Genomic DNA, 57,671 nt, shown 5'->3' with positions numbered 1-57,671 from the left:
ATTGATATTGCTTGCTTCAAATACATCTTGATCAATAACATGTAAAGAACCCACACCCATTCGCGCCAATTGGATGAGTGTAATTCCTCCTACGCCCCCTGCTCCAACTACAGTAACTCTAGAATTTTTTAATTTCTCCTGCTCTGCTACAGAGATAACACCAATATTTCGCGTAAAACTTTCTTCATATATATTTTGCATATCATTATTTTTTGTTAACAAATTATATTCCTCCTTATAGTGTTTTATAATCCCATCCACCCTTTGGGACTTCTTTTACTTGAACCGGGATATGACTATCTAAATCCATTACAATGCCTTTAGGTGCTCTAGCTAGAGGTTCACGACCAGTTAAAACTTGTATTGCTTCATGAAAGCTAAATAATGACAATAGATGAGCACGCATTGGTGTGATAATCCAGCCTGCTTTTCCATCACAAAAATCTTGCGCCCACTGTTTTGGTGCACCTTTCTCAACAGAATACCAAGCTCGACTTTTCTTTATATCAGCAATCTGTTGTCTTAATTCTTGATTTGTTAATTTGCATCCGACACTTGAGATATTTAATGCTTCTTCATAAGGAATTCCGGTTGGAAAAAATGTAGAAACAAATCCTCTTGTTGGTGGGCTACCTGACATCCCCACACTTGGTATACCTAATTCTCTAGCTGTTCTATGTATAATAATTCTTGAGGGCATATCATCTACGGCTTCTACTACAATATCATGCCCTTTTATAAGCTCGCTTACATTATCTTCATCTACTCTTGTTTGTATAAAATTTGTTGATATATAGGGATGTATATCTTTTACAACCTGTTCTGCAACTTTTGCTTTTGGTTCACCTACCACACTAGAAAGCGCTAACATTTGTCTGTTAATATTAGAAACCTCAAATTCATCGGGATCAACACCAGTAATATGCCCTATTCCCATTCGCGAAAACAGAATTGCTTCATATCCACCTACTCCCCCTAGTCCAAAAATAATGACCTTCTTATTTCGAAGACATTCTTGTTCCTGTTCAGAATACACACCAATATTCTTCTTAACCATTTCCCAATAATATGAATCCATATCCATTTTGAAGTCTCCTTTATATGTAGTAACCATTTCAAAAAATAATTCCTGTATATAAAAATAGTCTAGAAGTATGTCGTATTTGTGTGCTATTTGTAAAAAAATTAAAAAACTTTCAATTCTTATTTTTTTAACAAATAAATATATCTCCATTTATTAAAGAACTAAATACATATAGCAATTTTTTTAGTTAACGGAAGGTGTCTTCCGTTAACTTATTATTTTAGGGATCACCATACATGCCCTATAAACAGTGCTAATTATGCTGTTACTCGGGGTTAAAATGAACAAGCCGGTTTTCACCCTTAACGTGGTGAAAACCGGCTATTTTTTATATCCAAATTCCTTTACTGTAAGGCAATCATGCTTCCAAAGTACAAGTAACGTCAGGTACTGGGGATACGTGATGTTGTATTGCTGAAGGACAATTCGGTATGGACGATTGATTTCACGGGAATAATCATAGATAGCGAAACAAAGTTGATTTTCAAGCTTTAAGTTATCATTAAGAGCCAAAATTATTAAATTATCTTTAAACATCTTTCACCCGTTAGGTTAGTAACACATTACTTTTATCGGTAATTATGTATGGAATCTAAAACAGCGTATCACTCAACAATTGTTCATGGATTTTCGATATATTTATTTACAGTGTTTTGAATGTATACTTTCGTTGTGTATTTTAGGAGATTTTGATTAAAGTCAATGATTAAGTGGAAATGAAAGTAGACTAATTTTTAAAAGTTTACTTTCAGTTTTATTAAAAAAGAATATGTAGAAATTACCGCATGCTCTTTTTGAGTTAATGGCAATATTACAACTTGTTTTTATTAGTTTGCTATGTTCATTTGTAAAACTCGTTTTCACTAAATGAACATTAAACATGTTTTATAATTTGTACCTTTTGAAGCGTTAGAATACTCCTAAAGAAATAAATAATTCTAATCATAAAAGCGAGTTAATATTAATTTGTTTTTGGCAGAGTTTTTGATAATTATAAATTCAACGTTTCTATTTTTGGGACGTTTCATTTATAGAAGATAAAAATAACATAATTTTCTCAATAAGGGATTTTATTCTTTTAATATGATTTTTTAACAATTCATGGTATATCTGTATTAAGGGGACCTTTTCGGTTGATTAGGGAGAAAGATTATAAAAATGGTATGGGAGGAACAAAAAATGTCATTGAAGAAGAAATTAGGTGTTGGAGTGGTTTCAGCCGCTCTTGGCTTATCTTTAATTGGTGGGGGAACATATGCATATTTTAGCGATCAAGTGGTGACAAATAATTCATTTGCTGCAGGTACATTGGATTTAGCTATGCAACCAACTACTTCACTTAACCTAGAAAATTTGAAACCCGGGGATAAAATATTAAAGAAATTCAACTTGACAAATAGTGGTACACTAGATATTAAAGATATCATGATGAAAATAGATTATTCTGTTAACGATTTAAAACAAAATAATAATACAGAAGATTTTGGTGAACATATTAAAATACAATTTCTTTGGGATTGGGATCCAGCAAAAAGTCCTGTATACGAAACAACTCTTGCAGAACTAAAATCACAAAGTCCAGAGATTGCTTCCAAGAAAGTGTTTCATTCCAAGTGGGCTGAAACAGGGGGATTAAAATCTGGAAAAATGGATTGGTTTTGGATGAAGTTTATATTTGAAGATAACGGAACGGATCAAAACGTGTTCCAAGGGGATAGTATTGCGTTAAAAATGGAGTTCCAAGCCAATCAAACAGAGGGAAAAGAAAGATAATCTTACAAAAATATTGTTGTGAAAATGTAAAACTGAGCTTGTAATTTTTATAATTTGTAAAATTGACCATCAAATATCCATATAAAAAACCAGTGATATCAGTACATGTGTATAATATCACTGGTTTTTTTGAGTTTAACATTTTGTATGTTTTGTAAAACTCATTTTCCTTTGTAATCTTTAAATATGTTCCAAAAGATGTACCTTTTCATAAACACAAATATCTTCTTCTCGTATCATATTAATATGATACGAGAAGAAGGAAGGAGATTTTTATAACCGATATATTTGTAATCGAATTAAATATTAACAAAGTAAGGCATTTAAAAAATGTTAGTATTCCACTCTCTAAAGAAACTAGAAAGCACTTAATTTTAACTGGTAAAAATGGTTCAGGTAAAACTTCATTACTAGAAGGTATCTTACAATACTTGGAGATATCAGAAAATAGCTCTATAACACAACTTAGTCGTAATCACGAATATATTGCTGTTCACAAAAACGCTTTAAATAATTTGAAAATAGAGTTGCAAAATAATCCTAATGATTCAGAGTTATTGATGAGAATTGAGGAACAGAAACGTTACATTCAAAATAACAGAGATAATATAGAAAAATATGAAGGCAAAGTAAAACTTTCATTTAATACACTTGTATATATGGATAAATATTATGAAAACAGTAAATATATCATTTCGTATTTCAATGCTAATAGAAATTCTCAAATGGATATTCCAAACGGTATTGAAAAAACATAGTTAACTCCAACCAAACAAATAAAAACAAATGCCAATAGTATCTTTTTAAAATACTTAGTAGATTTAAAGGCACAGCAAATGTTTGCACATCAAGCTGGATTGTCACCTCTCAATGAACTTAAAATTGATATGTTAGAAGACTTAGATACCTCTCGTCTGTCAAATTCCCTTGCTGCAAGCAAACCTGCTTGGGAGGTTGGGAAAATTCAAGGATATCATGCCTGGACAATTGGAACCTTAATTGGAGAAATGATTAAAAGAACCGACCCTAAACATCGGCCCGTAAAAGATTTCTTTCAAGAAGAAATAGCAGAACCACTAAAAGCAGAATTTTATATGGGTCTTCCTAAAGATATTTTTGAAGAGAAAATAACAACTATTGAAGGAATAAATCACCCCATTCAGTTACTTAAGGAGATGACAAAGCTACCTATAAAAATGTTACTTGGTTTTCTTAATAAAAAGTCATTAGTAGCTAGAAGTTTAGTAGATCCAAAAAAATTCGTAGCAAATGATAATTTTAATTATCGTCCTATTTTATCGATAGAATTCCCTTCAGGAAATGGTGTGGGACAAGTAAGAGCAATGGCAAAAATTTATGGGACTTTTGCTAGTGGTGCAAAAACTCTCGGATTAAGGGAAGAAACAATAAATGAATTAAGGAAAAGAGCTATCCCTCCGACATCAGGGTATTATGATCATGTGAATTGTATAAACATAGCCTATTCTTTGGGATTTTGGAAACACTTTTCAGATATGAAATTCGGGCGAAGCGAAAGCTCTTTTGATCACCCAGGCGCAGGAGGATCATTCTGTTTTGCCGATCCAGATGAAAAGTTAGGTTATGCTTATGCGATGAACAAACATGGATTTGGCATGGCCAATGAACCAAGAGAACTTGCACTAAGAAAAGCTTTATACAGTTTCCTCTGAAAAAATAAAAATACGTGAAAATAGTTAAGGATATTTTCATTTTGTACGGTTGTTGGCTATGAATAGTGGAATAAATATTAAGTATTCAACAGTTTAAATAGAACGAGTCATCTTTTTATTTTAAGAAAAAAGATGACTCGCTTTATGCTGAAATTTGCTTAGCGTATATTTTCGTTAAAATGTGGACGCGCCCCCAATCTGTAGTCGTATATTCGTTACTTCGAACAACAACATTCCCTACATAATAAAAAATAGATGACTCAATTAGTTTCATTTCTGAAACATTTTAAATCATCTATTTATCAATTCCAGTTTTGATTTCTTGTTGCTCTACATGAGTGAATTTCCTTGCCTCATACTTTTACATTTATTCATAGCTTTTTGTAAAAAATTAATTTGGAATCATAGCAGTTTAAGAATTACTGCTACCAATTATTAAAATCAGTGTAATTTTTATATACATTTTCTATAACATTATCTTGCCAGACATTTTTATATTCATCTCTATCCACTTTAACATTATATTCACTAATATCACCATTGGCATTTAACCATCCAGGATTTTCGAGAGCATGTTTGTAGGTAAACGTTCTTACCTGTTTCAATGTTTTAAATGTAATCGGAAAAGACTTTTTTTCCCCATCTTTGTAACCAAACACTCTATATGCCTTTTTTCGTCCACCAACAGTTTTAAAATATGGTTCTGTAAAACATTCTATTTGTTTGATATGAAGCTCCCACCTTTCTAAACGCCTTAAGTAATTAGTTTATATATTGGAAGAAAGATAAACAGCTACTGTAAGGTTGGACTACCAAAACAGCTCAGGGCTGTTTTTAATGTACTTCCGTATTCTTTTATTACTTTGTAGAAACTATTTTTCATCAGTTCAAATATTGAATAAATTGCACACTAATTATTTCTCTATTTGGCCATCTAGAATAGGTCTCTTTTATTATTATTGATAACGTTCTTAAAATTAGCTTCTCTTTAGCAATCTTTTTTCTCTGATGGTTTATGTTTTACTCTATAAGAGAGAGCGGTAACTTGTTGGGAATATTTAAAACCTTTTTCGGATTTTTCGGAAACCCATTTTGAAACAGGTCTTAGTAAACTATTTATGCTGACAATAAGAATGGTTCCCGTTATAGCTATAAGTAAGTAGCCACTACCTGCTAATGTTCCTACAGCAGCAGAACACCATAAGGTTGCTGCTGTATCCAGTCCTCGAACTGTCAATCCATCTTTCATAATAACTCCAGCACCTAAAAAACCAATCCCGCTTACAATTTGAGAAGCTATTCTTGTAGGGGTATTATCAGTTGGAGTGAGTACACTTAATAGTACAAAAAGTGCAGCACCAACGGAAACAAGTACATTTGTACGTAATCCAGCAATGCAATTATGCCATTGACGCTCTAATCCAATTATTGCTCCAACAAGTATTGCTACAAGTAACCTGAGTAGAATGTCTAGTTCCATATTTCTGTCTCCTTAATTTCCATTCTTAATGATCCTCATACTCTAAATTGACTTGTTGTAATGGAATCACCTTTGTTTTTTTTATAATTTTATAGCCGAACCAAAATACAAGAAAAAGCAGTAAACCAATATAAGTAGCAAGTACTTCATACCAATCGACATGTGATCCTATAAAGACTGAATAATTCTGTCCTAAAATAATAATAGTACATATTACAAATGCCAAAATAGGACCGATAGGATACCACTTTGCTTGATACGGGAGCTTATTTAAATTCTTTTGTTGATGTAAAAAAGCCTGACGAAAACGATAATGGCTTATAGCAATCCCTAACCATGCAATAAATCCACAAAGTCCCGAAGCATTCAAAAGCCATATAAATGCTTGCCCTTCTCCAAATAAAGAAGCTGCAAACGCTACGATTGCCACAGTCGTTGTCATAAGTAAAGCATTAATAGGAACACCTTGTTTATTTACTTTTTTCAAGAAATCCGGAGCTTTCCCTTCTTTTGCCATTACCCATAACATTCGGGTTGCAACATACATTCCAGAATTACCAGCTGATAGAACAGATACCAAGATAACTGCATTCATAATAGAAGCTGCAAATGCGAATCCAATTTTTTCAAATACTAGTGTAAAGGGACTCATTGTAATATTACTAATGTCATTGTTAACTAGATTCGGATCTGTGTAGGGAACTATGACTCCAATTACGCAAATGGTAAGTATATAAAATAAAAGAATTCTCCAAAAGATTTGCCGCACAGCTTTTGGAATATGCTTTTCAGGATCTTTACTTTCTCCAGCTACAATTCCGACCATTTCTGTACCTTGAAAGGAAAATCCAGCAATCATAAACACACTAAGAATAGAAAGAAAACCTCCATGAAACGGTGCGTCTCCAATTGTTAGATTGTGAAATCCAATAGGATTCCCTTTGAAAATTCCGAATATTGTGGTTATTCCTAACATAATAAACACGACTATAGTAATAACTTTTACAAGTGAAAGCCAAAACTCCATTTCTCCATAATGTTTCACTGAAAGAATATTAATTCCAAACATAAACAGTATGAATAACGCACTCCAAAGAATAGATGGACTGTATGGAAACCAATATTTCATAAGAATAGCTCCTGATGAAATTTCAACTGCAAGAGTAATAGTCCAGCTAAACCAGTAATTCCAACCAATTGCAAAACCAAATGCAGGATCTACAAATTTAGAAGCATACGTACTAAAAGAACCCGATGTAGGCATATACGCTGCCATCTCTCCCAAGCTGGTCATCAACAGGTAAACAATACACCCCATCAACAAATAAGCTATAATTGATCCACCAGGTCCTGCTGCATGAATCGTATTTCCGCTTGCTATAAATAACCCAGTCCCAATGCTTCCGCCTATAGAAATCATTGTTAAATGTCTCATCCCTAATTCTCTTCTTAATTTAGAAGGTTGGGAATTAGAAGGGAAAGAAAAAAGTGGATTTTTCGTTTTTATGGGTGTCTCTTTCAAGTGTCTCATCCTTTTTGAATTATTTTCCAGAAAAAGAGTGTAAAAAAAGACACCAGAGTTCACCCAGTGTTTTTAAAAGTCACCATAGTATCCCCTCTCGAAACGCTTACGAGGTTAGCTGTCGGATTCGGGCCTTGAGAGTAGCCCTACCTTCATTTAAGAAGGATTCACCCCGAGTGCAATCGCACAAAATTTGGTTCCCCCGCTCCATATGGATTCAGCGAATAGTGATATGAATTTATGTACAATATATTACTCCTATGCCCTCTTGTTTGTAAACAAGAAAATTAACGTTTTTTCAGGGGTAGAATTTTCGCACTGTACACTCCATTTATAATTTGAATTCTTAAATTAAGTCACATACTAAAAAAAGTGAGAATTACAAGTATAGTAATACATGAAGAAGAGTTTGAATTAAATAAAAATAATAGACCTAATTTTTATTAGGTCTATTATTTGCTAGTGTCTTTACTACTTTTAATTACATGGACTACTGATAAGTGGGGTTATGGTAATTAAGTAGGTATTGTATAATTTAGAAAATATATATTAATCAAAGTTAGGAGGGAGTTCATGGGAAGAGAAGTATTATTTGATAATCAAAGTGTAATTTTAAAGTTAAGTGGGGTAACAGGGTTCTTTGCTTTAAAATTAAAATTAGAAATTCCTTATAATACTATTAAGAATGTATATGTGAATCATTTTGATGCTCCACAATGGATGCTCCGTATGCCTGGAATCTCAATTTCTGCACTTAACATTTTTGAAGGTAGTTTTAAATATGCTGATGAATGGTATTTTCTTTCTTATGAAAATAGAGTACCACTCGTAATGATTGAATTAGAAGGACATGAACAATATAAATATGTTTATTTTGAAATCAATGACCCTACTAAAGTAGCTTCGGATATTAGAAAGCATATAAGGGATTTGTAATTATTTTTTTGTATCTAAGAGAGTACTGCTTACGCTGATGTAATTTATTCAAACAAGTTAGATTAACTCTAGCTTGTTTTTTGTTTACAGGTATTACAACCTCTTTATTATTAGTATTTCCAATGTATACTTTTGTTTCTATTTTTGAGGATATCAGGGGGATCGGGATAAAGTTAATGTTTAAGGGGAAATGAAAGTAAACTAATGGCTAAAATTTTACTTTGGAGTTTCGAATCATTTATAATTAAATTGGTAATAAATTTCTCAATATAGATATACTTGTTAATTATGGTTCTAATGTTCAAAATTAACAGAAAATAGATTATAATAACAATATGATAGTTATCCTTTTGTTTACTCCTTGTGCTAAAGATAAGATTGTGTTCCCGATCTTATCTTTTTTCTTTGTAAATTTTTGATACAAAAAAGAATCCTTATAATAAGGATTCTGCAACAGGAATATTCTTTATTTTTCCTCGATATCATCTGGTATTAAATATTTAAAATCTGCACCCGGTGATGGAAGGTTGTTCTTTTCACCTTTCATCCTTACAAAGAGCAAAACCTCTCCTGACCATAATTTGTAGATTTATTATTCTCCTCCCTCTGTCTATTAACAATACTTAATTATAGCTCTGTAACCTTTTTTATTCATCTCGTGTTATTCTACGAATAGTTTAAGGTATAAGCACTTTTTATTTGATATTTAGTGCTGATTCACTGAAAACATATATTCTTTGTATGTTTTTCGTGTGGATAGAATAAGCCCCATCATTAGCATGTTCGAAAATAAAGAGCTTCCGCCATATGATAAAAATGGAAGTGCAATACCTTTGACAGGCATTAATCCCACAATCATACCGATATTTTGAAAAAATTGTAACATTAGAACGCCTACAATTCCTGCGCATAGTAAGGTGCCGAATAAATTATTTGCGGAATTACCAATTATAAGTATTCGGGAAAGCAGTAAGAAGAATATGCATATTATAAAAGTAGCAACTATAAAACCGCCTTCTTCGGCAATTGTGGCAAAAATGAAATCAGTATGTTTTTCTGGAATATAAACATTTCCAGAACCGAAGCCTTTTCCTTCTATCCCTCCACTACCAACAGCTAAAAGTGATTGTTGAGTTTGATATCCCTGATCTGTATGCTGAAATGGATCTAACCAGCCTAAAATTCGCGATTGTTGGTGAGGCTTTAATAAAGTAACTAACTTATTGAAGAAAATATCTGGATATTTTACGTATATAAATATTAAAGCAGACAATACAGTCATCGGAATTCCAGCACATAGTACGATTAACTTTTTTTGAATTCCTGACATAAATATAATACATGCAATGGCTGCTATATATAGGAACACCATTCCCGTATCGGGTTGACTATAAACAAGTAACGCTGGTGGAATAGATATCAAAAATATTTTACCAATCAAAAGTAAATCAGTTTGAAATGTCCGTGCCATATACTGTGCATTATGTTTTACGACTAAACTAGCGACCAGAAGAAGTAAGGCAAGCTTAAAAAATTCAGCTGGTTGAGTAGCACCAATAATTGGGAATCTAAACCATCTTTTTGCCCCTGATATTTCAGGTGTAAAACTTGATACTGGTAATACTTTTAAGATAATAATTGAGATGAACCCCACAATATAACTCGGCCAAGCTAATTTTTGTAATTGATCTAAATCGAGATTGGCAACAATTAATAATAAAACAAATCCGATAGCGTAATTTACCATTTGTTTCATAGCAAAATTTTGGTTACCATATTGCCCGGTTTGCTGACTACTGTATATTGCAACAATACTGGTGACACATAATATGAATAAAATGAATATTAGTTTCTTATCTAATTTTTTTAAAAAAACTATTTTTTCCACCATTACACCCCCTAGACATTCTTGTATTTACTTTTTATAGGAACTATCCTGTTTTTTATGTGTACATTAACATTTATTAATATTTTACAATAATAAGGATAGATTGAACATTCTAAAAATTATCCATACTGATTAGACTACTTTAAAAAGGTGTATGCTTAGTGTGGATAAGGAAAGTTTATTTAAATGGAGACATTATCAACCTAATATTATTTTGTTGAATTTGAAATGGTATCTACGGTAAAACCTAAATTCTCGTGACTTGGTGGAGTGCTTTTTAAATCCTGCCTACTTTGCATGAGTCACTCCAAACTTATCTGAACCAGACATGTATTCAGACTATTTTTAGAATACGGGTATCACTATGACCTGATTTAATAAATCTCTCAAATAAATCTTAAAGTTCTTATATTAAAAATTTTCTGAATTATATTTTGGTTTTTTTTCGGAGAAGTTCTTCAATAAGCTTTGCTTTTTCATTCACCTTTGTTGCATATGTGAAATCACCATAACAATATGGATACCTAAAATTATTTTTATTTCCACCACAAGTGTACATCTCTGGATTTTGATCAACTTTCATTTTAGAAAAATTTTTGGCCGAATCTTCCGAGTGTTGTTTAACTTCTTGACTCGCAATAAAATCAATATACCCCGGTCCCATATTATAGCTTTGAATAATTGTATCCATGCTAACATCCTTTTCCGTTCCATATTTGTACATTTGAGCAAAGTGTTTTACCCCTTGTTTAATGCTCAAGCTTGTCTCTTGAATTTCATTTGGCTTTAATCCCAGTGATTCAGAAGACTGCATAGGGTCGTTTCCCTCACCTCTACTCTCTTGGTACATAATTCCTAATAAAACTGCTGTTTTCTCTCCTAAATTATATTTTTCTAATTCTTTTTTCAAGGTGAGCTCATATTGCAATAAACGTTTTTCGGCAGCAATCACTTTATTTCTTTGAATATTGGTTTTATGCTTAACATAAAATATTCCAAGCATGGTTCCTAAACCTAAAATACTAATATAGAATAATATAATAAATCGTTTTTTAATCGTATCCTTCATATAATACTCCTCCTCGTATTAAAAATTCGTACCTTTTCGGACTCAAAATTATTTCTTTTAGGTGCAAAGTTTAATATAGAAATTTAAAGAAAAACAACCGCCTGAATTGGAGGATTTTTCAAAGCGGGTTATTCTTTGAATCGTTTCCTTCCACCTACAAATGTCACACTTTTTTTTTGAACTTTGCTGTTCTTTGTTTTGCCCAATTGATACATTTCTTTTCAATTAAATGATACGATAATATAGAACAAAGTATTGTCGTTGTAATACATAAGATAAGAAGAAAAAGGGTGGGTATCTTTGCATACAAAAGTTTAAATAGTACCATCGTGATTGGAAAATGACATAAATAGATACTATATGAAATTTCCCCTAAGTATACAAATACACCCTTATTTAAAATAGCTTTTACCTTTAGGTTATTCATTGCCATAATGATTATTATACTAACACCAATTACGACACCCCAATCTTTTAATAAGAAAGTAGTATCATTACTAGAAAGCCCATAAATCATAATGGAATATAGATATAGAAAGATCCCTAATGCGATAAGAAGTTTTCTGTTTAAGTTTTTCATACTTCTATATAATTGAGTAAGTTCTTCCTGATGTTTAAAAAGTAGCATTCCCATCATAAACATAGATGTGAAATGCAGTGTATCGGCATAACCATTATAAAACCCCTCAGCTTTCCCAATATGCAACATATTAAGGAAAATACCAATTAAAGAAAAGCTCATAGCAAACAGTATGGTTTTCTTCCAACTCTGTTTATAAAACAGAAGGAATAGCAGGGGAAACACGATAGATATACGCATTTCTTGAGCTAATGACCAGATAACCGGATTATAATTATCCGTAAAAAAGTTATTAAGAAGTACAAAGTGATTCATAATATCTAATTTTGTTATTGGCCCTTGCCACTTATCATAGAACCAATCTCGTAGTCCCGTAACTTCATATGGTGAAAAGAAAATAAATAAAGCAAAGGTAATGATTATCCAAAAATAATAAGGAATATAGATTCTTACAAATCTCTTAATTAAATATCCACAATAATTTGTTTTTGAATGATAAAGTGCCATAGATAACACAAAACCACTTAGTACATAAAAAACGATTACGGCTTCTCCACCCGCCCATAAAAACCTAAGAGGGGAAAATTTAATAGAATTAGGCAACGATGGTAGCATTAAACAAAAGTGTCCAAATACAACTGTGATGGCCGCTAGTCCACGTATTGAATCTAATTCGTTTATTCTCTTACTCATAAAGTGTTCTCCTTGTCAATTGTAGATTTTGCTGTAAATACAGGTCATTTAAACTCTCCACACTACAAAAAAGGTGTGTATCTTTTAAAGAGATTTTTCATATTCATGCATAAATTATAGAATAATTATAGAAAGAAAAAATAAAATATATCTAAAGTTTTTTTAAAGATGGTATTGGGGTTCGTGTACATTGCCATCAAGCTAAGAAAAGCAAATACCCCCAAAAGAAAAAATTGACATTTCAAGGAGAAAATGAGCCTTTTTTGTTCTGGGTGTTATAAAATTCTTAAGTTAATACGCATGAGAGCGAGCCCCTATTACGTTTAGCATTTCACTCCCATTAAAAAACTAGTTCTCTCTCTTCGTTGAAAGTATAAAAGCAAAATAATATTTATTTCCACAACAAATTCAAGATATTGGCATAAATAGATTTTTACATGTAATATATGTAATAATACATAATATTAGGGGGATTACAAATGTGGAAAGCACTTTTTCGGTATTTTCTTTTTTTCTTAGGATTAACTTTCTTTGGGTTGGGCAATGCGATTGCAGTAAATGTTAAATTTCTAGGACTCCATCCATGGGAAGTCCTGAATATGGCACTCTATCAGCGATTTGGATGGACCATTGGTACATGGAGTGTTATATGTGGCTTATTTCTTGTTCTCGTGTCGTTAGTAGTAGATCGGAAATATATAAACATAGGTACATTCTTAAACGCATTGCTAATCGGTCCTATTATGGATCTTTTTTTAAAATTGGATATTCTTCCTCATGCCACACATTTGTTGTGGATAAATCTTCTTATATTACTTTCTGGAATTATAATTACGGGTGTTGGCGGTGGTATGTATGTTGCTGCTGGAATTGGTGCAGGACCAAGGGATGGATTCATGCTTGCTATTTCTGATAAAACAGGATTATCTGTAAGCCGGGCTAGAATTATTGTGGAAAGCATTGTATTAGTAATTGGTTATATTCTAGGTGGTCCCATTTTTATTGTGACATTTCTGTATACTTTTATCCAAAGCCCTATATTCCAGCACTCATTCAAGATGTTTCAAATATTTTTATATAATTTAGAGAGGAAAAAGAAAGACAACGTTAGTGTAAACTTATAAATATATTAAGATATTTATAAGTAATCATTCACCTTTATATGTTTAATTAATATGATAGTAAATTTCTTTACTTATTATAAAAAATAAATAATTAGTTCTTCATAAAATTTAAAAATACGCCATCCTTTCCTATGATTCTACAGAAAGAATAGCGTATTTTTTCATTTCAGGGGAGAACTTTGTTTTATTTGTTTGATAGCGATTGAGTAGCACCAAAGCGTTTAAGAATAAAACTGTACAACAGTTATTTGTTAGGTTTTCTATACTTCAGTTAAAAAGAATTTTTAAAAATCAGTACGTTTATAAATTCTCACTGTTAAGAAGTAAGAACCGATAAATATAAGCATGGTAACGATTGAAGCAATTGTAATTAGTTGATTAATAGTAAAATGTGTAGTAACGCTATATACAAGGTAAGTAATATTTACATATGCCTCAATTGGTCTCCATAAAACAACACATACAGGGAAAATAATGCTAACAGCAGCCATCAAATATTTATTGGTGAAGCGATAGAAAAATGGTAAGTAGATAGACGTAAACAACATGACAGTAAGAACACTAACCATAATTGTCTGTGGAGTTTCAATTTCAACTCCATAATTCGGGGATGCAACTTGAATTACTGCTTGAATCAATAATGAAAATAGAACTACTAGAATTGTAAACAACACTGTACCGATATATTTTGACATAATAATTTTATTTCTACTATAAGGTAGGCTATTAATAAATTTGTGACTATTATTCTTTTCGTCGTAATAATGTAGATTTATCATATAAGAACCAGCCACCAAAACGACTATGAACCCAAAACTTCCAAACGTCCCTATAAAAAAGCATATACCAAGTAGATAGAATAAGATCATTAATTTTTGTAATCGAAAATCCTTTAATATTAAATTATACATATTGAATATTCCCCTTTTTTGTATAGTACATAATATCTTCTAATGTCGCTTCTTCAATTAATACATCATTTCCTAATTGCGTACGTGAACGGCTGGCGTTACTTGTGAGTGCTTCAAATCCCACGTTTGTTTCACGAATCCCGATTAATTGTTCTTTGATTTTCGGCGTAAGCAAGGATTTATCCCCTTTTACAGTTGCATATTCTTCAGAAATACTATGTATATCTTTTTCAAACACAATCTCTCCATTATGAATAAATACAATATAATCAGCAATACGATCTAAATCAGTGGTAATATGTGTGGAGAAAAAAATTGTTTTATCTTGATCGACCATTAAATCATAAAGGATGTCTAAAAGTTCTCTTCGAAATACAGGATCGAGTCCAGATGTCGGTTCATCCATAAGTATAAATTCGGCATGGTGTGAAAGTGCAAACGTTAGGGAAGTCTTCATTTTCATCCCTGTAGACATCTCTTTCATTTTTATGTTAGTTGGTAACTCAAAGCGTTGTAAGTAGGATTGGAACTGATTTTCATCCCATTTTTTATACGCTGGAGCAATGAATTTTTTTAGTTGATGAATTGTCATATCTTCATAATAGATATTGTCATCGTATACGAATCCAATACGCTCTTTAATAGAAACTTGGTCCTTTTGATGATCTTTACCAAACACTGTGATTTCTCCACTATCCTTGCTAATAAGATCCATAATAAGTTTAATTGTCGTACTTTTCCCAGCACCATTTGCGCCAATAAATCCCGTTACAAACCCCTTTTTGATGTTGAACGATGCATTTTTTAAAGAAAATCCCTTATATGTTTTTGAAACATTTTTCACTTCTACAATGTTCTCCATTTTTATTCCTCCTCATAAATATGATTAATAATTTGTATTAACTCATCCCTTAATAAATGATTAGCCTTACTCTCTCGAACGATTGTACTGAACTTTTCACGTATTGGATCACTTAGTTCATCCGCACGTTGTTTCTTTATTTGTTTTGCAACAAACGAGCCTTTCCCTACTATAGAGTAGATGTAACCCGCTTTTTCAAGTTCTTCGTACGCTCTTTTTGAAGTAATAACACTTACCTTCAAGTCTCTTGCTAATGAACGCATAGAAGGTAACGAATCATCTACTTTCAATGTTTCGTTTGATATTTGTAATATAATCTGATCAATGATTTGTTGATAAATAGGCGACTTAGACTTATTAGATAGTAAGATTTTCATGATTCAACTCCTTGCCTCTTAAATGCTTATGAACACATTATACACAATGTGTACAATATATACAATATATACATTTTGAACGATATTAATTTTTCATATAGGATACCGTCATATTGATATAAAGGCATTATCCTTTCCTATGATTTCTCAGAAAGAATAACGCCTTTTTCATTTTAGGGGGTATTTTTTTGTTAGCTTGATAGCGATGTGGGGCGGGACCCCAAGTACCCCCAAACCATAATTTTTATTTTTTAAAATTGATTGGTAGTAAACCAAAAAGGCTGGCGAATTGCCAACCTTTTTGGTTTTTAGAGTTTTAATTTTTTGTTAACAAACCAATAATAACCAAAATAATAACAAATAGTGCACCTAATATTATATGTTTGTTTCTCTTAATAAATTGACTTAATTCATTTCCCTCAGTTGTTTCCTCCTCAAATTTATCTACTTTTCTTTTTTGAACAACGAGGGTAGTAAAATAAACAGTATTACCTAGACACAAAATTAAGAATGCATTACCTAAATGAGCATTTCTAAAATTGTCAAATAATGACCAAATTAGTAATGCAATTGTGTAAAATATGAAGGCATTCTTACCAGCTTTAGCTACTTGGTATTGTTCCATTTCATCTTGTTTTCTAAACTTCATAGAGTTCTCTGCCTCCTTATTATTAAACTCCTTATGTTAATCTAACGTGAAAATATCTTCAATTCTTGTATTAAAATAACGAGATAGTTTTAATGCTAGTTCTAAACTTGGATTATAATGATTATTTTCAATCGCTACAATGGTTTGCCTAGTTACTTGTAAATCCTTAGCCATCTGAATTTGTGTAATATTATGTTGTGTGCGTAATTGCTTAATTCGATTTTTTACCCCCATTTTTCCACCTACAATGTAAAGATATCTTTACTAATATGATATATAAAAAAAAGACTGATGTAAAGATATATTTACACCTTATTTTGGAAATTTGAAAATGAACCTTAATATAATGAAACCAAAATAGACGAGATCGAATCCATTAAGCGGATTAAATAAGCACAAAAATAAATGTAGACTATTAATTATGTGTTTTATTTTTTATTAAATATTACGGTACGTGAAATTATTATATACTGTAATGAAAAAGCCCCCATAGATCTTACACCTATGAGAGCTACCTAAGGGTATTTAGACTTTCGACTCCATTCTATTGTAACAGGCTTTCACCATACATGAGAAACATAATGAACCAAAAACAGACCATCATAATAAGAAATTCTTTAAACCCTTGCTGAAAGGAAATACGACCTTCTTCCATTCTACACGCCCCTTTTCTGTATAATGGGTCCCACCCCATGCCCATCAACTTAAAAAATATATAACCCCCAAAAAAGAAAAAAAGAGCTGAATTCTCAAAATAACTAATTATAGAGAAAGAAAATCTTCATTTAGGGGTTACATTAAAACCTTAGATTGGTGGATACGGGATGGTACTCAGTATTGTAAAAAATACTCTAATAAGTTAGTATAAATTGGTCGGTTGACCAAATAAAAAATAAGATGGTGAAATACAATGTCTAGTCTAAAAAAAACAGCTACTCGGGATCAAATACTAATGGCTACGTTTGAATGCTTAGCTGAAAAGGGTACAACCGCTATTACATTACGGGATATTGCTACAAAAGCGGGAATTACTTTAAGTTTAATTCACTATTATTTTCCAACAAAGGAGGGTTTATTAGTTAACGCTACCTCTTATGTCATGCAAAAACAAATTAAAGAAATTCAGAAGGAACTCTCAAATGCACAAGATTTTTCAGAGAAATTGAAAAATCTTATATTTGTAGTACATCACCAATTCAAAAGTTCTGAATGGAGAAAGGTGTATTTTACTTTATTAGCAGCAGCGGCTTGGTCACCGAAAATTATGGAAGAAATTCGAGTTCTACAGAACCAATTGATAGACATAATTCAAGAATATATTCAAACTTCCAATGTAGAAATCATTGACTTAGAAGCATTTTCAAGGGCTTTATTGGCTTCAGTGAATGGATTAGCGTTGCAAGTTATGCATGGGGCTTCAGAGGAACAAATTGCTCCGGCATATGCGATTATAGAAAAAACATTTATATCAGCATTTGCCCTCCCAAAAGACGCAATGAGTGATTACTAAACTCTATAATCCCGAGATAATTCATGTGCTAATCCATTACTCCATTAGACAAAATGGAATGTAGGATTGTAGAACATTATAAAGTGAGGTTACAACATTGACCGCATATGGATCATTTTATTTTTTCGCTATAGTGGGTATTTTTTTGATACCTACTATCGTAGCTGGATTAAGGGGCAAAATGTTGCGCAAATATAATGCTGTCCTAACGCTAATTATGCTTGCTATTATCTTCTCGGATAAACCAAATCAAGCATTAATGTTAGCAGTATTTATTATTTGGCAATATGTCCTTATTAAAGGTTATTTACTACTAAGAAAACAAAATAATAATACGTTCATGTTTTACATGGCTGTTATTTTGTCGATATTGCCGTTGATTTTGGCAAAAATTGCACCATTTGTACCGGAATTAAAATTCATTGTTTTTACTGGTATATCTTATGTAACATTCAGGGCAGTACAAATGGTATTTGAAATTCGCGATGGCTTAATTAAAGAATGCTCATTCTTTAATTTCTGGGAATTCATCCTGTTCTTCCCTGCTATTTCGACCGGACCTATCGATCGGTATCGCAGGTTCCAAAAAGATATTCAAAAACCACCAAGTGCTGAAGAATACCTAAATCTACTATACATGGGTATTAACCGTATTTTTCAAGGTTTTCTGTATAAATTTATACTTGCTTACTTAATAAAAGAAAATATTATGGATGCAACATTAGCTCACCAAAACACAATTTTATCAAATATGATTTACATGTATAGCTATAGTTTATATCTATTCTTTGACTTCGCAGGTTATAGCTCATTCGTAATTGGTGTCAGTTATATGATGGGTATTAAAACACCAGAAAACTTTAATAAACCGTTTATCAGTCGTAATATTAAAGATTTCTGGAATCGTTGGCACATGAGCTTATCATTCTGGCTCCGTGATTTTATATACATGCGCTTTGTCTTTTTTGCAACAAAGAAAAAGCTCATTAAAAATCGCTATATGATTTCATATATTGGTGTCTTTTTAAACTTTTTTGTCATGGGAATTTGGCACATTACTGGTCATAATATTGCTCAATATATGATTTATGCTCTATATCATATTGCTCTGTTTATTTTATTTGATATTTTCGAACGAAAAAACAAGAAGCATAAATTTTGGCCCAACAATACGTTCATGCATGTCCTTGCAATTGTGATTACATTCCATTTCGTATGTTTCGGTTTCTTAATTTTCTCTGGTCACCTAAATCATTATTTTTAATAAACAATTTCTTTTCTTATAACTAAAAAATTACTAATGATACATTTCAGATATAAAGGAGATTTTTTTAATGGCAGAATTCAAAAATCAAGTATTAGATATTTTAGAAGAAGTATGTGAAAATGATATTCTAAAAGAAAATCTTGATGTGCAACTATTTGAAGAAGGTATCCTTGATTCTTTTGCTACAGTATCTTTACTAGTAGAATTCCAAGATCGTCTAAATATTGAAGTATCTATTTCTGATTTCAATCGCGATGAGTGGGCAATACCAAATATGATTATTAAGAAGTTGGAAGATATCCGATGAAAAACAACCTTGGGTCCGATGCTCCTAGCATTGGACCTTTTTGTGATTCTGGTACAAGAAATCTATAAAACTTGGACATTTTGATACTCTCATAATTATTTGGGTTCAGCCACATGCCCATCAAAATAAGAATTGAGAATGCCCCCATAACAAAAATTTGCATTCTTTCCTGTTAGTCCATAATTACGGTCACGTGAATGATAAAAAGCCTATATAGAATGAATCATTCCATATAGGCTTCCATGTTAACTTAAAAAGTTATTTTAGTTTTTCTTTTATTTTTTGAGGTACATCCTCACTTTTAACTACTTCATATTTATTAATTAATGTGATTTTATTTGGTGTTTTTTTGTTTGCCTCTTTATCTTCGTCGGCAGTAATTTTTACATATGTTCCCTCTGCAATGGATTTATTATTATTTATACTAAACCGAATCGTTTTTTCTTCCCCATTTTCTTTAAATCCTTTTAAAGTATATTCAGATGCATTTCCTATATTATCACCTTGTCCTGCTATTTTCACATAATAAGTTTCTGAAAAAAACTTTCCAACATAGCTACATCCTGTTAGTACACTCATAAATATAATTCCAGTTATACCAATAGATGCTATACGTTTTAACATGTAATCTCTCCTTCAAATTATTTTAACTACAAATAGAAGTAACAAATATTCATATGTAACAATTATTTTGTAAAGTAATTTGAATTATAAATAACATTTCTTAATAATTACTAATCAAATTTCTTAATTTTTTCTTAATAAAAAAATTATTATATAGAGATTCACAGACTTTAAAACGTGGAAATCACTCTTTAAGATAGACCATTATCGTCATGTAAAACAGGAACGATTAGAGTGCCAATTATATGGAAAGCTAATCGCTATTTTCCTATGTTCCTCTACTATGTTTAAAATGCGAGAACTCCTATTACGTAAGAAACAGAAAGAACTAAGTGAATGTAAAGCGATGTATATAATTAAGGATTATTTTTCACTTTTTTACCAAGCATTACACAAAAACACCCAAGAATTATCAAAGGTTCTCCTTCGTCTGTTTAACCTCCTACAGCACAACGGACGAAAATCTCATCGGTACGAGAAAAAGACAGTCTTTGATATTTTGGGTGCTGTCTATGAATATAATGGATTTAGAAAACAAAAGAAAGCTGCATAATCTTTAAAAATAATACCTACCTAGGTTTATTTGGCATGCTCATTTTTAAGGAGAAAAAGTGTTTTAAGAGTTTTTTAGTTTATTTGAACGGAAGTTCATTTTGTTTCTGTTCTTAAGTTGATGGGCATGGGGTCACCATATCAAAAAAAGAAAATTGTACATTTGGACACAATTTAGACACAAAATATCCGATTCCTTGTACGATAAAGGATCGGATATTTATTTTACTGTTTTATATAGTGGGCAATTTCTCCCTTACGAGGTCTGTGTAGCAACCAAACCAAATCTTACGTTAAGTATTAGTGGACATCAAAAATAGTAATGACTAATCCAGATTAACATCCATCCAATTCACAATTACATATACCACTATGTTAAATAGCTAAATAATACAAACGGTATGAAGAGAATTTCTACTATTTTCATACCGTTTTAAATTTGTTTATAAGTTCATACCAAATTCGTGGAAAGATGGCAGCATCTCTTTTATAAACAAGGATCAAAAGTTGCCATACCTGACAACGGAAATATTAATGTAACTCTAGTTCCTTTATTCACTTCAGATTCAATGCTAATTTTCATACCTAATTTTGAGCACAGTTTTTCGCATAGATACAAGCCCATTCCTGTACTTTTGCTAAATCTTCTTCCATTCTCTCCAGTAAATCCTTTCTCAAAAACTCTATTTATATCTTGAGTTACTATCCCTACTCCATTATCCTCTATATTTAGTATTACTGAGTTAGTTTTCTTAATTGAGTATATACGTATCATTTGTTCTTTGTTATTTGAGTACTTTATGGAATTTCCTAATATTTGATTAATAATAAATTCAACCCATTTCCTATCACTATATACGGTTTCGTTAATATCTTTTATATCTAATTTTATTCTCTTATGAATAAAATCTCTATAATTTCTTTTAATTACAGTTCTTACTACATCATCAAGGTTGATTGGTTTTATAATATAGTCTTTATTAACGTTATTGCTTCGAGAATAATACAGAACCTGTTCTACAAAACCCTCGATTCGATCCATTTGAGAGTCAATTTTATTCGTTACTTCATTTTGATTATTTTCAATTATTAGCTTTGTAGAAGCTATTGGTGTCTTAATTTCATGCACCCATGTCTCTATATATTCTCTGTAATCTATTTGCATATCTCTATAATACTTTACATTTTCATGCATATCTCTGCTTACTTCTTTCAGTATAGCGTTAAGCTTTTCCCCATGTATAAAGTTTGCTTCCTTTACTACCTCTGGAAGTAAGTATTTTTTCTCCAAGTTTTCTAATATGCTGTTAATCTCATTATAATAATTTTTACATCTTATAAATTCTATAGCCATATATAAAATTAATGGAAAAAACCAAATACAAAAGACAAAAAATATGATAATGAACGGAATGTGCGCAGTCAGCAATATACCTGCTAGTATGACATATACCAGTACATTTGATAATATTACTACTATTTTATCTTTAATAAATTCACCTATATTCATGGCATTATATACCCTAAGCTTCTTCTTGTTGCAATTGGATTTTCTATACCTATCTCTTCAAGCTTTTTTCTTAATCTATTTATATTAACAGTTAAGGTGCTATCATCCACAAAATAATCAGATTTCCATAAAGTTTCTATGAGTGAATCCCTTTTTACAATATTTCCGCGATTATTTATTAAGCATGAGAGTATTTTAACTTCATTTTTAGTTAACTCTACAGACTTGTCTTGATAAGTAACTGTTGCATTTGAAAGATTTAAATTAAAATCTCTATAGATTAAGATATGATTCGTCTTGTAATCTCCAGATGTTCTTCTTAAAATGTTTGTTACTCTGGCTAATAGTATTTCTGTATTATAAGGCTTTGTTATAAAATCATCTGCTCCTAAATTCATACTTATTAGTTCATCTACATCACTATTTCTGCTTGTAACCATGATGATTGGAACATCTGAAGTTTTACGTATTTCTCTGCATATATAATAGCCATCGAACACAGGAAGATTTATGTCTAGTAATATAAGGTCTGCATTCTCACTTTCTATATATTCGATAATATGATTAAAATCTGTGGGAGCCTTTACTTCATATCCATACTTTATAAAAAAATGTTGTAATTCTTCTCTGATGATTTCTTCATCTTCAATCAGAATGATTTTTTTCATGACTTTTCCCTCCCTATACAGAATATAAGGCTATTACATCTTGAGAAACAAGGTGTAATAGCCCTAATGAGCATTATAAAATCAAGTATTACTTTTTACAATATTTTTATACCCGACATATGTGGTGTAGAAATATATTACATAAACTACAAGAAATACTAAGCCAGTCATCAATGCTGGTAAAGTAATGTCTACTTGTTGAAATGCGTTAATAAAATCATTGACTACATAAATTCCAACTACAGAATGAATTAGAGCCAGAATAACTGGAAGACTAAAGTATATGAAAGTTTGAATAAAAATTGTTTTATCGATCATTGTTCCGTTTGAGCCAATTCTCTTCAAAGATTTATATCGATCTATGCTATCACTGGCTTCTGATAATTGTTGAAGAGCTAATACAGCCATACTCGTTATTAAAAATACAATACCTATATATATCCCAATAAACAGTACGATAGTTTTCAATCCCTTACTTCCTGCATAAACTTCATCCTTTGATTTGCCTGCTATACGATTAATATTTAATTTCGGGCCGTTTTCGTCATAAAAGCCCCGTGCAACGTTATCATATTTTTTATTATATGCTTCTCTATTTCCATCTAAATAATTTACATTAAGTATGGAATCAGTAATTTTGTAGCCTGATAAAAACTCATCATTTATAACGATTGTGAAGTAATTAGTTCGCACATCATAAGTGTAAAGATTCTCTTGTATAATTTTAGCGTTTTTTACCGAATATTCTTTTTCTTTAATATTCATCCTATCGCTATTTTTTAATCTTTCATTTGTCGAATTAATCAACCGGCTTTCATTTGATAAAAGTAAGATTTCATTGTTATTTAAAGTGATTTCCTTTTCACCTTTAAGATTTAAAATTTTATTATAATCAGATACTTTAATGAAATCTATACTGTTATTATAATCTTTAAGTTCTGGTACAAAGTCCACCACTTCCATTCCTGTTCGATATACATTATAAGATACATATTTTTCGTTATTACTTATTTTAAAATTGGCTTTATTTAATACATCTTCTATCGTGTAACTTTCATCCTTATTCTCCAATGTTATACTGGCATCAAATGGTGTTATTTCTTTCGTTGTTACGTCCATCATTCTGTTAAAGCTGATTCCTGTAGATAAAGCCACCATTGTAAGGAATAACATTAAACAGATTACAGACATGGATATAAAATTTGTATTAACCTTACTATTTATTTGTTTGATGATAAATATATTTAAACCTTTAAAATAGACTTTTTTATTCTTCTTTACAACATATAATATAAATCCAGATAAACTAAAGAAAAACAGCAATGTACCTAATATTCCAAGAATGATTGATACCACGAGCATAGGATTAGTAAAATTCAATCCGATTTTTAGTACAGTCACATATGCATATCCAAGTGATGCTACACACATAATAAATGTGATTACATAGATAAGAGGATTTCTAAATTTTACATCTTCGTTTTTTCTACCTGCTGTTAACAAATCAATTATTTTGTATTTAGAAACAACATATACATTAAATAACATAACAAGTAAAAACATGATTCCAAAGTATAATACACTTTTACCTATAGCACCTGTTGAAATTGCAAATTTATATTTATTGATGGGCAAGTCAAATAGCTTTAATGCAAATGTAGATAACCCCTGCGATACTCCAATACCTATTATAAGTCCAGTCACTAAAGATATAACGCCAACTAGAAATGTCTCTGTTACTAATATTCTGGATATGTTTCTTCTTCCCATACCTAAAGTCATGTATATTCCTAATTCTTTTTTACGTTTTTTAATTAAAAAATTATTTGCATACAATATTAAACCACCTAATATTACAGATACAAATACTGACACATTTGAGATAGCGTTCATTACTGTAGGCACATACTTTCTATCTGAAGCGTTAATTTCCATAAGTGCCTTTTGTGATTCTATTGAGTTAAAGCTATAAAATATACAAACAGCCAGTGTTAGTGTTAAGAAATATATTGCATAATCTTTAAAACTTTTCTTTACATTCCCAATAGCAATCTTAGAGTACATTATTATCGTCACCTCCAAGAAGAGTTATAACTTCGATAATTTTAGTAAAGAATTCTTTTCTGGAATCATTCCCTCTTACCAACTCGATAAATATTTTTCCATCTTTAATAAAAAGAATTCTACGAGCATAGCTTGCTGTAAATGCATCATGAGTAACCATAAGTATTGTAGCTTTTAAATCCTTATTTAGACTTTCAAATCTTTCGAGTAATAATCTAGCTGATTTAGAATCTAACGATCCTGTTGGTTCATCTGCAAGTACTAAAGATGGATCTGTTACGATAGCTCTTGCCGAACCAACCCTTTGTTTTTGTCCGCCTGACATTTGATAAGGGTATTTGCTTAATACTTGTTCAATGTCTAAATACTTTGCAACCGCTTGTATTTTTCCATCAATTTTTGAACTTTTCTCACCTTTTATTGTTAACGCTAGGGCAATATTTTCATAAGCAGTAAGGGTATCTAATAAATTAAAGTCCTGAAATATAAACCCTAATTCATTTTGTCTAAACTTATCTAGTGACTTTGATTTTAACCGAGTAATGTCACTATTATTTATCATTATTTTTCCCGTAGTAACATTATCTATAGTTGATATACAGTTAAGTAATGTCGTTTTACCACTTCCTGAAGGCCCCATTATCCCAACAAATTCTCCCTCATCTACCTTAAAACTAATATTATCTATAGCCTTTGTTACATTATCTTTATTACCATAATATTTTTCAATTTTTTCTACACTTAATATATTTCGCATTAATAATTCTCCTTTTTCATTATAAAAATTCTTTAACTCTCATTCATTTATGTAACTAATTTTAAATAATTTCATTTATAGTATCGATGGAATTACATTTCATTAACATTACATTTTTGTTATATTGAGTGATACCTCTACATATAAGTTATCAGAAATCGCGATGGTATAAGTAAGGATTATTCGATGCCTTACCAAAGAGGCAAATAAATGTAGGGATATCTGTTCTAGTGCAAAAAACGATAAGAATTATGTAATGAATGGAAATAAACAAACTGATTATGGCGTAACAACAGCTATATTTAAAAGACATAGATTCATAGTCATTTCAGAAGAAGATTTTGAAAACAGAAAAGGATTTGCCCTTTAAGGCCAAACCCTTTTTATTTTTATTTTTATTATTTCGCAGCTAGTTTTTCGTTCACTTCTTCCCACCCTGATACATCTTCTTCAACTTTTTTATCAGAGTAGTAGACGCGTAGGAATACTTCTTTACGAAGGTGTTTTTGAATATTGAATTCTAATTCTTTTTCTTTACCGTCTTTATCCAATCCAGTTAATTTGTAATTTAAACGTCTTGATGTTTCTCTGTTACCAATCAAAATACGTACAGATTTTAAATTCGGATGGTTTGCTAGAGTTTCGTTAAAGTGTTGATAGTACGCTTTATAGGAAAATCCCTAATTTACTACTTCATATTCCTTTATAATTTTATAAAAGGTGTTTTTCTTTAGTTCTAACATTTCCTTAAATATAACAGCAGTTATTTCTCCATTCTTCCATTTTGAATGAGTTTCCTCTATGTACGCTAAGAAACCGGCTACTTACTTTTTTATATAATTTTTCTCTCGTAATGGTCTTAGATTACTAAAATTTGTTTTTTGGTTTAAACTATACAAATAATCTAAGAAACCAAAATGATTTTAATTTTTGCATTCATCTGATTGAAAGATGAATGTTTTTTTGTACATATAAAAAAAATAAGAATTTTTGTCACAAAAATCATTAATTCGGGTTCTATATAATACAGGCATCAAAATGAGAGTGAGGGTTTAACCGATATGTTTAAGATTAAAAAGGAAGAAAGGCCTGTTTCGGATGTGACATTTGAAGATTTGTTTAAACAAAACTATGTGTACGTGGTGAAACAGATTGTTTGGATTGTCAAAAACCAGACGATTGCTGAAGAATTGGCACAAGAGGTATTTTTACAGTTATACCGCAACAATTGGAAGGAGATTGATAACCTATCTGGATGGCTACTAAAATCTTCTACTTTTGTAGCTTATAAGTATTTACGATCTGAAAAACGACATCAGGCGAGAGTAGATAAAACCATACAATATCATGAAGTACAGCATATTTCTTCCCTAGATGATGACTGGATTAGAAAAGAAGAAATTACAAAAGTACAATTGGCGCTTAGTGAAATGAATGAGAAAGATCAAACCATTTTATTAATGAAATTTTCTGGTTTTCAATATAAAGAAATTGGCGAAATTCTTCAAATCGACATATCTTCTATTGGAACATTATTAGTCCGAGCCAAGCAAAAATTCCGTAAGATTTATCAACAATTAGAGGAGGCGTAATAAATGAATTGCTATGATATGGGATGTATTCAAGCATATATAGACGGTGAATTATCTGATAGGACAAGAAAAGAATTCACAAAACACATAGATACTTGTAGCGCATGCCAAGAATTATTACTGGAAATCACCAAATTAAATCAATGGAAAGATGTCAAGTTAGAGGAAGCAACAGTACATTCATCAAAAGAAATCGAGATTGATGTTGACCAAGCGTGGAAAGTATTTGAAAGTCACGCAAAATCAGAAAATGTTTCTTATATCAATGAAAAAATGGAACCGAAGAAGGGATTGTTTACAAATATGAATAAAAAATCAAAACGTTTCATGTATACTGCAGTAGCGGTAGCAGGGCTTTTTGCTACAGCCATGATTCCACAAGTTCGAGTTGCAGCTACAGATGTAGCCTCTTATTTTTCCAATGCAATTTCAAATGATAGGATTATTGAAGAAGGAAGAGACGTTACAAAAGGTCAATTTATTCCTATTGATGAAAAGATTACAGATCAAGGTGTTACAGTACATCTGAAAGAATTATATATAGCGGATGCACGTATATCCGTTCATTACAAAATTGAAAAAGAAGATGGAAATGTAGTACCGTTTGAATTTGATACAACAGGTTTAGAACTTGAAGATGACGGAAAAGTAAACGGTCAACAAGAAAATAACCCCGAGTATAAGAAAAATGGGTACTTCGGACAATTAGCATTTATTGAAGGAGCAAATGATGGGCCATTCGAACTAAAGGCATCAGGTGTAGCATTAAAGGAAATTGGTATTCGTTTTAAGGATAGACCTGAAGGCGTCATCACATTTATCGAAGGTCTTAAAGGAAAAGATTCTTTCAAACAACCGCTCACGTTAGATGTACACATAAACAGAATTGGAAAAGTATCTGGGTCTTGGAAAACACAACTTAAAATTGACCCTACCAAATTAAAAAAATAAAGTAAGTTCAAATGAAAAAAAGAATAGAACGATGTGTTTCCAATACCATGCTTATATTCTTCCTTGTGTTACTTGCATTTATTTCATACATGATTTCTACTATATCTTTTTTAATTTCATAATCATAAAAGGTAGTAAAGTAAGTAGCCGGTTCCTTAACGTACAGGGAACCGGCTGAAATGTATCCAAATTGTATCGAAACGTACAATTTTCTTTTTTGGATAAGGTGACCCCTTGTAGCATGATTTGAACAATCGCAAGATTTCTCGTTTTTTTCCATGCATTTTTTTCTTTATGTATTTGATTTAAAAATTTATCTTGCTCTAAACGACTAAGCCATCTAGGTGCTTGCGCTAAAGGTGAGATTCGTTTTCTTTTTACTTTGATTGTAGAATTTAAGATAGAATATCCAGCTTGCACTAAATAAGACCAATACACCTTAATAGCTGCCACTCTTTTATTGATTGTGGCTGATGCCAATTTTTCTACGGTTTGCATAAAAGATACCCATTCTTTTAAATCCCTAGATGTAAGAAAATCCGGATTGAAATTTTCACCAGTTCTTTCAACTACCCATTTTTCCAAAGCTACAACGGACGCTACATATTCTTGAATTGTACGATGGCGTTTTCCCTCTTCTTGTAAATAACATTGAAATGAGTCTATATAATTCATTAAACATACTCCTAATCTTAATGTGTTCGGTAAAGTTGTTTCGATATAGAAATCATACGTGTTCGGTAAAGAAAAAACAATAAATTAAAAACAAAGACTATACCGAAATCTAGTTCGGTATAGTAAAGTGTATATAAAAAATCCCTCTTTGCTATCTTCCCCCAAAAAGAATTATTGCTTCGAACCTTATAGATTGTATTTTCAGAAACATTACAAGCGTGTAAGCAAAATGTAAGGCAATTCAATATGAGAAAAATAATCTTACTACTACAATGAATAACAGATACATTCATGAAGAATCTGTGGGGCTATATGAAGTTATTTTAGTGCTTATAACATTCTACCAAGTATTACAGTTTAAATAAGGAAATACGAAACTATACCATCAATTGTTGTATTATTAAGCTTAATTTGCATGCAAATTATTCACTTTCTTATTATTAGAAATCAATATATAAAACGCATATATACAAAATTATATTCATAAAAAAGATAACCCCAAAAATGAAAGTGCATACGTATTCAATAGAACATGGAACCAGTATATAATCCTATGTTAATTATTATTAGGAGTAACAATCTATCTAGAATAGTATATAAAAACTATTAAATATTTAATTCATAAAAACAGAGGTGTAAAATGAACTTTATTTTCAATCTAATCGCTAGTTATGCGATTCCTGCGATACTACTCACATTCTTGTTACTACTTGTATTTGTTTTTAGCTATTTTGTAGTATACAAAAAGATATGTAAAGGAGAAAAAAATCTTACTGTACAACAAATTATATTGTTTGTATTAATAACAGGATACTATTCCTTTGCATTATCAGCTACTTCATTTGGTCGTTCAGATGATATGGTTTTTGCAAGAACGTTTGACTTCGATGTACTTAGTGTTTATAAAAAAGCATGGAATATCTTTTCGCCTTCTTCTTTTTTCCATATTATTCTAAATATAGGTATGCTTTTTCCGTTAGGAATTTTATTCCCTTTATTTAGTAAAGTTTTTCAAAAAACAAAATGGATGTTCATCATCTCAATTATAGCAAGTTTATTGATTGAAATTCTTGAATTCACATTGCAACGCGGAAGTATGGAACTAGCCGATCTACTTCATAATACTTTAGGCATGATGCTAGGATATTCTGTGTTAAACATAGTTCTTATATTTTTGAAGATAAAAGAAACAGATACAAAAATAATCAAATATTTATACCTGCCCATTACAGTAAGTTTCGTCGCACTCGGGATAATGATTTCGTATCAAATGAAGGAATTTGGGAATATGCCTATTGATCCCATTACAAAAACTGATATGTCTCATGTTACTATAAAAACATCAATAGAGTTAAAAGACGAAGGGAAAAAAATGCCTGTTTACAAAGATTATGTTACAAAAAAATCACCTGTTCGAGATGTTGAAATTCTTTCTCCAAAGGAAGCATTACAAAAACTGAAACAAGGAGATTTTGATCCTATAATATCTTTCAAATCAGGTGATACATTAGTTATTACAAAATATAAGATAGATTACTACACTGATACTAAAGGTTTTTCTCAGCCTATATATGTTTTTGAAGGACACTTAAATGATAAAGATATTTGGTCTCAACCTATTTCCGCAAAGAAATAACGTAAATTTGGTTCTGTTGCAAAGTTTTTTAAGAAATAAACAGAGACATGAATGTATGAGGAAATATTATAAAGAGGCTACTAGTACTGGCTATAATTCATGATAGATCGAAAAGGCGGAGTCCGTTTGAAGACTTCGCTTTTGTTTGTATAGTGCAGGGGCATAATCAATCAATTCTCATTCTTAGTGTGTAAATTTGAAGGGAATTTCTCATATGAAAATAGTAAAAGATCTTAGTAAAGAATACACAAAAAAGGTTTCACATACAGCACTTTCAAATATAAATTTAACAATTACAGAGGGAGAATTTGTTGGGATTATGGACCCTTCGGGTAGTGGGAAAACAACGTTATTGAATATGATTTCTACTATTAACTCGCCAACATCAGGCAGTATATTGATTAATAGTAAAAATCCGTATCAACTTTCACCCAATGATTTGGCATTATTTCACAGACAGGAACTAGGATTCGTCTTTCAATCCTTTAACCTGTTACATACATTAACAGTAAAAGAGAATATGGTTCTTCCGCTTGTTTTAGATGGCATGAATGTGAAAAGAATAAATAAACGAGTAGAATCTATTTCGAAAAAATTAGGAATCAATGAAATTTTAAATAAACTGACATATGAAATATCGGGAGAACAAGCACAGCGATTGCCCGAGCACTCATTCACTCTCCTAAATTGGTTCTTGCCGATGAGCCGACAGGCAACTTAGATTCTAAAGCCTCTCAAGACGTAATGGAGATATTAACACTATTAAATAAAGAAGAAAAGGCAACAATGATGTTAGTAACGCACGATCCAGTTGCTACAAGTTACTGTGATCGTATTATTTTTATTAAAGATGGGCAGTTATACAATGAAGTTTGCTACAATGACTATCGTCCAGTATTTTATAAAAATATTATGGACAGTCTTTCTATATTAGGGGGGAATAAACATGACTTTTCGACAGCTCGCATTTAATAATGTTATACGGAATCAACGAATATATCTTGGTCATTTTTTTAGTAGCACATTTGCTGTAATGATTTTTTTCACCTATGGACTACTTATCTTTCATCCGAACCTACAAGGCGAGCTGACTAATGCAAGCACCATCATGAGTACATTTGGGAAAATAGGCTTCCTATTATCGTATTACTTAATCTTTCTTTTCTCTTTCTTTTTGATTTTCTATTCTGTTAGTGCATTTTTAAAAAATAGAAAAAAAGAGTTTGGATTATTAATGTTACATGGAATGTCTTATCAACAGCTTCATCAATTAATTTTTCTCGAAAACATGCTGATTGGAATCCCTTCTATACTAGCAGGCATCGGGCTTGGGATGGTTTTTTCTAAATTAGTTTTACTAATTAGTGGCTCCTTATTGGCAACAAAGCACACTTTAGCATTTTACTTCCCATTAAAGTCTATGGGGATAACAGCTATTTCCTTTTTTGTTTTATTTCTACTCATTTCATTGTTTACATCAAAAATTGTGAAAATGAATGTGCTTGTAGAACTCATCAAATCAGAGGAAAAACCAAAACCTGAACCCAAAGTGTCCGTTTGGATATCCTTGTTGGCAATTATCTTAATTGGAGCAGGTTACTCTTTCGTCCACCACAGTATCGTCGCGTTGGATTACATGAGTTGGAATCAATTATTCCTACTCGTAGGAGTAGGTGTCTTATTAATTGTATTTGGAACCTATTTTTTCTTTACTCAATTGTGTGTATATGTGTTATCCGCTTTAAAAAATAGAGAAGCTACATTCTTTAAAAGAATTAATCTACTTGTTATTTCAGAATTGATGTATCGAATGAAAGATAATGCGAGAACGTTCTTTATCGTTACAATTATATCAGCAGTATCTTTTACAGCAATTGGAGTTTGTACGGCTATCGCAAATCCTGAATTGGCAAAACATGAGACCCCATATGCATTTACCTATCAATCGGATAAGGGGAATACACTAGAAGAATCCCATATTGAAGAGATAAAAAAACAATTAAAAGAATCTGGATTTTCTTATAAACTTGTAGCAACAAAATTTAAAAGGGCACAAAATGGGCCGAGTTTAATTAATCTTTCTACGTATAATGAATACGCTAAAAAATTAGGGTATGACATAGAGAAATTAACAAATGAAAATGAAAGTATCATCATAATATCACAGAAAAATCAAAAAACTGAAGAGTATCTAAATCCTTTTGAATTAAAATATGGTGAACTAGAAGTATCACTTGCTGTTCAAAAAGCAGTTTTTATCCCAGAATTAACGACTACATTGGAAAACCCTTATATTGTCTCTGATGCTGTTTACAATAAGGTCCTAAATGTTCAACAAGAAGGCGTACTCCGAGATTACACCATATACGGTTTTATCGTTAAAAATTGGCCTGAAACAACTGCAATTTCTACAAAACTTATGAAGTTCATTGGTACGAGTCAAGATGATTATTATGCCTTTTCATCTTTGAATTTAAAATGGCTTGAACTGAAACAACAAAACGGATTATTTTCTATTACAAGTGTATTGGTGGGAATTTTATTTTTCATATTTACACTAAGTTTTTTATATTTTCGTCTATTTACTGATCTAGAACGTGATCAAGAGCAATATCAAATGATTTCAAAATTAGGTTTAAGCCAAAAAGAGTTAAAGCAAATTGTGACAAAACAAATGATGATCCTATTTTTCTTACCGATTGTAGTGGCTATGGTTCACAGCAGTTTTGCATTTCTAACTTTTCACCAATTAGGACAAAGAGTAAGTAAGGAAATGTCCGTTATTCAAAGTTCAATTGTTGTATTAGTAAGCTTTACTTGTATGCAAATTATTTACTTCCTTATTATTAGAAGTAACTATATAAAACGCATATGTACAAAAATATATTTATAAAAAAGATAATCTAAAAATTGAAGGTGCAGACTCAATCACTAAATATGATTGAGTCTGCACCTTCAGTATGTTGAAAAATATAACAAGATTAATCTGTGTTTGTTCCGATTTTTCTTGACTTAATTATTTATGAGTGGATCCAAAAAGAAGGAATGGTTGCCGTACCCCTTATAAAGTTGTTTGATGTGATAAGAAAAGGAGATACTGTTGTAGTTGAAAGTATTTCACGTTTAGGACGAAAAACATTAGATATCTTAAGCATTATTCAACAGTTTGAAGAAATAGGAATTCAATTTGTATCATTGAAAGAGAATATAGATACAAGAACGCCTACAGGTAAGGCTATGCTACAGATGATGTGTGTTATCGCTGAATTAGAAAGGAATTTGATTGCAGAACGAGTAAAAGAAGGATTAGAAGCGAGTAAGAAGCGTGGTAAAAAATTAGGTAGACCAAAATTAGAAAAAGAAAAGCTCTCCATTGCATTACGTATGTATGATAGTAAAGAATATTCCCTAAAAGAAATTGTAGAAGGAACTGGAATATCACAAGGCTCTCTTTATCGAGCAATTAATCAACGAAAACTTGAGGAAATACAGAAATAAAAAAACTCTGTGTTTCTTCTTTTGATGAATCTATAAAAACACCTTACACTTCCTGACATGGGTACTCTCTCCTAATTAAGCCTTTCAACATAAATGCCATAAACAATTATTTATAATAGAAGAAACTAATTTTTAAAATATAAAGACCGATTCCTTAACGTACAGGGGATCGGTTAATTTGTGTCTAAAATGTGTCTAAATGTACAATTTTCTTTTTTTGATATGGTGACCCCATGCCCATCAACCTTAGAAGTTAAGCCGCCCCCAAGACAAAAAATCTCACTTCTTATCTGAAAAAAGATAAGAAGTGAGATTTTTTTGGATACTTTCAATAATAAGTGGTTATGTCAACCTCAAATTCAAAAGACTTTACCAATCTCGACGATCATCGTGATCGTGATTATGATTACGGTCATGATCATGATTACGTCTGCGACGACACTCATCACAATCGCAGTCACGTCTACAATGACAGTCGTTAAAATCGTTTCTTCTGCGTCTACGACCGCATCCGCAAAATACTAAATCATCCCAAAATCTATTACAATCTCGAGAATGTCCAAAATTATTATTCCATCCCATAGATATGATTCCCTCCTCTAAAAGTAGAATTCATTATATTCTATGATTAAATGCTAGAAATAGTTTGTTTGCTAGTCTATGTTTTGTGTTTTAGATTAATAATATTTCAATTTGCAAGTCCCCTCACCCCTTATCTTTCCTTAACAACAAACAAGACGCCAACCAGATCACACGATAATTGATATACACTTAATCAAACTTATTTATCCTCATATTATTTATTTCTTTGTTTCCATACCCGATTCTCTTTACGATAAGTATTCTTGCCATCCATGAAGTCAGCTGTATTGCCTGGAATCCTATATTTCTTATTCTTTTTCTTAGCCTTCTTCTTCAGTCTCTTCTCTTCTTGAACAGCTTGTAAATCTGCCTTCCATTGTTTCAACAAATCTTTTTCACGTCGCATCGAATCTGTACCCCTTGGATTAAAATGTAAACCAAGTAATTAGATTCTACCTATTTATATAGAATCCTCCTAACCAAATGTCCATTCTGTTCAATAAAAAAGAACACTATAAAGGGTCCTAAGCTTCTGAGTATTAAATATATGACAATGCCCTGCCCGTTCTAATGGCGCAACATAAAAGAGCTTTATAGCGGAATATATATAGCTCTCGGAAAAGGAATAAGTTGGTTGGCATTGACTCGATATTGTATGTTTAGGAATTCCTTATGTGCAATAAAAAAAGAGCCCTATAAGGTGCTCATCCAATACGATTATAAAGAATGAATACGTCGTGTTCAATTATTAGTATATGCTTGTCTCATTCGAAGTTTTACTGGTTTAATGTGTAATTTCTATATAACAAAGAAAAAAGCACCCGTTATGGATGCTGTTGTTGACATTATCTTTCTTTATTTAAATAACTTTTGAATTTTTCCATACTACCATATACATGTTCAAATACCTCTGGCCAACGTCTTGCCTCATGTAAAATTTGTGAAATACTTTCTGCAAAGTGATAATTACCACGCTTCGCAGGAACTATTTCATAAATCTGTTGTTCGTATGCACTGTGTGTTATAAGTTTTTCTTATATCAAGGCTGAGTACTTTCAACCTTCTCCAAGCCACCGCATCAACTAGTATGGCTACACGCCCTGTGTTCGGTGACTGAGAGAAGACTAAGAATCTCCTCGTTTATACTCTGTAGAGTTTGTTATATTTCCTCCCGTGACAGATAAAATATAAATATTGTCGAATATAAAGGGAATCAATCTTTATATTCATATCAAGACGATACTGCCTTTTTCTCCGCCTTACTATAGCCAACATATTTTAAGGAGACACCGAAAAGGGGATAACAGTGCTATATTAGCTATAGTAAAGAGGTAACTAGTCTCTTTACACTCTGTTTTATCCCAATAGTGAAAATCGTGAGTAATTACTATAAGACAAAGCTAGTTACGTATACAACAGACTTTTTAAAATGTATTAATTCAGAACATGTAGATTTTCTAGAACGATTTAACTCAATCATGAGCAACACCCCCATTCGTAGAAATCAACATGGCAGGAATATAGATTTATATCTATTATCAACGCAGAAGGTGAATCCCGTGTTGACTGATAGATACAAATTAGAAACAGCATGACGAATGCGAGTTATCACACACCCGCCACACTGGAATATGTCATTATAATTAATTCATTGGTCTTTTCGTCTTAATGCGGGTTCTTACCGCCTTGCCCGCTCTATTATGCGGTATACGTTACCGTGACATTCTCGCATAAGAACGTTTCACTTATAGGTGTACTAATCCTCTTCGATATGTGGTTGTCAAAGGGCTTGTACATATAATTTATAATTTTTAGCATTTTATTTAGTCCCCCAAAAAGTTCGCGTTTTGTTCGCTATTTTTAGATGATTCCAAGTGCTGTAGCAATCAATTTAACCGCACTCTGCTTCCTTTCATAGAAATATGTCTTCTTCAGTAAAAGATCATGATAAACATCTGAATCCTTGACTCTCGTTCGTTAGAAACTTCCGCCCAACGATTTTACGCTCATCCTCATCTAATAAGTTATTAAGCGCCTTTTCTACCTGCTGCACCTTCCATTTACTCGTATTCCTTGAATCACGCAACTCAGGGAATAAACTGATTCCTTTGCTCCACATCATTACTAAAGCGCATCTTAAGTGCTCTGTACTCCTTTAATACACTTACTACTTCCTTTTGTACTTTCTTATCATCAACAGCCGGTAATAAAGTTAATTGTCTCTCCATGAAGGAATTCCCCTATTTCTGAATTTGTCTTTTTAATATCTCTTTGTTAAATAAGGGAACCATGCATAGCGAGTAGCCCCCACCATCCACTCTACATGGTTCCGTTATCTATTAAGCCTTTAATAACTTACGTTTCTTGTTGGCCATCTTCTCTTTTGCTGCTTCAATGTTATTTCCTACCCTTTTATGGTCCTGATCAAACTGAATCATTCCATCAAACATAATTGGTGCTATTACTTCATCAACGTATTGCAAGTAATCAACTGATGCTCGTTCTGTTTGCTCTACTAAGTATCCATAAATATCAAAATCTGCTCTTGGTATAGACTTCTTGCCCTTCGGTTGATGAGACATCCTTATATAAGATTGAATGACTGATAGTCGTACCACAAATATTGACTTGTCCTTGTTAAATTAAATAAGGAAGAAACAAATTGCTCCCATCTTCTCTGCTTTCTCCAGGTAATCTAATTGGTACTGTGCAATGTTCTTTAAATCAAATCGTCCAGGATTCTCTGTAGATTTCGCTTCAAACGCTATAGCTCGTCCTTTATACACGCCATCATAGTCTACTGTACTCTTAGCTTCATAGAATCATTTAGCACTTTGTTATCTTTGCTCTTAATCATCTTCACAAGAGTCGGACGCTTGTTTATAAGCGCCACTCCCCCTCTTTGATACATTTCATTAGCTAGATTGATAAGTTTTTCAAAAGCCATACCACGGTTTCCAAGTCCCATTGTTATTCCTCACTTTCTATTCAAAGGATTATTTTGTTAAAAAATTTATTTCGATTTATAATCGCTATCTCTTTCTTTAATTTTCCAGTAAAATCAAATGTAAATATTTTAATTACATAGGAGAAAGCAATGAAACATAACATCAATCTATGGTCCTTTATTTTTTCTTTTATTTGCATTGGTTTATTCCTCTTATATCTTGAAATTGGTTCGATAGCCTCATCCGAAACAAAAATGTTTATTATGAATTCGCTACCTATACACCCTTTATTTTTTTACTAGTTTTAACAATAGGAACTTTTTTTGCTGGTATGAAAGGATTTTCTAAAATAGATAATTGGGTTGCTATGCTTAGAAGCATAGCGACAGTTCTACTAACACTTTTATTATCAGTGTTTTTAACACTAACTTTAATCGTTGGCTATGCATTAAGTTAAACGTCATTCTTTATGAATTAAACTAAATATTCTGTCAATAATGTAGACACATGGTTATCTTTCTCCTTGTTCCCCCTTGGAGAACCGAGCAGTTAGTTTTTTGCTAGCTGCTCTTTTAATTACACATTTTTATCTTAACACTCATATAATATTGAGAATTAAAAAATCATCTCATGTATAAAGGGAAAGTATTCTTTTTCATTACTCCACTCCCTCTTTAATTAACACTGTTTGAATAAGGTTTTTAAAGAGGGAATACATTTAAAAATCTTGGTTACACTGTAAACAGGCTCGTGAATAGCCAATTTTACTAATACCCACTCTATGTCTATTACCTTGGACCGAGCAATTAGCAAAAGCTAATTGCTCTTTTATATTGAGTTAATAATAAAATTTAGGTCTTATTCCTTTTCTAAATCATATATTTTTAACCTAGACATCAGCTCAAAGTGTTACCTCCTATCTTAAAGAGCACTGATGCATGGTGCTCTTTTTTAGTTTCCTTATTTCTATAAAATGAAATTTTTGTTTAGTTTTCTTACCTGCATAATATTTTGATATTTGTTTATACTATAATTGTAACTTTTTGTTACAACATATATCCGTATCGATTGTAACTTCTAAAATTGTACAACGAAGCAGTTAGCTATTTCGGCTAGCTGCTTTGTTGTTTAAAATGAAGTTTTTATTTAGTTTCACGGGTATTGTTCATACTAAGGTTAGTAACACTGACATAAATATCACAATTCCTTCAAAATTTATAATTAAATTTCATAATCTACAAAATATTACATTTTCTCTTTTTTCTATTGGTATAATCAGGCTGTCTATCAAAGTTATAGAAAAATTGATAGAAAATCATTAATAGAATGGAGATGTTTTTATGTTTAAAAAATTAGCTATTGGAACATTTGCAATTAGTATTATTTTCTCTGGTGTTACTAGTGTATCTGCGGCAAAAATAAATGATACACCGCTTAAAGTTTCTGATGATAATCCTTGTAAAAATGTAACGCATAAATTTTCTGAGTTGTTTAATTCTAAACCGCCAAAAAATTATACAAAGAACGGAATTAAAGGAGAGCGAGTTTGTACTTATAAAAGTTCAGTAAGTTATATTGGCTATTATAATTAATGACTAATCTAACAATAAAAGTTAGATTACTTGAATCCCTCACCACTTTTATACTCGGCGAGGGATTTTCATTTTAGATACACTTACGCATCCCTTATACAAAACGTATCCTTCTCTTCCCATTCAAATAGCGTTTTGGTCTAAATTACTTGTCTTTGTATTCCATCTCTACAAAATCAGCTAATTCAATTTTCTTTTGCACTTCTTCTTCCAGATAATGAAATACTGCTTCTTCTCCACCTTGCTCTCTAACATAGGAAACCCAGTTTTTCTGTGATTCATCTAATTCAAGTTTTATTGTTGCTTTAACATTCATTGAAATTTCACTCCGATCTATAAAATAACGATTTTATCTAAATCCATTCACTAATCCTATACTTCCGTATACAATAATAGTGCCTTTCTATTTAATGTGAGTTCGTCACTGTCGTTATAATGAGGCATAAGGAGCGCGCTCTCGATTAGCGCTCTTTTTAATTAAATAAAGATTTTATTTTTAATTTCACCTATCTAAAAAAACATACATATAATATCTTGGGTATCCTTTTTCAATATTAGTTTTGGTCAGAGAGCACTTTTAATGTATTGCAATGTATCACGTTTTACATACCATAAACATAGAATGCAATGAGCACGCAAGACATAATTTTTATATAATCGTGTACATTTTTTTGTACACGTTTTTTTATTAAATAAGAATTTTGTTTGAAATTCACTAACCTTATTGATTCCTTTACATACAGTATTATCACAAGGAATTCCACAGGTGGCTCTGGTCCAGTTACCTTGAATTTCTTGCACACCTTGTGGGAAGAATCCGTTTATAATAAACGGGTTCTTTTATTTTTTATACACTAAGAATTTTGTTTGAAACTATTTTCTTTCACTCCTTAAATTTCTGCTTTTTCAACCCTAATTCTCTCTCATAGAAAAGTAGTCTTCTATGTTAGCCCTATTAAAAACCAACCTAAATATGGTAAAATCCAAATAAGGCAGGTGAATATAATGGGTGGATTTGTAATTTGTACACTTGTTAGCTTAATTATCATCATAAGTGGTTATCTAATTCATATTAAAAAGTACTTATTCCTTATCGCTGGATACCAAGAAGCTACTTTTATTGGTGATAAAGATAAACTAGCTAAATTATTTGGAACATTCGCTTATATAATAGGAATTGTCACTTTTCTACTCCCATTCGGGCTTGAATTCTTTGGTGACATAAGCGGTATAATTTACGCAATCTGCATTTGTTCAGGTACAATATTTGTTTTGGTTCGAAAACAAATGATTAATAAACCTTTTTAAAAAGAGTCTAAATATGGCTCTTTTTCTATTAATACAACCGATTCAAATAACTGTTTTGTTTAGTTTTCATCTTCCTCAGCATCACAATAACAATCTTCTACAACTGAATCACAATACGGACATTGTTGAGTTTTTAATAGTTCCATCTCTCATTCCCCTTTTTTGAATAATCTTTTTTGTATTACACATACTACATTTGAGCCGCTTTCTCCCTGGCTTCTCTCTTTCCAAATGGAACTTGCTCCTCTGTGCAGTGTGCGAGCATAGCAGGTAACTTAATTAGTTGCCTGCTACCTTTTTGTATAGGCGTAAAGATTCTTTTAAAAAATAACGCTTTTGTTTAATAAAAATTAATTAACTATAATTTGAAAAATCGGAAACATTTACTCAATGTTTTTTCTGAATACTCATGCTATTATTTATGTGCTGATGTTCACCATCCCAAGAACTCAGTAATTTCATCCACAATCTTCACTCTCATCCTTTTGAGAGTGGAGCCTTTATTTATAAGGGTTATCCTCAATATTTATTAATACAAAATTTAAATTTGGTCCTCTATCAAAAAACTCCAATATCATGTAAAAATTACGTAAAGATTACTATGATTCAACCTATCCACCTAATAAACGTTATATAATGTAGTTACGGATATTTATTTTGTTTCTCTAAAACCGTCCTATTGGTGGAGGCTTTTTTTTATTTCCCAACAAAATAAACTGAATTTTCATTCTATTTAACTTGTCACTTTTACTGAACTCTTGATACAATATGACTAACACATTGAAACACCCTTTTTGGATACCTGTGCCTCCCGGTACAGGTATTTTTAATGTTAGTTTTTAACTAGCAGATGCATTGTTCTCACCCTTTCTGATGCTTCGCGCATCAGAATATCCAGGAGCCCATTTACTAGGTGGGGGATACCATCGGATTCCTGAATATTCCGACAAGCGAGAGTTTGTCTATGTCCATATATTATTAAATATTTATATAGAGTTTTTAATAAACTATATATTAAACTGATTACACCTCAAGATTTCCTGTCCGAAATCTAAAACTACTTATCTTTTTATTGCCCTGCACCTCAACATGTAGGGTTTTTATTATTTAGCTAGAGTTATAAACTTCTTATGCATTTCCTCAACTTTATCTGCGCTGTTATGTATTCCTCTAGACCTTAAATTTCGTATCATTTTGATGATGTTTGCTTTGTCTTCCTTATCCCGCTGCTGTTTATTCATTAGTTTCAATCCTCTTCTTGTTTTACTTCATGTACAACAACTTCCAATTCAAGGTTATTCAACTCCTCTACTAATGCTTTAAGTCTTTCTAAACCTTTTATTTCAACTTTTGCCATTAAATTAGTATTCTTCATAACTACCACCCTTTCAATTTGGTATAATTTTCATAAGAAGTTGAATTTACCAATAAATAGGAGGGCTCTTGTGAAAATTAAAATGAATTTCAAGATGGACGATTTTGAAAAAGCTATTAGGGGTCACCATACATGCCCATCAACTTAAGAACAGAAACAAAATGAAATTTTGTTCAAATAAAATAAAAAACTCTTAAAACACTCTTTCTCCGTAAAAATGAGCATGCCAAATAAACCTAAATAGGTATTATTTTTAAAGATTATGCAGTTCTCTTTTGTTTTCTAAATCTACTATACTCATAGATAACACCCATAATATCAAAGACTGTTTTCTTCTCATACCGATGAGATTTCCGCCCGTTTTGCTGTACGAGTTTGAACAGGCGAATGAGAATCTTTGATAGTTCTTGGGTGTCTTTCTGTATGGCTTGATAAATAAGAAGAAAATAATCTTTAATCATATATATGGCCTTATATTCACTCAGTTCTCGTTTCTTTTTCATAAGAAGTAATTGACGCATTTGAAACATAGTAGAAGAACAGAGTAGAATGGCGATTAGTTGCCCATACAAATGGCATTCCAACCCCTTTCTTGTTTTATCTTTTTACAATGATGAATATGAAAGAATGATTTCCATGTTTTAAATAAAATCTCGATTTGCTAACGCAAAGAATACCAGTCATGTACTTGTCCCATCGGGACAATATCTGTAGGGATGTTTGTCATATATACATTGATACCACTGAGACGTTTACTACGAGGGGAATATTTCATTCCTTTCTTTTTCTCTCTTAAAACTTGATTTTGCAATCGTTTTTTTATTGTTCTTTTGTTAGCCGATGAACAATCACACGAGTTGGTACTTTATCAGTCATTCCTACATAAGCATCGGATATTTCATAGGTTTGTCCTGGTTGGAGAGAGTTCATTAACGTCTCCATATCTATCTGTATATACTCTGCATCTTTCCTTATTCTTCCACCTTAAAAATAATCAGGTGTGGGATTTTTTTGATAAATACGTGTATCGGATTTAATACGAGAGATATAATAAGCTTTTTTATCTTGTATATGTTGAAGGTCTTTTAAGTGAAAATATGCTAAATCACGGATACATAAATCATTCGGTGTCACAGTTGGGACACACAGAGAACCATAGGTTCGATCATGTTGCTTACCTGGACCTGTATGGATATGTAGGAATTGTCCGCTTAACAGGTCATATTCAAGTTGAATTTTCATCCCAGCAGTATGGCTACATCCTCCCGCCCCAGGATAAATGGATGAAAATATATCTGGAAGCTGAAACGCAGTTGAATCTAAAATACGAATACGTTTGAAAACAGAGGTGTATGGAGAAGAAATTCGCATAGATGAAGTTAATTTTTTATTTAGAAGGTTAGTCAATATATGTTGTAAAAACTGAACGGCTGATTTATTAAACCGTTGGTTCAGTCCCTCGGGACTGATGAGTACTTCTGTGGATGCTTCTAAACAGCTAGATAATTGAGCTAAAGAAGTTGTAGCGATATTTTGACTCATCCATATACATAAAGCAACTAAATCTTTTGCTTGGTATTTACTGGTTCGTTGTACAAAACCAACATCTCTAGCAAGGTCTCGTAAAACATCTGGAGATAAAAAGCTTTGAATCTCTTGAGCAAATAGCTGTAATTCACCAGATACAGAAATAGCCATACAAAAACGCCATCCTTTCCTATGATTCTACAGAAAGAATAGCGTATTTGTTAAGTGACAATAAAGTTGTTTAATTCTTATTGGACTAACACGCAGTTTAGTGCAATAAGCAAAGGTAAGAGAGAATTCCAACCTTTACCTTATTTTAACTTTAGCTCTAGTATAGGGTATGGACGTCCAGAAGAATCTGTTTCCATTTCATTTACTATAAAAAAGCCATTATTAATATAGAATTTAGTTGCACTCTTATTGTCTTTATTTACATCAACGGATGTAATATCAAAGTCATTAATTAAAGAATTAATAATAGCTTTACCGTATCCTTTACCTATTTTATTAGGTTTTAAAAATAACATTTCTAAGTGTTGTTTATTTATAGCAGAAAAGCCAATTAAATCCTCTTTCTCATACCATAACTGTACATTAAGATGTGGGAAATATGAGGGTATTTCTTTTTTAAACTCTTCTCTATCGGTATCTCTTAAAAAGTGATGAGTAGCTAAAACCGACTCTTCCCATATATTCAAAATTGTATTATAATCTTTTTGATTTGCTTTTTTATATATCATTAATATCTCTCCTTTAGTTTTAAATTATCAACTCCTTCCCAATAAGTATTTTATGATTTTCATGTTATATAGCCACGAACTTAAAATGTTCATTAATAAAACCTCCAAATAAACATTTATTTAATTAAATTACAATATCAAATATTTATTAATATCTTTAAACGGATAGAAATTAAACAACTTTAAGGAACTTTATTACGATACATTGTAGCAAAGTTCTTGTATTTTTCATATCTAAGTTCAATAACTTTATTATCATTTTACAGTATTTTTTCATTTTAGGGGGTATTTTGTTTTTTAGCTTGATAGCGTGGTACTACCCCTATTAAGAGAAGTTTTGTAGTTTGCAATTGAACTAAAAAAATAGAGGTTTTTTTGCAACTCATTAATTTTTTACTAAACAAGTATAAAAATCAATAGTATGAAAATAAACTACTGGCTAAAAGTTTACTTTCGATAAAATAAAAAAAGAACCTGCAAATCTGCAGATTCTCTTGATAATGATTTATATAAGTAAGACTTGAAAATATAATACAATGATTCAAAAATAAGTTCAAGTAAATCAAAAGAACCCGCTGGAGTTCGGGTTCTTTCAAAAGTGATGATGTTTCCTCAGCTTTGCAAAGTGAGAAAATACAAGAATATAATACATTGAGATTTAGAGAATTTCAATACTTAATTTAGGAGTTATTTTAATATGATGTAAAATCAACATTTTGAAGGAATAGCAATGAATATCCTATACATGTCCCGTCAACATAACGCATTATTATCGATAGAAAGAAAAAGGCAGATCCCTAATTCGCCTTTTTTGGATAGCATCCCATATCCATCAGCTCTAAAATTCAAATTAGGAACTTTAATTTGTCTTGCAATCCCATCCAATGATACCTAGCCTTTTATGAAAGTCATGTTCCTCAAAACGTAAATATCTCATTGTCTGTCTCTACAATTCTGGACTTAATTCCTAGAGAATATATGTATGCTAGTTGTGCTCAAGAAAAAACATAGTATGTCGTCCCTACTTTATAAATCATTTAACATTCCCTTCATTTTCTTCCATGTTCTTCATCAACTCGAAGTCTTCTGCACTTTGAATATCCTCAACAATGACCATAATTATGAGAAGTCTAAATTTTGAAGAAAACAACAAAAATAGTGTAATTAAAAGCTACATACTATTTTTGTTGTTTTTTTAATCAGTAAAAATTTGTTAATTATTACAAGCATTTAATGTATTACACTTTTTTCGTCCTTTAATTTCCGCCGGCTGGGCACCAAGCCAATACGTTGGAAAAGCAGTCCCTTCAGTAACACCCCCATCACGATGCATGTAATAACGCTCATCATGGTTAGCTTTAAAGTTTCCTTCAAGTGCAAGTTCCACCCACTCTGCACCAAAACGAAAAATTTCTGCAGCTACTCCACCAAGTGGGTGAAATTCATTCTCATAGACGCGTATCTCCTTTGGTGCCTCTACAAACTCATAAAGACCTAATGCTTCTTCCAAACGGGTAAGTTCATCAAATTCTCCTATTCCCATGAAGACTGGACAAGTAATCTTTGGCGCTAATTTCCACAAATTCATCTGGCTACTTAATTCGTTTTCAAAAGCAACTTCATCAGTGTAACCAGACATGTACATAAAATTTGCTTTGAAACTCGGCTGCGCTCTGTTAAAGATGGTATCAAATTCACCATATACACCTTCAAAAGTCGCTATAGCGTTTATACGATTATCACTCGCAGCAGCTCGCATCCCCCAATACCCGCTCATACTGATACCAAAAAATCCAATCCGCTTTGAATCCACCTCAGGCCGTTTTGATAGGAAATCGATATAACAACTAACGGCGCGTTCGTAATTAGTCAAATCAACTTTTAGACCTTCAGATACAGATTCACCTTGACCCGGTCCTTCAATTGATAGAGCTACGATACCACGAGACGTATAATAACGTTGTGCAATCTGTATATAGTCTTCCTTAATCATATCCATACCTGGACCTAATATTACTGCTGGTGCACTCTGAACTTCACCTGAGGGCAAATGAAGTAGTGCATATATCTGTTTGCCTTCAAATTCTAGTACTATGCGTTGTACTGTTCCTCCTCCAAGTGATGAAATAGCTGCCACACATTCGTTACAACGTTCTCGAAATGCCAATTTTCGTGGATCGTCATTAAAATATGAGTATTGTGCACGTCCCCACATAACAGCCGCTCGCTGATATAGATCACGAGCAGTAACAGTGAATCCCTTTTGTTCATAATGTTTTGCACGTTCTTGAGCCTGAGAAGCAACTGTGGCCCAGGCTTTTGGTATCATTGCTCCACTTTTTACTTGAGAAAAAACTTTATCAAAATCAGTGTGGTCGTGCCCTAACTGTTCCATTGTTGCCTTTGCTTCAGGATGCAAAGCATCAAACCCACCAAGTGCGAGGGCTATATCTAAAGCCCATCCTTGTGATTGTGAACGTTGAGTCATAATAATCATCCTTTACATTTTAATTAAGCACTTAATAATTAAGTACTTAATTAAAATATTGAAGTATAAGATGTACTTTTGTCAAGACTATAAATAAAGGCGTTTTATTATTTTATTGATGATTTAAAGTGAGCATATATAATATTGCTTAGAAAATGAATAGCCAGACTCTACTTAATTTGACTCTACTCTTATTCATATGTTAATGTTAACTTCATATAATTAAGTACTTAGTTAATGAGGAAATGGTGATGTTATGACAAATTCTTCAAACAAGTTAACTGCGATAGACGAACTTAGCCAGGCTATATATAGTCTGACTGCAGCCGATGGACGTTTAAGAGGGCGAGCTACTCGTACATTAGGGGCCGTTTCAATGGTCCACGCTCGAACTCTTAAAGTATTAGCTGAAGAAGGCGAATTGTCAGTCAAAGAATTAGCTGATCGAGCAGAAACTACCGCCGCTGGTATTACTCAATTAATCAACGGATTACAACAGGTCGGTTACGTTAAGCGTGTTCGTTCAATTAACGACCGGAGAGTTGTCAATATCCGACTTACGCCTAGTGGTTTAAATTGTCACTTAGAAAGAGAGAAAAAACTAAAACATATTCTTAGTGCGAACCTTTCAGATTTTGATGCAGATCAAATCGAGAAATCTTCTGAAATAATTAGATGTCTAGTTCATGTGCTTGACCAACTATAAGAGTATTTTAAAGCTTTTATTGAGTTTTTAGAACTAACACATCGCTATTATGCTAAAATTTTATAGTAACCCCAGAACGAAATCTTATGTTAACTTGTAACAATAAAGCTCATTTTTTCGTTTTGGGGTATTTCAAAATATGAGCTGGATGGTCATGTACGGTGACCTCTACTTAATTATTAGAAAAACATTAGTTTTTAATTGTATACACGCTAATTATGTTGATTTTCTGATGACCCCATCATAATGAATTTCCTCTTTTTATCAGTATTGGTAGGTAAAGAGGACGCTAGTCACAAAAACAGGTTGTGGAGAAAGTCTTCTTCACAACCTGAGAGTAAGTTATATATCCAAATATGACCTGTTCTTTTAACTATTCAGTCTTTTATAATCTGTTATATTCGATATAACTAGAGTCATAGTAAATCCACTGACCTGTTCCAATTCTGAGCCAGCCGTTCTTTTCTTCATATACGGTAACTTTTTCGCCTTTACTTGTCTTTCTAACAATAGAATAGTTTGTACCTGATCCGCTTCGAACATTTACCCCAATACCATTAATTTGAGCCGTTCCAATTACCTTTTGAACACTACCATTTTCAATTACTTGTAGCATATTTAGAATGAATGTTGCTGTCTCACCACGAGTTGTTGTTCCTTTAGGGTCGTATTGATTGTCCCCCTTACCTCTTACAATACCTAGGCCATACAGTCTTTGTACGTCTTCTTTATAAATAATTTGGTCTTTGTCTGAGAATGGTAGGTTTACAACTGGTCCCCATATACCTTTATACTGTAAAGCCTTGTTTACAATAATTGCTGATTCTTCTCTTGTAATAGGTGTGTTTGGGTCAAAATAACCATCTCCTCTACCTTGAATGATACCTGCACTTGCAGTACGTTTAATACCATCTCGTAAAGTTGAATTTGCATCGTTTAGGTCTTTAAATGAAGCATCTCCAGCTGGCAGTTTTAGAGACTTAGAGATTAATTGAGCAAATTCGGCTCTTGTTATCGCTCTATTGGGTGCGAAAACTCCGTTTCCTTCCCCTATCATAATACCCTTTCTATTTAACTCTCGAATAGCTTCTTCATACCAACCTCCTGTAATGTCATCTTTTGGTTGATAAAGATTATTATAATACCCCTCAACGCTATTTACGAATACATCCCATTGCCCATTATTAATCATGTTAGCAGGGCAGATTTTACCGCTCCATTTTTGATGTTTTACAATGTTATTTAACGGTACACCAGTTTCTTTCAGTGAACTACCCGCCACTTAACGTCCTAACGGACTGTTTGAAGTGGGGGCTTCTCGGTTAGTCGTTACTTTTGGTAGCTAACGAATTCGTCCTAAAACAGCCGAGCTAACTCCCTTGTTCCAAGGGTTATTTTATTGCTATCTATGCTAACGCTAATAGGCGTATTGCTTCATTTTTGATATTGATAGCTGCGTTATAATCTCTATCGAGATTTACACCGCATATACAAGAATAGACTCGCTCAGACAATGACATATTTTTCACATTTCCACAACTGCTACATGTTTTTGTGGAAGGAAACCATTTGTCTATTTTCACAAGCTGTTTGCCTTGTTCATTTAGTTTATAAGCTAAGAAAGAAGTGAACATACCCCAAGCATTATCAGCGACGCTTTTTCCAAAATGAAGTGCTTGCGATATTCCCTTCATATTTAGATCTTCAATAGCTACAACATCAAAATGAGTAGCTAACTCTTTAGACTTATGATGAAGGAAGTTCTTACGTTGGTTTGCTACTTTTTCATACAGCTTAGCTACACGGATACGTTGTTTATTCCAACGCCCTGAACCTTTTGTACGTCTTGATAATACTCGTTGAGCATTTGCTAATCGGTCTAACATTTCACGATAGAATTTAGGATAATTGGCTCTCTCATCCTCAGAACTGACGTATAATTGATCCATCGCAAAGTCTAATCCAACAACTGTTTCTACTTCTTTTTGTACGATCTCTTTTTCGTATTCAGTCAAAATGGACACATAGTATTTACCAGTAAATGTCATAGAAATCGTACATGACTTGATTATATAGTCTTGTGGTATTTCTCTATGCTGTTTGATACGTACCATTTTCAGTTTTGGCAATTTGATATGACCGTTAAGCAACATAATATTTCCGTTCACTACATTCGTTGTATAAGACCTTCTGTCTTTTTTGCTTTTGAATGTTGGGAAGTCATTTTGACCACGAAAGAAATTTTTATAGGCAGTTTGCAAGTTTAGTTGAGCATTTGCCAAAGCTAATGAATCAACTTCTTTTAACCACTCAAATTCTGCTTTGTATTTTGCTGGAGTGGGAAGCTTTTGTTTCTTTAGTTGATCCTTATCATCTTTATGTTTTTCATACGCTTCTTTCCGTTCAGCTAACATTCTGTTATACACGAAACGTACACAACCGAAGGTTTTACGCATAAGATGTGCTTGGTCTTTTGTTGGATACAAACGGAATTTATATGCTTTATTCTGCTTTGTCATATCATTTCACCTCACTTTTCACTTTGATTTTCAATATATGTTTTTACTACGTCTATTGGCGAACCACCAGTCGTTAGCAAGCAAAAGCTTCTTGACCAAAACATCTCTTTCCAAAGTTTCTTTTTCACTTGTGGAAAGTCTCTTTTAATAAGTCGAGAACTTGCACTTTTATAAGCATTGATGAATTTTGTCATTTCTGTATTAGGGTGTGCTTTGAACAAAATATGAACATGGTCTACATCATGATTCCATTCAACTAATGTGATGTTATAGTTTTCAGATAGTCGAACAAACATATCTTTTGCATAGTCTGACATATCATCATCAAACACATTTCTTCTGTATTTCACGACCAACACAAGGTGATAATACAACAAGAATACTGAATGGTTATTACTATCTAATTTCATTTATATACCAGCCTTTATAATTTATAAGACTGATTATATCAGAGGCAAAATAAAAAGGAAAACCTTTTGGCTACGCCAAACCGAAATTCATCTCCCACCTACCGTTGGGCTAAGCCCTTCACACGCTTGAGGAAGGAGAATTCTTTCGGGAAATTCGTTAAAAAAGGCACTTGAAAGAGGGCTTTTATAATTTCTCAATAACTGAAACTACTTAATGCAGTAAAATAATAATTGGATTGGCATCCAATTCTATATTAAGAAGGTTCAAATCGCAAGAAGGCACCTTTGGTGCCTTTTCTTTATACAATTTTATAATGTATTATAGATGTTTTATAGTGCTTGAGCGTGATATTATTCAAGTTTTTTCGTAGAGAATGCGTAAATACAAACAAAACCAGTAATACATCTTTTTTGTGCCGTACTGGTTTTGTTTAAGATCATCTTAAATTGTAGCTAGTTCACCGAGATTGCAAATTCCGATTTCGGTGCCCCAGCGAATACGATTGTTCCGTTCTTCGGCAGTTTCACCTTGTTATTGCCACTCACGATGCTAAAGTTGATGCAAACTCCCTTCTCATCATACACCGCAAACGAACCCTTTGGTGGCAACGTCACGGTCATTCTTTTCTCTGCTGCCGCTTGCGGAATTGTATACCATTTCGCATGCCCATTTGCTCCCAGCGTAACTTGGGATGATTGGCCTATATCAATTGGTTTTACATTTGATTCACTTACGTACAACAACCCAGCCATCTTCATATATTCATTTCCACCTTCTGTATAGAAGTGTGTTTCCATTGTATCACGGCCATTCATTAGGGGAATTTGGAGCTGATGCGTTGCGGTATTCGGACCTGTAATCTTTCTGCCATCCCAATAGCCTGCTGGGCCTTCCTTGCGAGTAATTTGTGTAGTAAGAAGTTTCGGTTGAACGAGATATTGAATAGAACTAAATTTCTCGTTCACAAGATAGAACTTGACACCTTCCCTCTTTGCCCATGCAGCAGCGGTTTTCTTCGATAGCACGTTATCTTCTAGTTTCTCAGCTAAATAGTGGGTCATCACACTTTGCCCTAAACCTGGATGCGATTTATATGCGCTCTCCTTCAAATAAGTTCTTCCATTCTTCTCGGTTACAAAGTTGAGCTTGGAGGTACCCTCCTCATTAATAAAACTTCCATCAGCAGTATATACATATTTTTCTTCTCGATTAGATGGTAAGAGCAGTTCTCCGTTGTTCGTAATTTCAATTTTAAAATGGGTTTCGCTATTGCCATAAAATCCTGCTTTTTTTGCTACACCTTGAGGCATTTTGACTTTTACCGGCTTGCCAAAGGATTTGTTTGGCTTGATGTCTTTAATAGTACCTTTTTCTTTAAGTCTGGCGAGTAACAATTCAGTTGCCATTAGTTGATTTATAGAGCTCCGTCCACCAGATGACAATACAGCCGCTGCTATTTTCTGTTCTGGTAGCACGACTAATATAGCATGTTGCAGTGCCGTATCGCCGCCCTTAGCCAAAGCTTTGATCCCATATTCACTAAATGGGTATAGTTTCACACTATCCCACCCAAGGCCATAGTTAAAAATATTATCTCCATCCCCTGGCCATATTCCTTTTTTATATTCCGCTTGCTCCATTGCCTTGACCACTTTATCAGAGAGGATCCCTTTTCCCTGTCCCATAAATAATTGTGAGAATTGCACCATATCTTCTGCCGTAGAAGATATGCCTCCCGTACCAATTACATTCACCGATTCACTTGGAAGTTGTCCTTGGTACGCCGGGAAATATAGTCCAGCCCGATTTTCATCCCTCCATTTGTCCCGCGGCGTTTTCGTATGATTCATCTTTAAAGGCCCTGTAAAGCTTTGATGTAAAAATTCAGTAAAACTCATACCACTAACTCTTTCCACCAAAATTTCGGCCAGCGTAAAACCATCGTTACAGTATACCGAGAAAGCGCCAGGGTCCGCCTTCAAGTTTTGATTTGACAGTTGCTGTAACAAGGTATCATGGGCATAGGTATCATTATCGTCAAATAAAAATGCATTACCTAACGTAGAACCTTGCAATCCAGAGGAGTGATTCAATAACATACGCGTTGTAATACGTTTATATCGACCGTCTTTCATCTTAAAATCAGGAACATAGCGGACAACAGGAGCATCCAAATCGACTTTCCCTTCATCGACCAATTTCATTACAGCCGCTGTTGCATACATTTTACTGACTGAACCAATCCCATATTGAGTATCTTTGGTTAGCAGCTTTTCCCCCTCCATATCATTCCTGCCAGCCTGACCCGACAAAATAAGTTTTCCATTATCAATTAGCGCATACTGCACGCTATTCGCTTCATAAGACTTTGTAAGTAGCTCAGCCTTCTCTGCTGCAATCTTCTTCAGTTCCTGACTAGCTACTTCTTCACCAGTTACAACTGTAGTCTCACTTTCAGAAAATGCTTTCGCTCCTGTTGGTAGAATCATAGTTACCGCTAATGCAGTGGCTAACACACCAGTTAGCTTATTTTTCATCACGGAATTACCTCCTTAGATAAGTGACCGTTTTCATCATTTGTTTGTTCCACTATGAAAATATGATAAAATTTATCCGTTCTCCCCTTTGACCTACTTGCTAAATTCAGCAAGTAAAATATTTTTAAAAGGATCAGGACTATCAGCTTTAATACTGTTTAAATTGACGGCCAATGTATGCTTGCCTCCAAGTGTGCCCCCAGCAAAAGTTAAAAAACCAGGAATGGTTCCTCCATGCCCCCATATGGATACACCGTTTGAAAGCTTTATTTTGGAAATTCCAAGCCCGTAATCGCCAAGTTCATCTATTCCTGTAGGGACTGTTGTAAGCATTTGCTTTAGTTGCTGTTCTTTCAATAATTTGCCCCCAAGTAAATAAGAAAAGAATTTGTTTAAATCATCAGCTGTAGAAATCATATCTCCGGCCGAGCTCCCCATACTTGGGTTATAATAAGTAACATCTTTCGGCTCACTTGCTCCGTCTAATTGGATATATCCACGGGCATGCTTGGTTCCTGGAATGACGCTTGAATTTCCAGGTAAGAATGTATTCGTTAATTCAAGTGGTTCAATAATTCGACTTTCAATCTCTTCCGCATAGCTGTTCCCAGTTACTTTTTCAATAAGAATTCCTAGTAATACATATCCTGTATTTGAATACGACCAGCTCTTTCCTGGAGCAAAATCTGGAGGCATGGATATTCCCATCTTTACTAATTCTTCAGCAGTATAGGATTTTTTTGTATCCATCATATTAAAATCCTTTGACCTTGTGTAATTAGCGATACCACTTGTGTGATTCAATAATTGCCTGATAGTAATCTGTTTATCATCATATCCATTTCCTTGAATGACATCAGGCAACCATTTTTCAATAGAATCGTCTAAATTCAAGCGATTTTCTCCTGCTAATTGAAGTACAACTGTTGCAGTGAACGTCTTTGTCACGCTGCCAATCCGGAAACGAAAATCTGTTTTCATTGGTTGCTTGGTACTCAGATCAGCTACACCAGCAGCATAACTCCATGTTTTTCCGCTCTTAGAAACTTTAGCAAGTATCCCTGGATATCCAAGTTGCAATGTACCCCGCATTGCCTCTTTGACGGAAGTACGGTCTCTTTGAGTGCTTGTTTCTAACGATTTAGATACATTTTGAGTGGACTCCGCTTTTACAATTGAGGTTGGAGTTGTATATAACAGAGAACCTCCAGTTATCAAAAGGGCTAAACCTGTACATGTAATTCGACAGTGCTTTTTCATCAAAATATTTCTCTCCCCTACTCATATTGTATATATGGTTTTTTACTGTTTTTAAGCTAATCAATCATACAGCTTTCATCTTGACTAAAGACAAAAGGGCGATATTGAATTTGTAATCATTCTTATACCCACTATTTCACAAACGACTTTCTGACCTAAAAAATAACCTATCCTTTTTTCAGTTGTATGTTAACTTTTGTAATGTCTCTTTTCTTCCAAACAAGTCTTATTAATTGATTTGTTTTTTTATATAAATATATGGTATTTGTTCCTCCTCTCAATCTTCTTTACATTTTAATCATACACAATGAAAATCTCTTTTTTCTTACCTCTTCCTTACAAATTCCTTACGTTCAAAATCACTTTTATAATTGATTATTTTTTATTTTAATAACATTTCATTTTGATTAATCTTTTTCAAATTGGATTCTTTTTAGTGTTCATTCACTAAGGATTTTCAAAGCATTTATAATCAAACTTTATTTCAACCAAACAGTAACATTTTTTGTTTATAGTCCTTACTCCATTCCATCTGGCTTGCAACACGTTTACGTTATCCTTTCCCTATTCTCTCTAACTTGTAACATGTTTGCGGTATCCATGCTCAAATCATAATAAACATGATATATCCAGCAGCTTAAGTATTTTAATATAATATTAAAAAGTGGATATGCTTAATCGCATATCCACTATCCAGAAGGTATATCCTTCACCTTAAACATACTTTCTTCCTAATTGTTGTGTTTGCAACAAAAATATAAAGAGGTGAGTAAAGTGAAATATATTTTTATGTATTAGGGGGCACTATATCATTTTAAGAAAATTATACGCTAAGGGATTTATAAGGGTTATCTGGATTTAATAAACGTTTATAAATGCTTTGTGACATGAGGTAGCACCACATCGCTATTAAGCTAATAAAACTAAATTTCCTTAAAATGAAAAAATACGCTATTCTTTCTGTAGAGTCATAGGAAAGGATGGTGTTTTTTATGTCTGTTTCTGTGTCTGACGAATTACAACTATTTGCTCAAGAGATTCAAAGTTTTTTATCTCCAAATACCTTACGGGATCTTGCTAGAGATGTTGGATTTGTAAAAAGAACCAGTAAGTACCAAGCAAAAGATTTAGTAGCTTTATGTGTATTGTTGAGCCAAAATGTAGCTATGACTTCTTTAACTCAGTTATCTAGTTGTTTAGAAGCATCAGTAGAAGTACTCATCAGTCCTGAGGGACTGAATCAACGGTTTAATAAGGCAGCTGTTCAACTTTTACAACACCTACTAGCCGAACTACTAAGCAAAAAATTGGCCGTATCTATGCCAATTTCTTTTCCATACACTTCTGTTTTCAAGCGTATTCGTATTTTAGATTCAACTGCATTTCAACTCCCGGATGTATTTTCATCGGTTTATCCAGGTGCAGGAGGATGCAGCCATACGGCTGGGATAAAAATTCAACTTGAGTATGATTTGTTAAGTGGACAATTCCTACATATTCATACAACATGATCGCACTTACGGCTCTCTGTGTGCCCCAACTGTGACAGCGAATGATTTATGCATCCGAGATTTAGGTTATTTTCATTTAAAAGACCTTCAATATATACAAGATAAAGAGGCCTACTATATTTCTCGTATCAAGTCGAATACACGTATTTATCAAAAAAATCCTAACCCGGATTATTTTCAAGACGGAAGAATTAAGAAAGGTACAGAGTATATACAGATAGATATGGAGACGTTAATGAGCTCCCTTCAACCAGGACAAACATGTGAAATAGCTGGTGCTTATGTAGGAATAATTGATAAAGTGCCAGCTCGTGTAATTGTTCATCGATTAACAAAACAACAGCAACAAAAACGATTACAAGATCAAACTGTAAGAGAAAAAAAGAAAGGAATGACGTATTCTCCTCGTAGTAAACGACTCAGTGGTCTCAATGTATATATGACAAACACCCCTACAGATATTGTCCCGACGGGACAAGTACATGATTGGTATTCTTTACGTTGGCAAATCGAAATTTTATTTAAAACGTGGAAGTCATTCTTTCAAATTCATCATTGTAAAAAGATAAAACCAGAACGATTGGAGTGCCATTTATATGGTCAATTGATTGCCATTCTACTCTGTTCTTCTATCATGTTTCAAATGCGACAATTGCTCCTAATGAAGAAAAAACGAGAGTTTAGTGAGTATAAAGCCATATATATGATCAAAGACTATTTTCTTCTTTTATTCCAAACTATACAAAAAAACACCCAAGAGTTATCAAAGGTGTTACTTCGCCTGTTCAATCTCCTACAGCAAAACGGGCGGAAATCTCATCGATATGAGAAAAAAACGGTCTTTGATATATTAGGTGTCGTTTACAATTGTACCATGTCTGATAATCAAGCCGCTTAATTCAAAAAATGAAACCCGTTAGGGTTTATTTCGTATGCAAATCTTTTAATCACCTACACTTGCCCTTTAGAAAAAAGAAACAATCTCGCCTAAAATTGACTTTGCATAATCTTAGCTTGATAGCGATGTGACGCTACCCCTATATTAAAGAAAAAACTGTCGAAGGATCAGCTTTTAAATGAGGTGGAATTTCATATTCAACCTCATAAGTAGTGTAAGGAATGTTGTTTATTAAACTAGCGAGAGATACAAGTTTTAATCCTTTTTCTAATGAATCGTTGTTTAAAGAATTATTGATATTATTATTATCCATTTATTTTTTCCCTTCGTAACAAATCGAGAATCAGTAATAGTTTGTACTTTCTAAAAAAATATATGTAAGCACTAATAACTTTAAGATGAAGAATATATGGTAAGTTTGTTTTGCATGTTCTAAGACTTGCTACAATGATTTTATATTGATATAGATAAGTAAAGCAGCAATTGATTATAGCAAATATATTTGCATGGAATATATATTTAGGTGTGACATAGCTGGTTTATATAATAATACATAAAAGGAGGAATATTATGGTTCGATTCTACCTATCTGATTTATTGAAGCGATGTAATTATGACTTAAGTAGGACTTTGTTAATGAGACACTCCACAAATCATGAACGCTTTGTAAAAGCTTATGGTGAAGGTTCTCTGCGCGAATACACCCAACATCAAGACCCAGGCTTTTTTGATAAATACGATATAGTTATAGTGTTTTCTGCCGATAAAAGTACAACAGCGAGATACTTGAAATCATATGAAGTAAAGCATGGTGAACTATATCATCTATCGAAAGATTGCGCTAAATTCTTATTAGAACCCTATAATAAGAACATTATGCATCCTTTGTTTGAAATAAATAACGATCCATTGTGTAAGTATGAGAACAAGCTATTTATAGATTGGGGAAAAGGTATGAGGTATTGGCAAAAGGCTACCAATGAGAAACCCATAACGCAACTAGCTGATACAAACCAATA

Annotated in this window: 49 protein-coding genes, 11 pseudogenes and 1 riboswitch (2 of these 61 cut by a window edge); of the genes and pseudogenes, 22 read left to right on the top strand and 38 right to left on the bottom strand. The window is 32.5% G+C overall.

The window, feature by feature from the left end; all coding sequences use genetic code 11:
* From N2V80_RS29165 to N2V80_RS29155, 3 genes and pseudogenes are all read right to left on the bottom strand, one after another.
* Positions 1-222, bottom strand: the 5' portion of a protein-coding gene (locus tag N2V80_RS29165) for a HesA/MoeB/ThiF family protein (protein WP_061655713.1). The gene continues 645 nt to the left of window position 1, outside the view; 222 of the gene's 867 nt are visible here — the first part of the coding sequence; it begins with the start codon at positions 220-222; its stop codon lies off the left edge, out of view.
* Between the two features lie 13 nt (positions 223-235).
* Positions 236-1,084 carry a HesA/MoeB/ThiF family protein gene (locus N2V80_RS29160; protein ID WP_061655714.1) on the bottom strand — a complete coding sequence of 283 codons (849 nt, stop codon included), beginning with the start codon at positions 1,082-1,084 and terminating at the stop codon, positions 236-238.
* Between the two features lie 333 nt (positions 1,085-1,417).
* Positions 1,418-1,621, bottom strand: a pseudogene (locus tag N2V80_RS29155) (hypothetical protein); the annotation flags it as partial.
* A gap of 642 nt (positions 1,622-2,263) precedes the next feature.
* On the opposite strand from N2V80_RS29155, the gene N2V80_RS29150 reads away from it, so the two are divergent.
* From N2V80_RS29150 to N2V80_RS29140, 3 genes are all read left to right on the top strand, one after another.
* Complete coding sequence (locus tag N2V80_RS29150) at positions 2,264-2,857, top strand: TasA family protein (protein ID WP_000053756.1); 594 nt, start codon at positions 2,264-2,266, stop codon at positions 2,855-2,857.
* A 269-nt stretch (positions 2,858-3,126) separates the two neighbouring features.
* Positions 3,127-3,615 (top strand): AAA family ATPase, encoded by a 489-nt coding sequence (locus tag N2V80_RS29145; RefSeq protein ID WP_154695894.1) that lies wholly within the window; start codon positions 3,127-3,129, stop codon positions 3,613-3,615.
* A gap of 78 nt (positions 3,616-3,693) precedes the next feature.
* A complete protein-coding gene (locus tag N2V80_RS29140) occupies positions 3,694-4,548 on the top strand; it encodes a serine hydrolase domain-containing protein (protein ID WP_253859387.1) in 855 nt (284 codons plus the stop codon).
* Between the two features lie 142 nt (positions 4,549-4,690).
* On the opposite strand, the gene N2V80_RS29135 is transcribed toward N2V80_RS29140, so the two are convergent.
* From N2V80_RS29135 to N2V80_RS29120, 4 genes are all read right to left on the bottom strand, one after another.
* A complete protein-coding gene (locus N2V80_RS29135; RefSeq protein ID WP_254893982.1) occupies positions 4,691-4,822 on the bottom strand; it encodes a hypothetical protein in 132 nt (43 codons plus the stop codon).
* Positions 4,823-4,973: 151 nt separating this feature from the next.
* Positions 4,974-5,207, bottom strand: coding sequence for a hypothetical protein (locus N2V80_RS29130; RefSeq protein ID WP_000468174.1), 234 nt, complete (start codon positions 5,205-5,207; stop codon positions 4,974-4,976).
* 329 nt (positions 5,208-5,536) lie between these two features.
* Entirely contained in the window at positions 5,537-6,028 is a 492-nt protein-coding gene (locus N2V80_RS29125) for an MgtC/SapB family protein (protein WP_000417877.1), read from the bottom strand.
* Between the two features lie 25 nt (positions 6,029-6,053).
* Positions 6,054-7,550: an amino acid permease gene (locus N2V80_RS29120; protein WP_080450971.1), complete on the bottom strand. Its 1,497-nt coding sequence runs from the start codon at positions 7,548-7,550 to the stop codon at positions 6,054-6,056.
* Between the two features lie 87 nt (positions 7,551-7,637).
* Positions 7,638-7,783: riboswitch (cyclic di-AMP (ydaO/yuaA leader) on the bottom strand.
* Positions 7,784-8,123: 340 nt separating this feature from the next.
* Between N2V80_RS29120 and N2V80_RS29115 the strand changes: the two genes are divergently transcribed.
* A complete protein-coding gene (locus tag N2V80_RS29115) occupies positions 8,124-8,486 on the top strand; it encodes a hypothetical protein (protein ID WP_061655717.1) in 363 nt (120 codons plus the stop codon).
* A gap of 706 nt (positions 8,487-9,192) precedes the next feature.
* On the opposite strand, the gene N2V80_RS29110 is transcribed toward N2V80_RS29115, so the two are convergent.
* On the bottom strand, positions 9,193-10,377 hold the full coding sequence (locus tag N2V80_RS29110) for an FtsW/RodA/SpoVE family cell cycle protein (RefSeq protein WP_033667195.1): 1,185 nt from the start codon (positions 10,375-10,377) through the stop codon (positions 9,193-9,195).
* A gap of 151 nt (positions 10,378-10,528) precedes the next feature.
* Here N2V80_RS29110 and N2V80_RS29105 point away from each other — a divergent pair.
* Positions 10,529-10,615, top strand: a pseudogene (locus tag N2V80_RS29105) (IS6 family transposase); the annotation flags it as partial.
* A 186-nt stretch (positions 10,616-10,801) separates the two neighbouring features.
* On the opposite strand, the gene N2V80_RS29100 reads toward N2V80_RS29105, so the two are convergent.
* The gene (locus N2V80_RS29100) at positions 10,802-11,443 is read right to left on the bottom strand and encodes a lysozyme family protein (protein WP_340981046.1); all 642 of its coding nucleotides are present in this window, start codon (positions 11,441-11,443) and stop codon (positions 10,802-10,804) included.
* A gap of 163 nt (positions 11,444-11,606) precedes the next feature.
* Positions 11,607-12,716, bottom strand: coding sequence for an acyltransferase family protein (locus N2V80_RS29095; protein ID WP_061655284.1), 1,110 nt, complete (start codon positions 12,714-12,716; stop codon positions 11,607-11,609).
* 479 nt (positions 12,717-13,195) lie between these two features.
* Here N2V80_RS29095 and N2V80_RS29090 point away from each other — a divergent pair, with 479 nt between their 5' ends.
* Positions 13,196-13,840 (top strand): YczE/YyaS/YitT family protein, encoded by a 645-nt coding sequence (locus tag N2V80_RS29090; RefSeq protein ID WP_061655283.1) that lies wholly within the window; start codon positions 13,196-13,198, stop codon positions 13,838-13,840.
* 284 nt (positions 13,841-14,124) lie between these two features.
* Here the strand turns inward: N2V80_RS29090 and N2V80_RS29085 are convergent, their stop codons facing one another.
* The 5 genes from N2V80_RS29085 to N2V80_RS29065 all read right to left on the bottom strand — a co-directional run bounded on the left by N2V80_RS29085 (position 14,125) and on the right by N2V80_RS29065 (position 16,873).
* The gene (locus N2V80_RS29085; RefSeq protein WP_340981082.1) at positions 14,125-14,709 is read right to left on the bottom strand and encodes an ABC-2 transporter permease; all 585 of its coding nucleotides are present in this window, start codon (positions 14,707-14,709) and stop codon (positions 14,125-14,127) included.
* A 34-nt stretch (positions 14,710-14,743) separates the two neighbouring features.
* A complete protein-coding gene (locus tag N2V80_RS29080; protein ID WP_061655281.1) occupies positions 14,744-15,613 on the bottom strand; it encodes an ABC transporter ATP-binding protein in 870 nt (289 codons plus the stop codon).
* Between the two features lie 2 nt (positions 15,614-15,615).
* Positions 15,616-15,990 carry a GntR family transcriptional regulator gene (locus N2V80_RS29075; protein WP_061655280.1) on the bottom strand — a complete coding sequence of 125 codons (375 nt, stop codon included), beginning with the start codon at positions 15,988-15,990 and terminating at the stop codon, positions 15,616-15,618.
* Between the two features lie 316 nt (positions 15,991-16,306).
* Positions 16,307-16,639: a hypothetical protein gene (locus N2V80_RS29070; RefSeq protein WP_061655279.1), complete on the bottom strand. Its 333-nt coding sequence runs from the start codon at positions 16,637-16,639 to the stop codon at positions 16,307-16,309.
* A gap of 36 nt (positions 16,640-16,675) precedes the next feature.
* On the bottom strand, positions 16,676-16,873 hold the full coding sequence (locus tag N2V80_RS29065; protein ID WP_061655278.1) for a helix-turn-helix transcriptional regulator: 198 nt from the start codon (positions 16,871-16,873) through the stop codon (positions 16,676-16,678).
* A 676-nt stretch (positions 16,874-17,549) separates the two neighbouring features.
* Between N2V80_RS29065 and N2V80_RS29060 the strand changes: the two genes are divergently transcribed.
* From N2V80_RS29060 to dltC, 3 genes are all read left to right on the top strand, one after another.
* Positions 17,550-18,149 (top strand): TetR/AcrR family transcriptional regulator, encoded by a 600-nt coding sequence (locus N2V80_RS29060; RefSeq protein WP_061655277.1) that lies wholly within the window; start codon positions 17,550-17,552, stop codon positions 18,147-18,149.
* Positions 18,150-18,246: 97 nt separating this feature from the next.
* Entirely contained in the window at positions 18,247-19,413 is a 1,167-nt protein-coding gene (gene dltB / locus N2V80_RS29055) for a D-alanyl-lipoteichoic acid biosynthesis protein DltB (protein WP_002104031.1), read from the top strand.
* A gap of 70 nt (positions 19,414-19,483) precedes the next feature.
* The gene (dltC, locus tag N2V80_RS29050) at positions 19,484-19,723 is read left to right on the top strand and encodes a D-alanine--poly(phosphoribitol) ligase subunit DltC (protein WP_000807320.1); all 240 of its coding nucleotides are present in this window, start codon (positions 19,484-19,486) and stop codon (positions 19,721-19,723) included.
* A gap of 258 nt (positions 19,724-19,981) precedes the next feature.
* Here the strand turns inward: dltC and N2V80_RS29045 are convergent, their stop codons facing one another.
* Positions 19,982-20,347: a DUF1093 domain-containing protein gene (locus N2V80_RS29045; RefSeq protein ID WP_000919359.1), complete on the bottom strand. Its 366-nt coding sequence runs from the start codon at positions 20,345-20,347 to the stop codon at positions 19,982-19,984.
* A 169-nt stretch (positions 20,348-20,516) separates the two neighbouring features.
* Here N2V80_RS29045 and N2V80_RS29040 point away from each other — a divergent pair.
* Positions 20,517-20,900: pseudogene (locus N2V80_RS29040) on the top strand (IS4 family transposase); the annotation flags it as partial.
* Positions 20,901-21,386: 486 nt separating this feature from the next.
* Here the strand turns inward: N2V80_RS29040 and N2V80_RS29035 are convergent.
* The 5 genes and pseudogenes from N2V80_RS29035 to N2V80_RS29015 all read right to left on the bottom strand — a co-directional run.
* Positions 21,387-22,409: a sensor histidine kinase gene (locus N2V80_RS29035; RefSeq protein ID WP_061655275.1), complete on the bottom strand. Its 1,023-nt coding sequence runs from the start codon at positions 22,407-22,409 to the stop codon at positions 21,387-21,389.
* Positions 22,406-23,077 (bottom strand): response regulator transcription factor, encoded by a 672-nt coding sequence (locus N2V80_RS29030; RefSeq protein WP_061655274.1) that lies wholly within the window; start codon positions 23,075-23,077, stop codon positions 22,406-22,408. Before N2V80_RS29030 ends, N2V80_RS29035 begins: the two co-directional genes overlap by 4 nt.
* Before the next feature lie 81 nt (positions 23,078-23,158).
* Positions 23,159-25,141: an FtsX-like permease family protein gene (locus tag N2V80_RS29025; RefSeq protein ID WP_061655273.1), complete on the bottom strand. Its 1,983-nt coding sequence runs from the start codon at positions 25,139-25,141 to the stop codon at positions 23,159-23,161.
* On the bottom strand, positions 25,131-25,898 hold the full coding sequence (locus tag N2V80_RS29020; protein ID WP_001244401.1) for an ABC transporter ATP-binding protein: 768 nt from the start codon (positions 25,896-25,898) through the stop codon (positions 25,131-25,133). The genes N2V80_RS29025 and N2V80_RS29020 overlap by 11 nt, the downstream gene beginning before the upstream one ends.
* Positions 25,899-26,296: 398 nt before the next feature.
* Positions 26,297-26,491 (bottom strand): annotated as a pseudogene (locus N2V80_RS29015) (DUF1093 domain-containing protein); the annotation flags it as partial.
* A 468-nt stretch (positions 26,492-26,959) separates the two neighbouring features.
* Between N2V80_RS29015 and N2V80_RS29010 the strand changes: the two are divergent.
* Positions 26,960-27,490, top strand: coding sequence for an RNA polymerase sigma factor SigX (locus N2V80_RS29010; RefSeq protein ID WP_061655272.1), 531 nt, complete (start codon positions 26,960-26,962; stop codon positions 27,488-27,490).
* 3 nt (positions 27,491-27,493) lie between these two features.
* Positions 27,494-28,441 (top strand): DUF4179 domain-containing protein, encoded by a 948-nt coding sequence (locus N2V80_RS29005; RefSeq protein WP_061655271.1) that lies wholly within the window; start codon positions 27,494-27,496, stop codon positions 28,439-28,441.
* Positions 28,442-28,540: 99 nt separating this feature from the next.
* Here N2V80_RS29005 and N2V80_RS29000 read toward each other — a convergent pair whose 3' ends face one another.
* A complete protein-coding gene (locus N2V80_RS29000; RefSeq protein ID WP_253859350.1) occupies positions 28,541-29,116 on the bottom strand; it encodes a phage integrase N-terminal SAM-like domain-containing protein in 576 nt (191 codons plus the stop codon).
* Positions 29,117-29,756: 640 nt separating this feature from the next.
* On the opposite strand from N2V80_RS29000, the gene N2V80_RS28995 reads away from it, so the two are divergent.
* The 4 genes and pseudogenes from N2V80_RS28995 to N2V80_RS28980 all read left to right on the top strand — a co-directional run bounded on the left by N2V80_RS28995 (position 29,757) and on the right by N2V80_RS28980 (position 34,250).
* The gene (locus N2V80_RS28995) at positions 29,757-30,752 is read left to right on the top strand and encodes a VanZ family protein (RefSeq protein WP_061655270.1); all 996 of its coding nucleotides are present in this window, start codon (positions 29,757-29,759) and stop codon (positions 30,750-30,752) included.
* Between the two features lie 214 nt (positions 30,753-30,966).
* Positions 30,967-31,724 (top strand): annotated as a pseudogene (locus N2V80_RS28990) (ABC transporter ATP-binding protein).
* Complete coding sequence (locus N2V80_RS28985; protein ID WP_061655269.1) at positions 31,699-33,645, top strand: FtsX-like permease family protein; 1,947 nt, start codon at positions 31,699-31,701, stop codon at positions 33,643-33,645. The pseudogene N2V80_RS28990 and the gene N2V80_RS28985 overlap by 26 nt, the downstream one beginning before the upstream one ends.
* A gap of 95 nt (positions 33,646-33,740) precedes the next feature.
* Positions 33,741-34,250, top strand: a complete 510-nt coding sequence (locus N2V80_RS28980; protein ID WP_340981043.1) for a recombinase family protein — start codon at positions 33,741-33,743, stop codon at positions 34,248-34,250.
* A gap of 369 nt (positions 34,251-34,619) precedes the next feature.
* Here N2V80_RS28980 and N2V80_RS28975 read toward each other — a convergent pair whose 3' ends face one another.
* From N2V80_RS28975 to N2V80_RS28960, 4 genes and pseudogenes are all read right to left on the bottom strand, one after another.
* Positions 34,620-34,832 (bottom strand): hypothetical protein, encoded by a 213-nt coding sequence (locus N2V80_RS28975; RefSeq protein ID WP_080450921.1) that lies wholly within the window; start codon positions 34,830-34,832, stop codon positions 34,620-34,622.
* A 214-nt stretch (positions 34,833-35,046) separates the two neighbouring features.
* Positions 35,047-35,238: a hypothetical protein gene (locus N2V80_RS28970; protein WP_061655268.1), complete on the bottom strand. Its 192-nt coding sequence runs from the start codon at positions 35,236-35,238 to the stop codon at positions 35,047-35,049.
* A gap of 1,454 nt (positions 35,239-36,692) precedes the next feature.
* Positions 36,693-37,060, bottom strand: a pseudogene (locus N2V80_RS28965) (ArpU family phage packaging/lysis transcriptional regulator).
* A gap of 111 nt (positions 37,061-37,171) precedes the next feature.
* Positions 37,172-37,800, bottom strand: a pseudogene (locus N2V80_RS28960) (Holliday junction resolvase RecU).
* A 129-nt stretch (positions 37,801-37,929) separates the two neighbouring features.
* Here N2V80_RS28960 and N2V80_RS28955 point away from each other — a divergent pair.
* Together N2V80_RS28955 and N2V80_RS28950 are read left to right on the top strand one after the other, a co-directional pair.
* Positions 37,930-38,237, top strand: a pseudogene (locus tag N2V80_RS28955) (hypothetical protein).
* An 883-nt stretch (positions 38,238-39,120) separates the two neighbouring features.
* Positions 39,121-39,372 carry a hypothetical protein gene (locus N2V80_RS28950; RefSeq protein ID WP_061655265.1) on the top strand — a complete coding sequence of 84 codons (252 nt, stop codon included), beginning with the start codon at positions 39,121-39,123 and terminating at the stop codon, positions 39,370-39,372.
* A 145-nt stretch (positions 39,373-39,517) separates the two neighbouring features.
* On the opposite strand, the gene N2V80_RS28945 is transcribed toward N2V80_RS28950, so the two are convergent.
* Positions 39,518-39,688, bottom strand: coding sequence for a hypothetical protein (locus N2V80_RS28945; RefSeq protein WP_172793966.1), 171 nt, complete (start codon positions 39,686-39,688; stop codon positions 39,518-39,520).
* Positions 39,689-40,377: 689 nt separating this feature from the next.
* Between N2V80_RS28945 and N2V80_RS28940 the strand changes: the two genes are divergently transcribed.
* A complete protein-coding gene (locus tag N2V80_RS28940; RefSeq protein ID WP_061655264.1) occupies positions 40,378-40,680 on the top strand; it encodes a DUF3784 domain-containing protein in 303 nt (100 codons plus the stop codon).
* Positions 40,681-41,783: 1,103 nt separating this feature from the next.
* On the opposite strand, the gene N2V80_RS28935 is transcribed toward N2V80_RS28940, so the two are convergent.
* The 5 genes and pseudogenes from N2V80_RS28935 to N2V80_RS28915 all read right to left on the bottom strand — a co-directional run bounded on the left by N2V80_RS28935 (position 41,784) and on the right by N2V80_RS28915 (position 46,810).
* Positions 41,784-41,921 carry a hypothetical protein gene (locus tag N2V80_RS28935; protein ID WP_172793965.1) on the bottom strand — a complete coding sequence of 46 codons (138 nt, stop codon included), beginning with the start codon at positions 41,919-41,921 and terminating at the stop codon, positions 41,784-41,786.
* Between the two features lie 5 nt (positions 41,922-41,926).
* Entirely contained in the window at positions 41,927-42,055 is a 129-nt protein-coding gene (locus N2V80_RS28930; RefSeq protein ID WP_255257775.1) for a hypothetical protein, read from the bottom strand.
* A 260-nt stretch (positions 42,056-42,315) separates the two neighbouring features.
* Positions 42,316-43,753, bottom strand: a pseudogene (locus N2V80_RS28925) (IS4 family transposase).
* A gap of 140 nt (positions 43,754-43,893) precedes the next feature.
* Entirely contained in the window at positions 43,894-44,322 is a 429-nt protein-coding gene (locus tag N2V80_RS28920; RefSeq protein ID WP_061655263.1) for a GNAT family N-acetyltransferase, read from the bottom strand.
* Between the two features lie 1,213 nt (positions 44,323-45,535).
* The gene (locus N2V80_RS28915) at positions 45,536-46,810 is read right to left on the bottom strand and encodes an alpha/beta hydrolase (RefSeq protein WP_061655262.1); all 1,275 of its coding nucleotides are present in this window, start codon (positions 46,808-46,810) and stop codon (positions 45,536-45,538) included.
* A gap of 256 nt (positions 46,811-47,066) precedes the next feature.
* Here N2V80_RS28915 and N2V80_RS28910 point away from each other — a divergent pair, with 256 nt between their 5' ends.
* Positions 47,067-47,516, top strand: coding sequence for a MarR family winged helix-turn-helix transcriptional regulator (locus N2V80_RS28910; protein WP_061655261.1), 450 nt, complete (start codon positions 47,067-47,069; stop codon positions 47,514-47,516).
* Between the two features lie 385 nt (positions 47,517-47,901).
* Here N2V80_RS28910 and N2V80_RS28905 read toward each other — a convergent pair.
* The 5 genes and pseudogenes from N2V80_RS28905 to N2V80_RS28885 form a co-directional block, all read right to left on the bottom strand.
* Positions 47,902-48,783, bottom strand: a pseudogene (locus N2V80_RS28905) (S-layer homology domain-containing protein); the annotation flags it as partial.
* A 139-nt stretch (positions 48,784-48,922) separates the two neighbouring features.
* Positions 48,923-50,035, bottom strand: a complete 1,113-nt coding sequence (locus N2V80_RS28900; RefSeq protein WP_340981042.1) for a transposase — start codon at positions 50,033-50,035, stop codon at positions 48,923-48,925.
* A gap of 11 nt (positions 50,036-50,046) precedes the next feature.
* Complete coding sequence (gene tnpA / locus N2V80_RS28895; RefSeq protein WP_000762752.1) at positions 50,047-50,445, bottom strand: IS200/IS605-like element ISBth16 family transposase; 399 nt, start codon at positions 50,443-50,445, stop codon at positions 50,047-50,049.
* Between the two features lie 453 nt (positions 50,446-50,898).
* A complete protein-coding gene (locus tag N2V80_RS28890) occupies positions 50,899-52,983 on the bottom strand; it encodes a serine hydrolase domain-containing protein (protein WP_061655285.1) in 2,085 nt (694 codons plus the stop codon).
* A 93-nt stretch (positions 52,984-53,076) separates the two neighbouring features.
* Positions 53,077-54,243, bottom strand: a complete 1,167-nt coding sequence (locus tag N2V80_RS28885; RefSeq protein ID WP_061655259.1) for a serine hydrolase domain-containing protein — start codon at positions 54,241-54,243, stop codon at positions 53,077-53,079.
* Between the two features lie 992 nt (positions 54,244-55,235).
* Between N2V80_RS28885 and N2V80_RS28880 the strand changes: the two are divergent.
* Positions 55,236-56,652, top strand: a pseudogene (locus tag N2V80_RS28880) (IS4 family transposase).
* A 139-nt stretch (positions 56,653-56,791) separates the two neighbouring features.
* On the opposite strand, the gene N2V80_RS28875 reads toward N2V80_RS28880, so the two are convergent.
* Positions 56,792-56,965, bottom strand: coding sequence for a hypothetical protein (locus tag N2V80_RS28875; RefSeq protein ID WP_154695884.1), 174 nt, complete (start codon positions 56,963-56,965; stop codon positions 56,792-56,794).
* 257 nt (positions 56,966-57,222) lie between these two features.
* Here N2V80_RS28875 and N2V80_RS28870 point away from each other — a divergent pair, with 257 nt between their 5' ends.
* Positions 57,223-57,671 carry the 5' portion of a GIY-YIG nuclease family protein gene (locus N2V80_RS28870; RefSeq protein ID WP_061655258.1) on the top strand. 394 nt of this gene lie beyond the right edge of the window, so only the first 449 of its 843 coding nucleotides appear in the window; the start codon lies at positions 57,223-57,225; its stop codon lies off the right edge, out of view.

Origin of the sequence: Bacillus sp. FSL W8-0640, assembly GCF_038007725.1 — a bacterium.
Lineage (GTDB): Bacteria > Bacillota > Bacilli > Bacillales > Bacillaceae_G > Bacillus_A > Bacillus_A cereus.
This window is presented reverse-complemented; position numbering and strand designations above follow the sequence as displayed.

What these genes read in the sequence shown, in the direction of transcription:
- N2V80_RS29160 (WP_061655714.1), bottom strand. Translation starts at nt 1,084, where the DNA reads ATGGATATGGATTCATATTATTGGGAAATGGTTAAGAAGAATATTGGT.
- N2V80_RS29150 (WP_000053756.1), top strand. Translation starts at nt 2,264, where the DNA reads ATGTCATTGAAGAAGAAATTAGGTGTTGGAGTGGTTTCAGCCGCTCTT.
- N2V80_RS29140 (WP_253859387.1), top strand. Translation starts at nt 3,694, where the DNA reads ATGTTTGCACATCAAGCTGGATTGTCACCTCTCAATGAACTTAAAATT.
- N2V80_RS29135 (WP_254893982.1), bottom strand. Translation starts at nt 4,822, where the DNA reads ATGAAACTAATTGAGTCATCTATTTTTTATTATGTAGGGAATGTTGTT.
- N2V80_RS29125 (WP_000417877.1), bottom strand. Translation starts at nt 6,028, where the DNA reads ATGGAACTAGACATTCTACTCAGGTTACTTGTAGCAATACTTGTTGGA.
- N2V80_RS29115 (WP_061655717.1), top strand. Translation starts at nt 8,124, where the DNA reads ATGGGAAGAGAAGTATTATTTGATAATCAAAGTGTAATTTTAAAGTTA.
- N2V80_RS29110 (WP_033667195.1), bottom strand. Translation starts at nt 10,377, where the DNA reads ATGGTGGAAAAAATAGTTTTTTTAAAAAAATTAGATAAGAAACTAATA.
- N2V80_RS29100 (WP_340981046.1), bottom strand. Translation starts at nt 11,443, where the DNA reads ATGAAGGATACGATTAAAAAACGATTTATTATATTATTCTATATTAGT.
- N2V80_RS29095 (WP_061655284.1), bottom strand. Translation starts at nt 12,716, where the DNA reads ATGAGTAAGAGAATAAACGAATTAGATTCAATACGTGGACTAGCGGCC.
- N2V80_RS29090 (WP_061655283.1), top strand. Translation starts at nt 13,196, where the DNA reads ATGTGGAAAGCACTTTTTCGGTATTTTCTTTTTTTCTTAGGATTAACT.
- N2V80_RS29085 (WP_340981082.1), bottom strand. Translation starts at nt 14,709, where the DNA reads ATGATCTTATTCTATCTACTTGGTATATGCTTTTTTATAGGGACGTTT.
- N2V80_RS29080 (WP_061655281.1), bottom strand. Translation starts at nt 15,613, where the DNA reads ATGGAGAACATTGTAGAAGTGAAAAATGTTTCAAAAACATATAAGGGA.
- N2V80_RS29075 (WP_061655280.1), bottom strand. Translation starts at nt 15,990, where the DNA reads ATGAAAATCTTACTATCTAATAAGTCTAAGTCGCCTATTTATCAACAA.
- N2V80_RS29070 (WP_061655279.1), bottom strand. Translation starts at nt 16,639, where the DNA reads ATGAAGTTTAGAAAACAAGATGAAATGGAACAATACCAAGTAGCTAAA.
- N2V80_RS29065 (WP_061655278.1), bottom strand. Translation starts at nt 16,873, where the DNA reads ATGGGGGTAAAAAATCGAATTAAGCAATTACGCACACAACATAATATT.
- N2V80_RS29060 (WP_061655277.1), top strand. Translation starts at nt 17,550, where the DNA reads ATGTCTAGTCTAAAAAAAACAGCTACTCGGGATCAAATACTAATGGCT.
- dltC (WP_000807320.1), top strand. Translation starts at nt 19,484, where the DNA reads ATGGCAGAATTCAAAAATCAAGTATTAGATATTTTAGAAGAAGTATGT.
- N2V80_RS29045 (WP_000919359.1), bottom strand. Translation starts at nt 20,347, where the DNA reads ATGTTAAAACGTATAGCATCTATTGGTATAACTGGAATTATATTTATG.
- N2V80_RS29035 (WP_061655275.1), bottom strand. Translation starts at nt 22,409, where the DNA reads ATGAATATAGGTGAATTTATTAAAGATAAAATAGTAGTAATATTATCA.
- N2V80_RS29030 (WP_061655274.1), bottom strand. Translation starts at nt 23,077, where the DNA reads ATGAAAAAAATCATTCTGATTGAAGATGAAGAAATCATCAGAGAAGAA.
- N2V80_RS29025 (WP_061655273.1), bottom strand. Translation starts at nt 25,141, where the DNA reads ATGTACTCTAAGATTGCTATTGGGAATGTAAAGAAAAGTTTTAAAGAT.
- N2V80_RS29020 (WP_001244401.1), bottom strand. Translation starts at nt 25,898, where the DNA reads ATGCGAAATATATTAAGTGTAGAAAAAATTGAAAAATATTATGGTAAT.
- N2V80_RS29010 (WP_061655272.1), top strand. Translation starts at nt 26,960, where the DNA reads ATGTTTAAGATTAAAAAGGAAGAAAGGCCTGTTTCGGATGTGACATTT.
- N2V80_RS29005 (WP_061655271.1), top strand. Translation starts at nt 27,494, where the DNA reads ATGAATTGCTATGATATGGGATGTATTCAAGCATATATAGACGGTGAA.
- N2V80_RS29000 (WP_253859350.1), bottom strand. Translation starts at nt 29,116, where the DNA reads ATGAATTATATAGACTCATTTCAATGTTATTTACAAGAAGAGGGAAAA.
- N2V80_RS28995 (WP_061655270.1), top strand. Translation starts at nt 29,757, where the DNA reads ATGAACTTTATTTTCAATCTAATCGCTAGTTATGCGATTCCTGCGATA.
- N2V80_RS28985 (WP_061655269.1), top strand. Translation starts at nt 31,699, where the DNA reads ATGACTTTTCGACAGCTCGCATTTAATAATGTTATACGGAATCAACGA.
- N2V80_RS28975 (WP_080450921.1), bottom strand. Translation starts at nt 34,832, where the DNA reads ATGGGATGGAATAATAATTTTGGACATTCTCGAGATTGTAATAGATTT.
- N2V80_RS28970 (WP_061655268.1), bottom strand. Translation starts at nt 35,238, where the DNA reads ATGCGACGTGAAAAAGATTTGTTGAAACAATGGAAGGCAGATTTACAA.
- N2V80_RS28950 (WP_061655265.1), top strand. Translation starts at nt 39,121, where the DNA reads ATGTTTAAAAAATTAGCTATTGGAACATTTGCAATTAGTATTATTTTC.
- N2V80_RS28945 (WP_172793966.1), bottom strand. Translation starts at nt 39,688, where the DNA reads ATGAATGTTAAAGCAACAATAAAACTTGAATTAGATGAATCACAGAAA.
- N2V80_RS28940 (WP_061655264.1), top strand. Translation starts at nt 40,378, where the DNA reads ATGGGTGGATTTGTAATTTGTACACTTGTTAGCTTAATTATCATCATA.
- N2V80_RS28935 (WP_172793965.1), bottom strand. Translation starts at nt 41,921, where the DNA reads ATGAATAAACAGCAGCGGGATAAGGAAGACAAAGCAAACATCATCAAA.
- N2V80_RS28930 (WP_255257775.1), bottom strand. Translation starts at nt 42,055, where the DNA reads ATGAAGAATACTAATTTAATGGCAAAAGTTGAAATAAAAGGTTTAGAA.
- N2V80_RS28920 (WP_061655263.1), bottom strand. Translation starts at nt 44,322, where the DNA reads ATGATATATAAAAAAGCAAATCAAAAAGATTATAATACAATTTTGAAT.
- N2V80_RS28915 (WP_061655262.1), bottom strand. Translation starts at nt 46,810, where the DNA reads ATGACTCAACGTTCACAATCACAAGGATGGGCTTTAGATATAGCCCTC.
- N2V80_RS28910 (WP_061655261.1), top strand. Translation starts at nt 47,067, where the DNA reads ATGACAAATTCTTCAAACAAGTTAACTGCGATAGACGAACTTAGCCAG.
- N2V80_RS28900 (WP_340981042.1), bottom strand. Translation starts at nt 50,035, where the DNA reads ATGACAAAGCAGAATAAAGCATATAAATTCCGTTTGTATCCAACAAAA.
- tnpA (WP_000762752.1), bottom strand. Translation starts at nt 50,445, where the DNA reads ATGAAATTAGATAGTAATAACCATTCAGTATTCTTGTTGTATTATCAC.
- N2V80_RS28890 (WP_061655285.1), bottom strand. Translation starts at nt 52,983, where the DNA reads ATGAAAAATAAGCTAACTGGTGTGTTAGCCACTGCATTAGCGGTAACT.
- N2V80_RS28885 (WP_061655259.1), bottom strand. Translation starts at nt 54,243, where the DNA reads ATGAAAAAGCACTGTCGAATTACATGTACAGGTTTAGCCCTTTTGATA.
- N2V80_RS28875 (WP_154695884.1), bottom strand. Translation starts at nt 56,965, where the DNA reads ATGGATAATAATAATATCAATAATTCTTTAAACAACGATTCATTAGAA.